44 protein-coding genes (1 of these 44 running past the window's edge) are annotated in these 57,671 nt (G+C 40.7%); 9 read left to right on the forward strand and 35 right to left on the reverse strand.

The genetic code is table 11. The features are described 5' to 3' along the window. The 5 genes from AC1DDK_RS00005 to AC1DDK_RS00025 all read right to left on the reverse strand — a co-directional run. Positions 1-761, reverse strand: a 761-nt coding sequence (locus AC1DDK_RS00005; protein WP_477633722.1) for an N-acetylmuramic acid 6-phosphate etherase, incomplete at its 3' end; no start/stop codon positions are given. 14 nt (positions 762-775) lie between these two features. Continuing rightward, positions 776-3,016 (reverse strand): alpha-N-acetylglucosaminidase, encoded by a 2,241-nt coding sequence (locus AC1DDK_RS00010; protein ID WP_477633723.1) that lies wholly within the window; start codon positions 3,014-3,016, stop codon positions 776-778. Between the two features lie 49 nt (positions 3,017-3,065). Continuing rightward, positions 3,066-4,280 carry a BT_3987 domain-containing protein gene (locus AC1DDK_RS00015; protein WP_288880275.1) on the reverse strand — a complete coding sequence of 405 codons (1,215 nt, stop codon included), beginning with the start codon at positions 4,278-4,280 and terminating at the stop codon, positions 3,066-3,068. A 20-nt stretch (positions 4,281-4,300) separates the two neighbouring features. Beyond that, positions 4,301-6,115, reverse strand: a complete 1,815-nt coding sequence (locus AC1DDK_RS00020) for a RagB/SusD family nutrient uptake outer membrane protein (RefSeq protein ID WP_477633724.1) — start codon at positions 6,113-6,115, stop codon at positions 4,301-4,303. Between the two features lie 32 nt (positions 6,116-6,147). Beyond that, positions 6,148-9,198 (reverse strand): SusC/RagA family TonB-linked outer membrane protein, encoded by a 3,051-nt coding sequence (locus tag AC1DDK_RS00025; protein ID WP_337715026.1) that lies wholly within the window; start codon positions 9,196-9,198, stop codon positions 6,148-6,150. A gap of 208 nt (positions 9,199-9,406) precedes the next feature. Here AC1DDK_RS00025 and AC1DDK_RS00030 point away from each other — a divergent pair, with 208 nt between their 5' ends. Then, positions 9,407-10,156, forward strand: coding sequence for a DeoR/GlpR family DNA-binding transcription regulator (locus tag AC1DDK_RS00030; RefSeq protein WP_172663642.1), 750 nt, complete (start codon positions 9,407-9,409; stop codon positions 10,154-10,156). A 47-nt stretch (positions 10,157-10,203) separates the two neighbouring features. Here the strand turns inward: AC1DDK_RS00030 and AC1DDK_RS00035 are convergent, their stop codons facing one another. The 23 genes from AC1DDK_RS00035 to AC1DDK_RS00145 all read right to left on the reverse strand — a co-directional run bounded on the left by AC1DDK_RS00035 (position 10,204) and on the right by AC1DDK_RS00145 (position 39,501). Next, a complete protein-coding gene (locus tag AC1DDK_RS00035) occupies positions 10,204-11,160 on the reverse strand; it encodes a family 43 glycosylhydrolase (RefSeq protein WP_337715028.1) in 957 nt (318 codons plus the stop codon). Positions 11,161-11,184: 24 nt separating this feature from the next. Further along, positions 11,185-13,434, reverse strand: a complete 2,250-nt coding sequence (locus AC1DDK_RS00040) for a DUF2961 domain-containing protein (RefSeq protein WP_288880283.1) — start codon at positions 13,432-13,434, stop codon at positions 11,185-11,187. Positions 13,435-13,447: 13 nt separating this feature from the next. Further along, complete coding sequence (locus AC1DDK_RS00045; RefSeq protein WP_337715030.1) at positions 13,448-14,875, reverse strand: sialate O-acetylesterase; 1,428 nt, start codon at positions 14,873-14,875, stop codon at positions 13,448-13,450. After that, the gene (hisD, locus tag AC1DDK_RS00050) at positions 14,865-16,154 is read right to left on the reverse strand and encodes a histidinol dehydrogenase (RefSeq protein ID WP_288880287.1); all 1,290 of its coding nucleotides are present in this window, start codon (positions 16,152-16,154) and stop codon (positions 14,865-14,867) included. Before hisD ends, AC1DDK_RS00045 begins: the two co-directional genes overlap by 11 nt. Before the next feature lie 29 nt (positions 16,155-16,183). Further along, positions 16,184-17,362, reverse strand: a complete 1,179-nt coding sequence (locus AC1DDK_RS00055) for a glycoside hydrolase family 172 protein (protein ID WP_288880289.1) — start codon at positions 17,360-17,362, stop codon at positions 16,184-16,186. Positions 17,363-17,381: 19 nt separating this feature from the next. Continuing rightward, positions 17,382-19,550, reverse strand: a complete 2,169-nt coding sequence (locus tag AC1DDK_RS00060) for a hypothetical protein (protein WP_477633725.1) — start codon at positions 19,548-19,550, stop codon at positions 17,382-17,384. A 41-nt stretch (positions 19,551-19,591) separates the two neighbouring features. Beyond that, the gene (locus AC1DDK_RS00065) at positions 19,592-20,869 is read right to left on the reverse strand and encodes a hypothetical protein (protein WP_288880292.1); all 1,278 of its coding nucleotides are present in this window, start codon (positions 20,867-20,869) and stop codon (positions 19,592-19,594) included. Further along, positions 20,809-21,621, reverse strand: coding sequence for a glutamine amidotransferase (locus AC1DDK_RS00070; protein WP_288880295.1), 813 nt, complete (start codon positions 21,619-21,621; stop codon positions 20,809-20,811). Before AC1DDK_RS00070 ends, AC1DDK_RS00065 begins: the two co-directional genes overlap by 61 nt. A 13-nt stretch (positions 21,622-21,634) precedes the next feature. Continuing rightward, positions 21,635-23,467 carry a sodium:solute symporter family transporter gene (locus AC1DDK_RS00075; protein ID WP_477633726.1) on the reverse strand — a complete coding sequence of 611 codons (1,833 nt, stop codon included), beginning with the start codon at positions 23,465-23,467 and terminating at the stop codon, positions 21,635-21,637. Between the two features lies 1 nt (position 23,468). Beyond that, positions 23,469-24,686 carry a glycoside hydrolase family 172 protein gene (locus AC1DDK_RS00080; RefSeq protein WP_288880300.1) on the reverse strand — a complete coding sequence of 406 codons (1,218 nt, stop codon included), beginning with the start codon at positions 24,684-24,686 and terminating at the stop codon, positions 23,469-23,471. Between the two features lie 29 nt (positions 24,687-24,715). Then, entirely contained in the window at positions 24,716-26,560 is a 1,845-nt protein-coding gene (locus tag AC1DDK_RS00085; protein WP_477633727.1) for a RagB/SusD family nutrient uptake outer membrane protein, read from the reverse strand. A 26-nt stretch (positions 26,561-26,586) separates the two neighbouring features. Beyond that, positions 26,587-29,772 (reverse strand): SusC/RagA family TonB-linked outer membrane protein, encoded by a 3,186-nt coding sequence (locus AC1DDK_RS00090; RefSeq protein ID WP_477633728.1) that lies wholly within the window; start codon positions 29,770-29,772, stop codon positions 26,587-26,589. A gap of 112 nt (positions 29,773-29,884) precedes the next feature. After that, the gene (locus AC1DDK_RS00095) at positions 29,885-30,886 is read right to left on the reverse strand and encodes a LacI family DNA-binding transcriptional regulator (protein ID WP_172663654.1); all 1,002 of its coding nucleotides are present in this window, start codon (positions 30,884-30,886) and stop codon (positions 29,885-29,887) included. A 233-nt stretch (positions 30,887-31,119) separates the two neighbouring features. Beyond that, entirely contained in the window at positions 31,120-31,881 is a 762-nt protein-coding gene (locus AC1DDK_RS00100) for a leucine-rich repeat domain-containing protein (RefSeq protein ID WP_477633729.1), read from the reverse strand. Positions 31,882-31,897: 16 nt separating this feature from the next. Next, positions 31,898-32,503 (reverse strand): hypothetical protein, encoded by a 606-nt coding sequence (locus AC1DDK_RS00105; RefSeq protein WP_337715034.1) that lies wholly within the window; start codon positions 32,501-32,503, stop codon positions 31,898-31,900. Between the two features lie 146 nt (positions 32,504-32,649). Then, complete coding sequence (locus AC1DDK_RS00110; RefSeq protein ID WP_288880314.1) at positions 32,650-33,216, reverse strand: DUF6620 family protein; 567 nt, start codon at positions 33,214-33,216, stop codon at positions 32,650-32,652. Between the two features lie 8 nt (positions 33,217-33,224). Continuing rightward, positions 33,225-33,971 (reverse strand): hypothetical protein, encoded by a 747-nt coding sequence (locus tag AC1DDK_RS00115; protein WP_477633730.1) that lies wholly within the window; start codon positions 33,969-33,971, stop codon positions 33,225-33,227. Then, positions 33,971-34,219 carry a hypothetical protein gene (locus AC1DDK_RS00120; RefSeq protein ID WP_172663659.1) on the reverse strand — a complete coding sequence of 83 codons (249 nt, stop codon included), beginning with the start codon at positions 34,217-34,219 and terminating at the stop codon, positions 33,971-33,973. Before AC1DDK_RS00120 ends, AC1DDK_RS00115 begins: the two co-directional genes overlap by 1 nt. A 2-nt stretch (positions 34,220-34,221) precedes the next feature. Next, a complete protein-coding gene (locus tag AC1DDK_RS00125; protein WP_288880316.1) occupies positions 34,222-35,169 on the reverse strand; it encodes an SPFH domain-containing protein in 948 nt (315 codons plus the stop codon). Positions 35,170-35,339: 170 nt separating this feature from the next. Further along, positions 35,340-35,609 carry a hypothetical protein gene (locus AC1DDK_RS00130; RefSeq protein WP_288880319.1) on the reverse strand — a complete coding sequence of 90 codons (270 nt, stop codon included), beginning with the start codon at positions 35,607-35,609 and terminating at the stop codon, positions 35,340-35,342. 11 nt (positions 35,610-35,620) lie between these two features. Next, positions 35,621-35,911 carry a DUF1360 domain-containing protein gene (locus AC1DDK_RS00135; protein ID WP_477633731.1) on the reverse strand — a complete coding sequence of 97 codons (291 nt, stop codon included), beginning with the start codon at positions 35,909-35,911 and terminating at the stop codon, positions 35,621-35,623. Positions 35,912-35,921: 10 nt separating this feature from the next. Continuing rightward, positions 35,922-38,237 carry a hypothetical protein gene (locus tag AC1DDK_RS00140; protein ID WP_477633732.1) on the reverse strand — a complete coding sequence of 772 codons (2,316 nt, stop codon included), beginning with the start codon at positions 38,235-38,237 and terminating at the stop codon, positions 35,922-35,924. 130 nt (positions 38,238-38,367) lie between these two features. Beyond that, complete coding sequence (locus AC1DDK_RS00145) at positions 38,368-39,501, reverse strand: hypothetical protein (protein ID WP_477633733.1); 1,134 nt, start codon at positions 39,499-39,501, stop codon at positions 38,368-38,370. Positions 39,502-39,766: 265 nt separating this feature from the next. Between AC1DDK_RS00145 and AC1DDK_RS00150 the strand changes: the two genes are divergently transcribed. Genes AC1DDK_RS00150 through AC1DDK_RS00165 form a run of 4 tightly spaced genes read left to right on the forward strand, consistent with a single transcriptional unit; the run spans position 39,767 to position 42,349 of the window. Continuing rightward, a complete protein-coding gene (locus tag AC1DDK_RS00150; protein WP_288880328.1) occupies positions 39,767-40,240 on the forward strand; it encodes a hypothetical protein in 474 nt (157 codons plus the stop codon). Positions 40,241-40,256: 16 nt separating this feature from the next. Then, a complete protein-coding gene (locus AC1DDK_RS00155; protein WP_288880330.1) occupies positions 40,257-40,919 on the forward strand; it encodes a hypothetical protein in 663 nt (220 codons plus the stop codon). Next, entirely contained in the window at positions 40,895-41,692 is a 798-nt protein-coding gene (locus AC1DDK_RS00160) for a sensor histidine kinase (protein WP_288880333.1), read from the forward strand. Before AC1DDK_RS00155 ends, AC1DDK_RS00160 begins: the two co-directional genes overlap by 25 nt. Before the next feature lie 3 nt (positions 41,693-41,695). Beyond that, a complete protein-coding gene (locus tag AC1DDK_RS00165; protein ID WP_288880334.1) occupies positions 41,696-42,349 on the forward strand; it encodes a response regulator transcription factor in 654 nt (217 codons plus the stop codon). Positions 42,350-42,352: 3 nt separating this feature from the next. On the opposite strand, the gene AC1DDK_RS00170 is transcribed toward AC1DDK_RS00165, so the two are convergent. Beyond that, positions 42,353-44,716: a tetratricopeptide repeat protein gene (locus AC1DDK_RS00170; RefSeq protein WP_477633734.1), complete on the reverse strand. Its 2,364-nt coding sequence runs from the start codon at positions 44,714-44,716 to the stop codon at positions 42,353-42,355. A gap of 98 nt (positions 44,717-44,814) precedes the next feature. Next, entirely contained in the window at positions 44,815-45,711 is an 897-nt protein-coding gene (locus AC1DDK_RS00175; protein WP_288880339.1) for a cyclase family protein, read from the reverse strand. A 175-nt stretch (positions 45,712-45,886) separates the two neighbouring features. Here AC1DDK_RS00175 and AC1DDK_RS00180 point away from each other — a divergent pair, with 175 nt between their 5' ends. Both AC1DDK_RS00180 and xth read left to right on the forward strand, forming a co-directional pair. Next, positions 45,887-46,888 carry a pentapeptide repeat-containing protein gene (locus AC1DDK_RS00180; RefSeq protein WP_477633735.1) on the forward strand — a complete coding sequence of 334 codons (1,002 nt, stop codon included), beginning with the start codon at positions 45,887-45,889 and terminating at the stop codon, positions 46,886-46,888. Between the two features lie 138 nt (positions 46,889-47,026). Continuing rightward, entirely contained in the window at positions 47,027-47,809 is a 783-nt protein-coding gene (gene xth / locus AC1DDK_RS00185) for an exodeoxyribonuclease III (RefSeq protein ID WP_337715039.1), read from the forward strand. Here xth and AC1DDK_RS00190 read toward each other — a convergent pair. Both AC1DDK_RS00190 and AC1DDK_RS00195 read right to left on the reverse strand, forming a co-directional pair. Then, entirely contained in the window at positions 47,802-49,235 is a 1,434-nt protein-coding gene (locus tag AC1DDK_RS00190) for an arabinose isomerase (RefSeq protein ID WP_337715041.1), read from the reverse strand. The genes xth and AC1DDK_RS00190 overlap by 8 nt on opposite strands. Before the next feature lie 9 nt (positions 49,236-49,244). Beyond that, positions 49,245-52,244: a glycosyl hydrolase gene (locus AC1DDK_RS00195; protein ID WP_288880347.1), complete on the reverse strand. Its 3,000-nt coding sequence runs from the start codon at positions 52,242-52,244 to the stop codon at positions 49,245-49,247. Between the two features lie 256 nt (positions 52,245-52,500). On the opposite strand from AC1DDK_RS00195, the gene AC1DDK_RS00200 reads away from it, so the two are divergent. After that, entirely contained in the window at positions 52,501-53,394 is an 894-nt protein-coding gene (locus tag AC1DDK_RS00200) for an AraC family transcriptional regulator (protein ID WP_172663675.1), read from the forward strand. A 10-nt stretch (positions 53,395-53,404) separates the two neighbouring features. Here AC1DDK_RS00200 and AC1DDK_RS00205 read toward each other — a convergent pair whose 3' ends face one another. Next, positions 53,405-54,289 carry an NAD(P)H-binding protein gene (locus AC1DDK_RS00205; RefSeq protein WP_172663676.1) on the reverse strand — a complete coding sequence of 295 codons (885 nt, stop codon included), beginning with the start codon at positions 54,287-54,289 and terminating at the stop codon, positions 53,405-53,407. Between the two features lie 78 nt (positions 54,290-54,367). Here AC1DDK_RS00205 and AC1DDK_RS00210 point away from each other — a divergent pair, with 78 nt between their 5' ends. Continuing rightward, on the forward strand, positions 54,368-54,724 hold the full coding sequence (locus tag AC1DDK_RS00210; protein ID WP_172663677.1) for a winged helix-turn-helix transcriptional regulator: 357 nt from the start codon (positions 54,368-54,370) through the stop codon (positions 54,722-54,724). Here AC1DDK_RS00210 and AC1DDK_RS00215 read toward each other — a convergent pair. Further along, positions 54,637-55,434, reverse strand: coding sequence for a 3-keto-disaccharide hydrolase (locus AC1DDK_RS00215; RefSeq protein WP_288880351.1), 798 nt, complete (start codon positions 55,432-55,434; stop codon positions 54,637-54,639). The two genes, AC1DDK_RS00210 and AC1DDK_RS00215, sit on opposite strands and share 88 nt — an antisense overlap. 10 nt (positions 55,435-55,444) lie before the next feature. Then, positions 55,445-57,671, reverse strand: the 3' portion of a protein-coding gene (locus tag AC1DDK_RS00220) for a c-type cytochrome (protein ID WP_337715043.1). 449 nt of this gene lie beyond the right edge of the window; only the last 2,227 of its 2,676 coding nucleotides appear in the window; its start codon lies off the right edge, out of view; it ends in the stop codon at positions 55,445-55,447.

Genomic DNA, 57,671 nt, shown 5'->3' on the forward strand with positions numbered 1-57,671 from the left:
AGCAATGACTTAGCCTCATTATAGTTGTCAATTTCGGCTTTTTTCATCAGCATTTTAACGCCCCTGTCCATGATCTTATCGTTAATGAGTTTTACATTGATCATGTTATTGCCTTCTATCCTTCCCAGTTGAATCATCACTGTGGTTGATATCATATCCAGCAACATCTTCTGTGCAGTACCGCACTTCATTCGGGTACTTCCTGTCACAAATTCGGGACCGGTAAGTACTTCAACAGGATAATCAGCCTGTCCTGCAATAATCGAGTCCGGATTGCTCACAATGCAGCCTGTTGCAATGTGATGTGCACGACACTGTTTTAGGCCCTCCAGAACGAAAGGCGTACTTCCACTTGCGGAAATACCCACCACAATATCTTTTTCTGAGATGTTTGCTGCATTGAGCCTGTCCCAGGCTTCATTCAGGTCATCCTCCATTTCTTCCAGTGCATCTATGAGCCGGTCCTCTCCTCCGGCAAGCACAGCATTGTAAATTCCTTTGGGTAGGCCGTAGGTGGTAGGTAGCTCGATCACATCGAGTACAGAGAGTCTGCCGCCGCTACCGGCTCCGATGTAGAACATCCGGCCGCCGTTCTTTAGTTTATTCACGATAGCGGTAATCAGGCAGTTTACCTGCGGTAAAACCTCCTGAATTGCTTTTGCCACTTTATGGTCTTCTTGATTAATAGCACTGGTCAGTTCCTCAACTGATTTGGTTTCCAGGTTATCATAAAGGGATGATTGTTCTGTAATAGGTATCATATGTTATTCGTAATTTATTTTTTGTTCTTCGTTAATTTAAGTTTCTTGTATGCGGCAGTGATCTGCTTGCCATATTTAGCATACATTTTTTTTGATATTTCTGTAGGATCTCCTGTTGGTTGATCCGGATATTGCTCTGTACCATTTACCCAGTTCCATTCCCAGGTTTTTACTTTTTCAGTAAAGCCCTTTTGGTCAAATACTTTTTTCGTTTTTAAAGCATCACTGGCCTMGGAGATAAACATCTTCCATCTTTTTCCGTAAAAGCCATTAAACAGACCCGACCATTGCTTGTTTGCATATTCGTGAAGTACAGCATCTTTCCCTCCCCAAAGGGTGATCAGATCTCTTGCGTTTTTTTCATATAATCGAGACTCAGCGGTATTGGCACCCCATTTTTTTGCATCGTTGAGCCACTTCCCAAGCAACAATTCTCTTCGGGTACCCATCAGCTGGTCCATATCGGCAATCAGTTCCATGAATTCTGCAGTATGTTGTTTAAAGCCGGTAATGTTTTTTTGTTTGAAGTCTCTGGCAAACTGTTGTTGAACAACTGAGGCATAATTGGCCAGCACCTGCGTGCCAATGCTTACCAGATCAAACTGGTAGCAATCATTACGCTTAAATTGCTGAGCCGCAGCCAGCATATTCTCCCATGCCGGCACCAACGCAAGTGGATCATACGGCAAATCTGTAGCGGCCCAATCATTGTCTTTTTCAAAGGTTGGTCTTGCTACCACAATGGTCTCATAGCTGCCTTCTTTAGCATACACTGTTTTATGTAAAATATCCCAGGCTTTTTCTGTGTACGGGTTCTTTTTTCCGTAACGACTGTGGGCATATCCTTTTAACCACTCGTTCACGTTTACGGGCTGATCGCTCCATACGTGATTGAGCATAAGCGAATAGATAACTGGATTTTGCTCTATCCCTTCAGGCACCAATCCGACTCCAGACAGGTTACCTTTATTAGGATCATGAACCATTTCTGCAGGCTCTTTAGCGATATAATCAAGGTTGCCGAACAGTGGATTCCTGCCGCCAAAATTGTGAAGCATGCACCATATCCATGGTTTCCCGAAAAAGGATTTGGTTTTGGTCCATATAGGCTGTTCATCGGCAAAAAGATCCAGGATGATTAATTTATCATCCGGTACTCCGCTCAAATAATTGTTGATGCGCTCAGGCTGCCAGAAATCCCTTCGGTCCCAGAACAACCATCCCTGCATCACCCATATTGCTTTTGGGTCGGTTTTGGCCATACCATCATATACTGCCTTGCCGATTTTACGTACGTAGGCAGAATCCTGGTGTGGAAGATCCATTTCATTGAAGGTATCGGCCCCGTATAAATGATTTTCCAATCCAAAGGTCTTTTGTTGTTCCTGCATAAACCTGTCGGCTATCTGCTGAAACATAGGATCTTCCGGGTCAAGTACATAAGCATCTGCAAAACGGCCTTCCCAGTTCACCTTGTCAACTTTAGCGTTAGGGAATCTTTTTTTGAATGTTGGGGGCACATGACCGCTAAAGGCAGGAAGGATTGGTTTCATACCCAACTCCCGTTCGCGAAGCAGGATCTTTTTCTGTAGTTCCTCGTGACTTTTCATCCAGCTTTTTGGCAAAGGACCATTCAACCCATCAATATTACCTGCCCAGAACCACATGAAATATGCCGGCCCGGTAAAAAAAGCATCCATGTCTGCGTCATCAAAACCAAAGCTTCTGTAAACCCGGTCCCACAGCGCATTCTGTCCAGTCATAGCAAGCGGCATATTGATCCCATTCAATGCCATAAAATCAATTTCCCATTGCCAGCGCTCCCAGTCCCACCAGGACGCAGTATAATTGAAGGTACAGTAATTGAAATAATGACGGTAATCATGCGGTGTAACCTTATGAATTTTTTCCTTCACCATAGGAAATGGTGTTGGAATCTCCAGATTGGTACCATTCCAACTGATATCGCAATGCGCGTAATTTTTAAGCCAGTAGTTAAAGGCACTGGCAACCGATATCCCATTATTGCCTTTTAAAAGAATCTGTTCCCCACTGGCTTCCAGTTCAAAAACATCTTTGTTGTCTTCCATGGGAATATAGGCCACCTTAAAACGATTGGCATATTTTGGCAGAACCCGTTTAATCAGTGCATAGGCTGCCTGTTCATTCAATGAAGAGGTATCTTTGTCTTTAGCCCAGACCATTTGAATGGCAAAGGTTAAACAAAACAAGAGTATAGCAGTTTTTCGGCACATTAGCGGTATTTTATTCATTATTATATCTTTTTGAATCAGTTATTATTTTCTACTTTTTTAAAGGCCACAGGCCTTCCGGATTGAATTTATATCGCCACAAATCTCCATTGGCATCCAAAGCCAACAGATCATTGCCGGCAGTAATTACCTTAATATACATATCCCAGCCTGTACCTATCTTCTTCCGTGTACCAAAAACTCCATCCTCTGTTAGTGGATACTGCCACATATCTCCACTGTTTTCAATGGTAATCAGTGAGTTTTGGTAAGCAAAGATTTGTGCCAAACCAGCCCATCCGCTACCAATTTGTTTGATGTTTCCATAATCAAAGTCGCCATCCCCGTTTAAAGGAAATTTAGTCATGTCACCATTTGCTGCAATACCTAATAGCAACCCTTTGAATGGAACAATTGCAGAGAGTGCGCCCCAGCCCTGACCAACCCCTCTCTGGGCCCCGAATGCCCCGTCCTGGCTAAGAAAATACTGGTTAAGATCGCCTGCCCCACTTCCAAATCTTGCGATCAAGCGGTTACCACCAAAGGAGATAATTTTATCCATTACATTCCAGCCGAAACCGATCGTTTTAGGTGGGAGAGTAAACTGTCCGGTAGCTACATCAGCCTTGTACAACAGAAGATCGCCGGTTACCGGCGCTTTACGTATAAAATCGCCGTTAAAATCTATTAAAAAAGCACCTGCATCAGCGCCCATAGACAGCACTTTCTCACGCGGAACTTCACCTGGGGCATATGAGCCTGTAATCAGGAAATAAGTGGTACTGAGTTCCTTATTTAAAGTCACATTTCCAGGTGCAGAAATGCTTACCGGAAGCAGATAAGACTCAAATGCGTTTAGAAAGCCTTTGGTTTTGATGACCAGATTCTGAACTGCAGTTCCCTGTGCACCTTTGGGAATTATTGCTGTTGCCTGCTGAAGGGCATAACTTCCTTCGGGCAGCAACTGATAGGTGGTATTATTTTTCTGATTATAGTCGGCAACCATTTCGGCCGAAACCTTAAAATTTACTGGTATATCGGTTTGGGCCGCTAACGGACCACCCAGATGGGCCGCATAAGGCACTTGATAGTCCTGATCGGTTATACTAATCCCCATTGCAATTGGATTACTTACTGCCTGTGGCATGTACAGGCGTGCATAGGTATCGGCCTGCGGAATATCCAAATCCACTAAAACATCCTTATTGCAAGCAGTCAGGAATATAAAAGCACTTAAAAGTATTGAGGTTAAATTTATCTTATTCATGGTTTTAAGTTTATGGATCATTACCAGCCTGGGTTTTGAATAATATTAGGGGTCTTGTCAATTTCGCTTTGCGGAATTGGGAATAAATAATGCTTAGGCCCCTGAAACACCCTTCTTTCTACCACTGTTCTCTTATAGTAAGCATCATCCTGCAAATTGGTTCCGGCACTGATGTTCATTCCGTAAATAGGCCCATTATCGGTCTGTGCAGCGATCTTCCAACGGTGACAATCGAAGTAGCGATGGGTTTCGTAACTCAACTCCACACGACGTTCGTTCCTGATCCTTTCTCTCATTTGCTGAGCATTAAGACCTGTTGGAAGTGCTGGCATTCCGGCACGTTCCCTGATCAGGTTCATGTATTTATACACATCGGCAACTGGCCCGTCTGATTCATTTAGTGCTTCTGCATAGTCCAGATAAAATTCACCAAGCCTGAAAAATATCCATGTTTTAAGTGAAAACCTGCCCTGGGCAATATTCGCCGTAGGATCTACAGATTTTTTAAGCAAATATCCTGTCGTATTATAATCTCTTCCGGCATTTCCTCTACCATCTGCTCCACTGGACCAGAACTGCAAGCGGCGGTCAATGAAGTAGGCTCCGTTAAAGTTAATAGAAGCATAAAATCTGGGATCCCGGTGCACATACATATTGCTTACCCCTTCCATCCAGCGTCCGGTCATGGCTGTAGCTGTATAACCTGCTTCAGTATATCCGGAGGATTGATTGACCACTGGTGACCCATCACTATTATAACCTAGTATTGGTGCTTTTCCATTGTCCATTTCATAAGCATCTACTTGCTGCTGAGTTGGGTTATACCCATTCCACCCGCCCAGGCTTCCAGGGAAAGCACATTTCTCGGTCATTCCCGGATAATAACCGCCAATATCAGGTGTAGTACAATTACGTGCAAGGATCACTTCAACGTTGTTGTTTTCCAGAAACAATTGCTGGTAATTCTGCACAGGATCTGGATATTTTCTATAAAGCTGATAACCGGCAGCCTCACATTTATCGATACACTCTTTGGCGGCAAKAGCTGCAGCTTTCCATTTTTCGGCCTGATACTGACCAGGGAAAAGTTTTATACCTTCTTTATCTGTGAAGCCTGCATAGTCAGGATTGCCGTTCCATAAAGGGCTTGCCACATACAATAACATTCTTGCCTTTAGCGCCATCGCAGCCGCAGCAGTAACCCGTCCAATATTCCTATCGGAAGTAACTCTCATTGGCAACAAACTGATCGCCCTGTCACATTCTTTAGAAACAAAATCAACACCCTGATCAAGTGGTTGGCGTTTTATTTTAGTGAAATCATCGGCTACTCCTGCATCATAATCCATAATGGGAATCGGGCCATAGATTCGCATTAGCCAAAAGTGGTAAAAAGCACGCAGGTATACGGCTTCACCTATCCAACGGTCTTTATCCTGCTGGGTAAAGTCTTTGCCAAGGGGAGTTCTGTCGATGTATTTCAGAAAAATATTCGCTTTGCGAATACCCTCATACATGTTACGCCACTGCTGACTTGCCACATTATAGGCGTTCCAGGAACCCTTGTTCATCAGTTTTGCAAATTTCTCCGGCCAGGGTACATTCATCTCATCAGAGGCAACTACAAACGGATTAGGATCGACCATGTCGGTAAACCAGTTCTCAAGTGGGAGATCGGCATAAACATCCGATAAAAATGCTTCAGCATACCTGCGTTGAAGAAAAGCTTCTTCAATGGTAATGTCCTCTTCAGGGCTTTTATCCAGAAAATCTTTTTTACAAGAGGAGAACATCAAAAGCTGCACGAACAATAATCCACAGATTAAATATTTCATATCAAATTCTTTTATAATGGTTATTGGTTATATTATTTAAAATCAATCTGCAAACCTGCATTGAATGACCGCTGCAAAGGATACCCACCGGTTCCGTCATTAGATTCCGGATCGATGATCTTAATATGATCCCAGGTATACAAGTTCATACCGTTGACAAAAAACCTGAGGGAGCTTACCCCTATCCTGCCAGACACGCGCTGAGGTAAAGTGTACCCCACTTCAAGGTTACGCAACCTGAGGTAATTCCCATTTTTCATCCAGGTGGTAGAATTCAGGAAATTATTTGGATTGTTACCGACATCTATTGCAGGATACTTCGCACCCCGGTTCTCTGGTGTCCAACGATTGTTGTAATATTCGGTGAGTACATTATTTACCCCCAGACCATCGTAGAAAGGCCACATTGAAGTTCCGCTCAAGAAAATACTCGATTTGGCTGCCCCTGTAAAATACAGGCTAAAATCAAAGCTTTTATAAGATATGGTGCCGCCAAAACCAAATGTCATTTGAGGAAGACGCGGATAACCTACGGGGATCTGGTCATAAGAATCAATTATACCATCACCGTTAATATCCTTGTATTTAACATCTCCCGGTCTTGGGATAGAAAAGCTTTGTTTTGGACTGGTAGCAATATCTTCCTCGCTTTGGAATAAACCTTCAGAAATGAATGCAAAACTCTGATTTAACGGCAATCCTTTACCGGATAAATAGGAATATCGGCGTGTGGGCTCATCGTTTTCTACAATTGTATTCTTAGCAAAGGTGAAATTACCACGCAAGGAATAGAAAAATCCACCAGATGTAGTATTTCGCATTTCTATTAATCCATCTATCCCCTTGTTTTTGATTGCACCAATATTTCCATAAGGAATAGACCAGGGATAGAATCCGGTTACAAAGGGCACCGTTTGGCGCTGCAAGAGAATACCCGTACGATCTTCATCAAAAGCATCCACCTGCAAGGTTATTTTATCATCCAGGAAGCCAAGGTCCAGACCGATGTTTCTTTTTGTTGCACGTTCCCAGGTGACGTTTTGATTACCGATCTGGTTCTCCTCCATCCCATAGAAAAGCTGCTGATCCGGGCCAAACGGATAAGATTGTCCAACTGTTTTTACAGTGCTTAGAAACAAGAAGCGCTGGTTGATCTGATCATTTCCCACCTTTCCATAAGAGGCTCTTATTTTCAGGTTGCTGATTGCGGATGCATTCCAGAATTTTTCATTTGAAATTACCCACCCGGCTGAGAAGGCTGGAAAGAAACCAAATCTTTTTCCTTTCGGAAAGTTTTCAGATCCATTGTAGCCAAAGTTAACCTCTGCAAGATATCGGTTGTCGTAGTTGTAGGTGACCCTACTGGCTAAGCCCATTCGGCGAAAAGGGAGATTCGACACGGAGCTGCCCGCAGAAAGATCCACATAATCACGCTGATTATATAATAGCATGGAAGTCAGTCCGTGTTTATCAAATGAGCGCTCATAATTCAATTGGGTTTCCATATAAATAGCCCTGTTGCTCCCATTTTCGATGTAATATCCGAGTGGCTTTTCTTCTCTAAACGGTTCACTATACAAATCTTCTCCGGTTTCAGGATCTGTTCCCAGATACCGCTTCACTTCAAATTCCTTGGCCCTTACATTATTGGTCTGACCGTAACGATCATACGAAAACAAACCCCTTAATGATAAACCTTTGGTCACCAGTTCAGACATGTCCCATCTGGCTGCGAAAGTACCCTGCAAGGTACTACGATCTTGTGTACTGTAGCCCGATTGCGAGACCCTTCCCCAAGGATTCCATCCCACAAAGGTTTGGGCACCCCCAGGTGTTCCATCTGGATTCTTAACTGGAAATGCAATTGGCGATATTGTTTTTAAAGATTGAAAGATATCTGGTGCTGAGAATCCGGGATAGTTCCCATTCTGAATAATTCCACCTAGGCCAAGTTGCATGGTAAGACTTTTTGATAAGTTCAGATCAATATTGCTCCTGAAATTGTATCGTTTGATATTGGCATTCGTATTGAATTTATTGGACATATCCTGTTTATAAATTCCATTCTGAAGGGTATAACCAACATTGGTATAATACTTAATGATTTCATTACCACCGGTAACACTTAAATTATTGATGGTTTGCCAGGTATCACGCTTCAATACCGCATCTGTCCAGTTCGAGTTGGGATACAGGTAGGGATCTGAGCCATTACCAAATTTTTCGAGTTCTTCAGCTGACCACCTAGGCTGTTCACCAGAAAACATCCTTGCCTCATTCATCAGGGAGGCATATTCTTGTCCGTTAATATATTCTGGCAGCCTTAAGGCATGTAAAGCCGCCGCTTCTGTACGGAATGTTACAGCTGGCTTGCCGCTAACTCCGCGCTTCGTTGTAATGAGAATAACTCCATTGGCACCTCGCACGCCATAAACAGCGGTAGCAGATGCATCTTTTAGTATCGTAAAGCTCTCTATCTCCTGAGCATTAATGTTATTCATATCACGCTCCACTCCGTCTATCAATATTAGCGGTGCGTTGTTTCCAAAAGTTGAAAGTCCTCGTATATAAACCTGCGCAGCATCATATCCGGGCTCGCCGCTCGCCTGACGGGTAATGATGCCAGGCAGTTTACCTGCAATTGCATTGGATAATGCCGGGGTGGAAACCCGTTGAATCTCTTTGACAGAAATGGTAGACAATGAACCGGTAACGGAAATTTTCTTTTGCGTACCATAACCAACGACGGTTACTTCATTTAATTTATTCTCCTCATCGGGTTCAAGCTTAATTTTGAACTCTTGTGATGAACCAACTCTGATGGTTTTATTCTTATAACCGATAAAAGAAAATTGCAGGGAATCATTGTCTGAATTAACCGACAAAGAGAACTCACCCTTCTGGTCAGTCACCGTTCCCTGCGCGCTTCCTTTTAGTCTTACAGAAACCCCGGGTATGGCTTCATCTTTTTCATCAACCACTTCGCCGCGGATAACTCGGTCGGCGACTTGAAAAGGCCAGCTTTTGGCTTTTACTTCTGTTACCAGGAACAGAATGATCAGAAATGCTAAAATTTTATTCATATAAGTTGTTTGGTTTAGTGGTTCAAAACCGCAAAAAAGTAGCACAAAAAACAATAAACGTCATCAAAAATCCCTCACAGATAGACAAAATTATTCTTTTTGCGTTTTTTATGCGTTTTATAATACAAGTATAACCGCAAAATTCATAACTTCCAAATGTTTTAACAGAAAAAAATTTTACTTTTGTTAAATCTGTTATAAACTGCTTATGCGTAAAGAAGAAAGACACAAACTGATTATGAGGGAAATCAACCTCCACAATAAGGTCCTATCAGCCGATCTGAGTACTTTATTAAACATTTCTGACGATACAGTCAGGCGTGATCTGAAGGAGCTGGCCGAATCAGGTAAAGTCCTGAAAGTTCATGGAGGTGCTGCGAGCAAATCTTTTATTGCCCCCTTTAATTTGCAAAATGAAGTATATGCGCTTGCAGAAAAGAAAAAAATTGCAGAAAAAGCCCTCAAACTGATTAAAAATGACATGGTTATTCTTACAGAGGGTGGAACTACCATTCTGGAACTGGCCAAAATGATTCCCAAAAACCTAAAGGCAACATTCTTTACTGTTAGCCCTCAGGCAGCCATTACCCTATCAGAACACAGCAATTTGGAGGTGATTACTATAGGGGGAAAGCTAAGCAAAAACGCAAACCTGCATACCGGAACAAGTGTAATTAACGAGCTATCCGACCTTAAAGTAGACCTTTGCTTACTTGGCGCCAACGCATTTTCTGTAGAAGAAGGCCTTACTGATATGGACTGGGAGATTGTACAGGTAAACAAAGCCATTGTGAATGCTTCCAGAAAAGTTGCGGTTTTGGCGATTGCAGAAAAGTTAAATACATCGCAAAGAATCAGAATATGCCCAATCAATAAAATAAACTACCTGATCACAGAATTACCACCAGAAAGCCCCTACCTGGCCAACTTCAGAAATGATGATTTGAAACTTCTTTAGCATAGAACACGCTCCGCCAAGCTATCAAAATAATTCTTTGAATGGATCTACCTCCATTCCAGCGGAGCGAGAAACAAACCTTTTTTATCCCAGCCTGTATTGGAGATAAACCATCCTTCTTTTTTATCATAAATAATTTCAGCAGCATGGATAGGAAGCGAACAAACCAGGTTCTTTTCAGGAAAATTTTCGGGGTCCTTAGACCAGTATACATCTGTTTGATTGTATTGGGTCATTGCCCTGCATATAAAAAGGTAGAAAATTCCATTTCTATGTACAACAAAAGGACTCTCAGCATCCCCTCCCCAATCTACCACATAAGGTTGGATATGCACAATTTTCGGACCGCCCCAGTGCAACAGATCGGGCCCTGTTCTTACTGCAACTACTGATCGATGGTCGACCTCATTGTAGGTTCTGGTATAGTAATAATAATATTTACTTTTATATTTCATGATATACGAATCACGTGCATGGCCAGGGTCGCTAAAGAGCGGATTAAGTTGATAACGCTCCCAATCTACCAGATTGTCGCTTTTTGCCATGCATAACTGACCCCATGAGGCGTAGTTAGGGGCATCTTTTTGCATATTGCCAATATTATAAAACATATAAAAGGCATTCTTATCTTTTATAACGTGAGGTGCCCACAATACGCGCTCCTTACCTTCCTTCACAGACATGGCATCCCCTTTATCCTTCCATTTCCGCTGCATCAGAGAACCAGAAGTAATGTGGAAGAATCTAGTTTCTCCACCCCATGGCCTGATTGGATGGTGCCCAATGATGCCATACGCATGCCAGATACCATCAACACTTCTTACGAAGGAATGATCATTTGTATACCAGGTAGTGTCTTCTTTTGACCGGGTATCATTTGGATTAAAAATGTGAACAAAGCTCCCTTTTATATACGGGGTTTCAAAAGACTTTTCCTGCTGCGCCATGGCATGCTGACAAAATGTAAAAGCGATTGTCAGCATCGTAATGCTCATTTTTTTCATATCGGTATTAAAACAGGCCAATGATTATTTTATAGGTTTTACTTGTGGCAGCACATAACTATACACCTGATATCTCAGTTCACTCCAAACACTCTGCTCCGGAAAATCCTTTCCCGGATAAAGCTGCTGAATTGTAGGAATAAATTTAATCCTTACTCTTAGTTTAGATAAACCTCTTGTTAGTTTAGCCGGAATCAGGAATTCATCATCTCTGAAACGTCTGTTTGATGTTTCGATCTGATACACTCTTTTCGCCAATTCACCGGCTGGTCTTGAAAACATACAAGTACTAGATCCTGCCAAATACCATATACCCGCTTTTTTCCAATCTTTTTCTTTAATTTTTCTTCCTGATAGGTTCCCGGCAATATAAACTTCCGCAGTTTGATTCGGATAGCGATAATCCAGCGTCCGTCGTAATAGCGCACCCAGGTTATCAGGACTCATACTCACCGTAAACTCAGAAATACCTGATGTATGTCGACCATCTTCTTCATGGGCAGGATAAATCTCTTTGCCGATCAATTCTTTATACCCAGGAATCCTTTTAGGTAAATCCAAGCCCCATGCCCCGGCGGGAAACTTATCCGGCCCCCATTCATATCTCGATAGAATGGTTTCCACTTTGGAAGCCTCTGGTGAATAATAAGCGTGGCGCAGTTCATCATCTTGCTTACCAATATCAATCGAATCTGTTTTAATCAGTGACGCTGATGGCATTCCATACCAATAAGATACAGCTTCATAATGCTCCTGAGAAACGTTTTCGCTATGCTCAAAATTTATAACAGCCCGGTTTCCAAAGGGCATCAGATCAGCAATAAGAAACCGATATGCTGACTGAATAAGATCCTTATCATTTACTGCTGTTTTTTTCTCAGTAGACCCGCAGGGATGACCTGCAAGTGGAAGTGTCATGTTTTCCCCACCCCAATAATCACCTCCTCCTGCCCATTCCTCTGTTCCTGTACCATAGGCCTGGGGGCTCTTGCTGTCATCGAAAAAGAATCTTGGATCACCTTCCAGCGTATTAAGATTGGCATTGTGAGAAAATATAAATGATGTTCCAAGGAAACTTCCTGACCACTGCTGATGTCCTTCTATACCCCGAGTATCTAACCAGGTCATATCCTGACCCAAATCCGGTTTAGGTATATCCTTATAGGTAGCATGAAAATACGCATTTCTGTTGCTGGCTGTTTTCAGCTTTTCGTAACGTATTTCATAATTTATCTCTGCGTTGTCAGGTGCTATGCCGGTAAGTTCAAATTTTGCTGTTTTAAAGAATGGCATAGGATAATAGCAAGCAAGCTCAACTTTGTTGTTTATATAATCATAGCGAATATTTATGGGAAGCCCCTTGACCAAAAACTCCTTTTTCTCGCGATTAAAGAAGGTACCCGCTCCAAAAAAAAGACATAGCGGTGCATCTACAGATGGATATGCTGCATCGTCCCATGTTATTTTTAAGTGAATACGCTCCAAATCCATTGCTTTACTAAGCGGAAAACTTAGCTTAACKGCCCGAACCAGAGATAAGGGATTTTTAAGTGTGGCCAAAGTAATAGTCTTCTGATTCAATTTTAACTGACCTTGCTGTGCATTGATATTTTTGGGGGCAATATCCTTACCTGAAAGGTTAACCAGATCAACAATATCCTGATCTGGCGTTTTATTTACATTCCATGATCTGATGGGCTGAGAAAGGTTTTGCTCATTAGCATAAAGATGATAAATATAATAACCGGTACCATAAAAGGTACGGGAATAAGCAATACTCATCGAATCCTGAAAAGCCATTGGCACCCAGATCAGATCTGCACCTTTTGTAGCGCCCCATGTCCACCCCAATGGCTTAGGAAATGCCGCATTCGGAATAAAGGCGGTTTCTTTCAGCGTTTTAATTGCGTTGACAGGATCGGATGTTGCCGTTTCTTTTACAACATTGTCAATGCCGTCTATCTTAAAATGCCATGGACTGCCATGCCAGTGATTAGTGCGAAAGAAATAGAGGATGCCTTTCCCTTTTACGCTGAGGGTTACGTTCTCATCTTCTTTATTCATAAACAAAAAATGCGAGGCATCACTACCTCCGCCAGTACGATCATAGGTACTTCGCATATAGGCCCTTACGCCTATGCGTTGAAGCGGAAGCTGGTCCCATTTGCGATAGGCATCAAATCCTACTGGTACTGAAAGTACGTTTTGTGCATTTGCGCTTATGGACATTACAGCTAAACTTGCAAGAAGGCATTTTGAGATGATTTTTTTCATATGAGCATCAGTTTTATGGTGTGACTATAGGCCAGTTATCGGTTCTGAATGGAATCAATGGCAATCCATCTTTATTAAAAACATTGCCAATCGAAGTGTCATGAAAAGCATAACGCAGTGCTACAGGATGTTTAACAGAATCACTCCAGGCGATTATTTTATTATCCTTTAAAGTTGCCATGGCTGCGTAAAATATGCTGTCTTTACCTGCAATTTCTATATCGTTAACTTTCTCTCCTTTAATAACCATTCCTGCTGATGCATTGGCAATGGTTATTAAAGCCTTGTTCTTTTCAAAACTGACGTGCGTATAAACGGGACTTTTATATGCATGTATTTTGTGTCCGTAGGTTTCGGCCAATGCCCAATTGGCAAGTCTCCAACCTACATCATGCTTATTTTCAGGATGCACGTTATTGACATCTGTAACCAGATCGGTTGTAGCTACCATACCAGTATTGGGATGAGACATACTTTGCAATTGTGCTTCACGCAAAAGTGCGCCACTATTTACCTTTTTGTAGCTGAAAGGAGCGATCTGAACATAATAAAATGGGAAGTCCTTTTGCCATGCCTTCCGCCAAGCATCTATCAGCGTAATAAATAACTTGCTGTAGGTATTGGCAGTTTCCGTATTATTTTCTCCCTGATACCAAATTGCACCGGCAATTGAATAATTCGTTATCGGTGCAATCATCGCGTTATAGGCATAACCCGGATGATATGGAACCATCCCACTTGGCTGTATCCGGGAGGCAGCTGACTTTAAAGCAGTATCTGCATTTACTAGGCTATCCGGCGTCCATACTTCCGCAGCAGATCCTCCCCAGCTTGCCCCGATCAACCCAATTGGGGTACCGAGCTTTTCATTTAATTTTTTGCCAAAGAAATATCCAACAGCACTAAATGTCTTCAAAGCGCTACTGTCGCATACTTCCCAGCTTCCTTCTACATCATCCTGAGGATATCTTGCCGATTTTTTAGGTATACAAAAGAACCGTATATTCTTATTATAGGCCTGTGGTAGTTCTTCTTTGATATCTTTTAATCCCCAGTTGCCACACATTTCCATATTGCTCTGACCGGAACAAACCCATACCTCACCTATTAGTATGTTAGTAAGTGTAATCAGGTTCTTTCCTTTAAAACCAATCGTGTAAGGCCCCCCAGCACCTGAACCAGGCACAGTAATTTGCCACTTTGCGTCCCTGTCCCCAACAACCTGATAAGATTTTTGATTCCATGATGTGGTGATCGAAATTTTTTCATTAGGATCTGCCCAGCCCCACAGTTTAACATCCATTTTTTGTTGCAACAACATATTATTACCTATAATTGCAGGCAAACGGATATTACCAAAAGAGGAAAAACCAGAGAAGATCATTACACAGGCTAATAATGACAGGATCTTTGTTCGTTTTGAGGTAAATTTATTTTTCATTGAGAATCTTATGATAACGATTAACCCTAAGTTCAGCCTGGGCTTTATGTCCGGCAAACCCCTCCAGTTCGCATAATCTCATGGCATACTCACCTATTAACACACTTGCCTGTGGCGTACATCGTTGATAGGTGCAGTTTTTTAAGAACTTACCAACCCATAATCCTCCGGTATATCTGGCTGCCCTTCCGGTGGGGAGTGTATGATTTGTTCCAATCACCTTGTCGCCATAAGCAACATTGGTTTCCGGCCCTAGAAATAGTGCTCCGTAATTGGTCATATGATCAAGAAAATATTGTGGATTATGGGTAAGTACCTCCACGTGTTCATAGGCCAAAGCATCCGCTTCAAGAACAGCCTCTTGCTCATCCGAAACCAAAATAATAGTTCCATAGTCTTTCCATGCGGCACCTGCAATATCTGCAGTAGGTAGAATAGTGAGCTGACGTTCTATTTCAACTAATGTTTCTTTAGCCAGTTTTTCGGAAGTTGTAATTAATGCCGCTGGCGAGGTCGGGCCATGCTCTGCCTGCCCCAAGAGATCACAAGCCACCATTTCTGCATCCGCTGTTTCATCAGCAATCACTAGTATTTCGGTAGGACCAGCAAACAAGTCTATTCCTACACGACCAAACAGTTGTTTTTTAGCTTCGGCAACATAAGCATTTCCAGGCCCCACAATAAGATCAACTGGCTTTATAGAATTTGTTCCAATTGCCATCGCGCATAAGGCCTGTACACCACCCAGAATATAAATTTCATCCGCACCCGCAAAATGCATGGCACATACTGTGGCTTCGGGTATTTTGTTATTAATCGGTGGCGTAAAAGCAATGATACGTTGCACCCCTGCAACCTTGGCCGTAATAATGCTCATATGCGCTGAAGCTACCATTGGATACCGCCCTCCCGGAATATAGCAGCCAACGCTATTTACAGGAATATTCTTATGCCCTAAAAAAACACCCGGCAATGTCTCCACTTCGATATCCGTAAATGACGCCCTTTGTTGTTCTGCAAAAAACCTTATTTGTTTTTGTGCAAAAAGAATATCCTCAATAACATGATCAGGAGTATGATCAAGAATTTCCTGAATTTGATTGGTGGTAAGCCTAAAAGATTCAGGCACCCAGTTGTCAAATGACGCAGAATATTCCCTAACAGCCTTATCTCCATTTAGCACAACGTCCTTAATTATTCTTTCTACTGTTTTTCTAACTCGTGAATCTGCTTCATTAATTTCATCTTCACTCTTTCCCTTTTTTATGTACCTGGCCATTTATTATGATTATAATTTTTTATTGATTTCTAATTTCCCCAAAGCTTGGGGTCGTTTCCCTTGTTTTTACGCCATTCGTTGCGCCACTTGTGAATTTCTGCCGGTCCTATCATTGGCATAGGTTTTCTGGCCGCTGCATCAGGTATTTCTGGAACTGCAACTGCCTTATCCTGGTACCAATAAGCCACACTAGCAAGATCAAGGGTAAGCACATTCATGCTACCGTGTTCTATGGTGAACTTCATTGATTTATCAAAGTAGATCGGATCAACAATGTTAAATCGGTATATATGAGTTTTTCCAAGAAAACCGATATCATCATTAACCTTTGGATAACCAAAATAAGGAGTTGAATAAGGTACCTTTGGAGCACCCCAGGAAGTATTGAAGTAATCTTCCGTACCGGTGCCAATTAAAGAAGGATGTTCATCGCCATCAATAAATATCATATCATCACCCTCTCCGTACCAATATGGCGTAGGTGAGTGAACATAGTAGTTCACACCCACAAAATGCCCTTTACCTTTTATATCGGCAATAACGTAATTATCCTTACCGGTTTTATTTGGAATTCCCGGCCCGAACATCCAGTGTTCATTTTCTACGCTATCGGCAGGACCAGTGAGTTCTGTATTGTAGCAGGCATGAAATCTTCCGGCATTAGAGGGAAGGCTTTTCATTTCCACATAGTCTACATAGAAGTACAGCGATCTGATGTCTTTCCCCGACTGATTCTCGATCTCAATTCTTGCACCTTTTGAAAAAGGCATGGCAAAATAACTAACCAAACCATTCCCATTTGTTGGCGTTGCTGCCAATACTGCGGAGGTGAAAAGGTAAGATTCATTCCATCCCTGCCCGAAAAAAGGGCCTATCGGAGATTCGACAGAGGGACGATCATTTCCATCCCAATACATTTTTATAATCACATCATTACGGCTTAACACGTTCGGTTCAGGCCCCATAGTGATCCAGATATGGTTGATCATTCCAGTTCCTTTAACATCAAAAATAATACGCTTTTCCCCGCTTTTTATGTTTTGCAGATTATCGTGATTGTCGCCACTCGAGTCATAACTACTCACCCGTTTGGTTTTTATACCCTGCTGAATAAGCGATAATGCAGACAAGTCATTATTGAAAGTCTGCGCCATGGTGTTGGCAGAAAACAGAAGAAGTACTTGCAGGAAATACATTTTAAATTTCATCTCAGAATAGCTTTAAGTATTATTTATCTGCTTCTTTCATCATTTTTTGTATGGTTGGTTTTGCAACGTCATTGATTTTCGAAGTTGCAGTTACCTCCCAGAAACTTTCCTTTTGCTCAATCTGGGCTTGAGTGGTAACAATCCAACTTTGGATCCAGCCGGTTAAAGTGCACCAGGCTCCCCAGCCCGCGTCCGAATTAGATGCCCAATAATCCCAGCGCCCATAGTCAAAACCTCTTAGCCAAGCACCATCCAGGTCAGGATGTACTTTACTTTGTACCTKAATACGGGTTAAAAAGTCTGAAAGCTTTTCGGTAGCAGCCTTATATTTGGTATTGCCAGTAGCAGCCGCAGCCTCATTAAGGCTAAAAAGCGCAAAATTACAGGTATACAACATACAAGATACCTTTTCACCATTCCTGAATATGAGTGAGCCTTCATCAGTCCCATAATCTTCATTTTTATTTAAGGCCTTAAACATCCCTTTTCCCTTTCCAAGTTCTTCGCTGATCGCTCCGCTTTCATCCTGATATTTCAGAATTTCGTTTATCATTTTATCCAGCCATTGCCTGTGCTCCTCTGTATTTTCTATTCTTACAAGCCAGGCAAGCGGAAGTATCATTCTGGCTCTCTGAGTTTGCATACTACTCCCCCAAAGCCATTTTTCAGGATAGGCATCCATCGTAATTTTGATGGCTTTTTTAGTCCGCTCAAGTAATGGTGCGTAAGCAGTTTTGTTATATAACCATAAGTAACAGGCCCACATCCATGATTCAAAATGTGGCGATATGTTGACCACATCCCTATTCCAGTAATATGGCCATCCATTTTTGATAATATCAGCTTCCTCAAGGCGATCAACTCTAAACCCCTTTATACCTGTAGTTCTGAAATTACCCATAATGGCCTCCGTCAACTCTTTATCCCATTTATCTGTTTTTAAGTAAGATGAGGCAGCAATCATTCCCAGAATTGCACGGGAATTGTCGTCACCATAAAAAGTACCGGCATTGGTAGTCGCCCAGCCAATCAATCCATAGGCAGCGCTTGCAGGATCATTTTTTGGTCCCTGACGCAGGTTTGAATTTTTAAAAACATATTCCATCAGATTTGCCGACTTATCCTTGTAATCCTGATTATTGAAAAGCTTCCCTGCAGCAGCTAAAGTCATCGCGACCTCTCCCTGTACATCTGCCCGCATCCAATAACGATATCCCTGATCCCCCTTATAAGAAATCGTCGAGATGTGTCCCTCCAAAACACCCAATTTCCCATCACCATTAATTCTCGACTGACTTATGGGAGGACCTGTAGGCTTTGTACCGTCACTTCCATATTTTGACACATCTGACGACCAACTTTTATCCGGAAAAAATCTTCCCTTGTAGAACCAGTCTGCACCTTTTTTAACGCTGTTTAACCGTGCCCCCGCAGATAAAATCTCCCTTCTTTCAAACATTGGTTTAACATCCTGATGCCAATATTTTATAGTGACGTCCGAATGGGAAGTTAAATGTGAAATAATGAATTTCAACACACTCTGTATTGCATCCGTGGGACCATAGCGCCCCCTTTCAAAATTACTCAGCCCAGTCATACTTATCATGATATTGTTATTATGTTTAAAAAGCAGTGGATATGCTTTTGTATTTTCCAGACCATATTCAGCTTTATCAAAACCAACCACCTTTGCCAATACAATTAAGGGATCCTTAGCCTGCACTGGTAATACGTGGCAATTATGAATACCCACTAAACTCATATTTTTTAGAGGAGCAGCAAACACATCTTTGGTAATAACGCCCCTTTCCAGGTTAGTTTCCAATGCTTCAGAAGGAATATTTAGACCGGGGAAAGAGGTCGGATACTCTACATAGAGTTTTAGTCCTTTTTGCATTGCTTCACTTAAAATTTTAGCGGTAATGCGGTTGGCGGGATCTATCTGCGGGTAGTTATCTGCGACAATAAGCACCCCTGACCCTCTGGAAGCCGCTTTGACAGCAGCACCAGGTGTACTAAATCTTTTAAGGATATACCCCTCTCTTTTCAGCAGCAGATATAGATCGTTCTTTATATTCCCGTAAAAGAAGAGGTTGCTGCTTTTCGTTAAGCCTTTACTTTGGAAATTGATGATCAGCATCACTGTCAGAAATAAACAGGCGGGTTTAAAAATTTTCTTTAGTTTCATTTGAGTGGTTTTTTATTTTTGGGATGAAAGAAAATGCATGCTCAATTAGTATAAAGTTCTTTTAGCAGCTGCAGCGCTTCTGCTATTAATATATTCTCTGCACCGGCTTCTAAAAATGACCATTTACCTGGCCCAACTTCATATCCACCTTGCTGTAAGGCCAACGCAGTAGGGATATAGCCTATGTTATTTTCTGCGTACGCCACTATTATAGTCTGGTTAAAAGGTGAATTTTGTTCGATTTCGTAGGCGATTTGGGTAAAAGGCTCTCCTGGCAAGAATAAAATGGCCACTAAGCCGAGCCTTATAGCGCTTAATCTTGCCATTGCATCATTTCCGTTGGTCATGTTACTTCCGGGTCTAATAGAGAATTTCCTGGCACGATTAAAAAAAGCGAAAGGCAGGCTAGCTATCATTTCGGAATCACTATTTTCTACAACTTTAGCAATTGCTCTTCCATGTTTCACAGCATAATCCGGACCACAGGAAACTGTAGGCGGATTGATATCTCCGGCAGCGCCATTTAAAAATAGCGCAATACCATTCTCCTCTGATTCTTCCAAGGCAAAGCATAATTCTCCTGGAAACTCGGCTGATAGATGTGGCATACACATTTCATGGACAGGATGACAAACCGCATGTACTAGTGTGGCAATTACATTGTTCAATTCATCTTTGAAACGGATACTGTGAATTCTTCTGTCTACGGGTTCTCTTTCTAATAATTCAGGAGCAATAGGCTGGATAGAATCTGACATGATAACGCCACCCGGGGTAGGAATGCGTCGCTGCATACTATATCCAGCCAGGGTATCTAAGCCAATAAATACCCTGCATGGCTTTAGCAATGATATAGCCTTATCTATTGCTCCTTTAATTTTGTGTTGTACATTCCTTAACCAATCCTTGTAAATATCCGTTAGGTACAAATCAGACAAGGCAACAGATTCCGGCGCATTGTGGGTGTGGGTACAAGTCAGGATCACCCTGTCCGCAGAAATAGCACTGGCTATTTCACTTTTAAAATTATCCCATCCGCCAACGGAAGTATCATTTAGCGCAAGAAGATCAAGGCAAACTACAGCAATCATTTCTCCGCTATTTTTCACGACCAGTACTCTTGCATATAAAGGTGTTCTTATTGATGCAAAAGGCTCGTAAGTTCCATTTACGGAAGAAGTAAGTAATCCTACCTCAAGTGGTGGAGTAATATCAGCAACGGTAGCGCCCGCAAATAACAGCTCTTTACTCATCATACTTATTTTTGCTTTTTTACCCAGTTCAAAGCCTGCTGCCAAAAGGCATCGTAACCTTCCCATAATTCGAAATTAATGCCCCAGTGAGGAGCTGGATCTGACATATAAGTAAATAGGCGGCCTTTTCCATATTCTCCTGCCACTACCAGAGGGTGACCGGTTTCCTTAACCCTTACCAATATTTCTGCATCTGGTTTGGCAGACACCTCATTGTATCCAAAAATCGGAGGAAATTTATCCCACGGCAAACCTTTTACGGCGGGATGCTCAGGATTAACAACTTCAGCAGTAAACCCGGCAGAGGATTCTACCAGATCTTCAACCAACAGACAGTCGACTGGCAAAACGCTATTAAGTAAGCTCCTTCCCCATCCTGATTTGGCCTGTACACCGCTAAAGGATAGCCATCCTCCCAGCATCATCAAGCCACCGCCATTATACACCCATTCTTTGATGATGTTTAAGCGATCGGGAAAGGTTACAATTTTATTTTCACGGCGGGAACGATCAAAGAAGCTCGGATAAAGGTGAAAACATTTGGCTTCCACATCACTGATAACCAGGCATTCAGAGTGTTTTAAATATTCCTCTAATTTTCCGGGTTCTAAACGATATAATTCCCAATTGGCTAAACTTGTAACTTCTGTTATATGTTCAAGTGCCTCTACCATACGTTCACCATAGAAATGCAGGTCGGCATCTTTTGTTTCGGTACCAAAAGGTGTTTCAATAAACATCGGTCCGACGTGAAAAACCCAGTCACCAAGGTATAATACGTGTTTCCCGTCTGCGGGAAGTGCTGTCTTTACTTTCATAGCATTATTTTATTTATGTGTTTTGATTAATATGTTGAGGATCATCTTCCAAACGTGCCGAAAGAAAATCCAGGTAAGCCGATGATGTTTTTTTGAAGGCAATAAATAGAATAACAGCGCCGATCAGCTCAGCCATTGCCCAGTTATAGCGACCAAACCAAGCTTCGGTAAGACCTGAAATCAGCAGGCAGGTTGCTGCAAATCCAATAACAGCGATACCTATCCCTCTGAATATTGGCTGCAATTCCGGCTTCTTCAATAATACATTTTTGTTCAGTTTCCGGAAAGGCTTCCAAAAACCAAGCGGTTTAGCTCTTTGGTAAAAATTATTTAGTAATTGATCCGGATCAGGTTTAGTTAACAGTGCAACGGCGATCCATAATAGGGTTGTTAGCCCCATCACCAATATGGTTTGCCAGTACCATGGCAGGATCAATTTCTGTGCTGAAGAAAAGCCTGACCACAACAATAATTTTGGCCCAAGCACTACAATGCAAAAGATACCTGCTCCGCCAAAAGATGCAGCAACGCGCGCAGGACCATTAAACCGCCACCACCACCATTGCGCCCAGTTTGCCGGTAGTTCAGCGGCACTCAACTGCAGCATAACTATAGCCACATCGGTAATAATGGTAACATTAAATACAACTGCCATTGCGAGAGAAAGGATGATCAACATACCAATTTTACCAATTAACAGGTAGTGCTTTTCGCTGGCCGAACGCACAAACCACCGTCTATAGATATCACTCACTAATACCTGACTACCGAAATTCAAATTATCGCCAACTGTAGACATTGTTGCAGCMATCATAGCTGCAACCAACAAACCCATGGCGCCTACAGGTAACATATCCTTCATTAACCGACCATACACAAGTTCTCTGTCTGCCCCAGATGCTCTTAACTCAGGATACAGAACCGCTGCTGAAATACTTGGTAAGGTAACGAGCAGCAACAGTACAAACATGCTAATTGCAGTGACCACATACATTGTTAGGGCTTCTGCTGGAGTTCTCGTTGAAAGAATACGCTGTCCTTCCATTGCTCCACCCATTGGTGCAGCATCCCCGCCATAGCCAATGCTCTGACCAAATAACCAGGCCATGCCTGCAGCAATTGGAAACACATCATGATTTAATGGGGGCACCATCTGTAATATTTCGGGATGTGTGGTACCAAAAGCCTGGTTCAATGTAGCCGTCATTGCCTGAGGGCCACCAAAATGGTTTAAAGTAAGCCAGGCAAGCGTAATTGTACCGACAAAGAAGATCACCATTTGAATCAGATTGGACATGACTACCCCTTTGTACCCTGAAAAGAAAACAAAAAGAAAGGAGATCGGTACAACCAGATACATGGTTTCCTCTTTGGTTATACCGAATGCTGGCCCCATGATCTTATAAGCGGCCAACAAGGTGATGCCGGTCCACGCCGGCATAGCAATTAACGAGGTTCTTATTGCGATCCACAAACGCATAGCAGCGGCAGGTTTTGCAGGAAACCGCAGGTCATAAAACTCTAATGAAGTAAAGAGGTTTAATCTTCTCCAGAATACGGCAAAAAGCACCCCCCCAAGGAACAAGGCTAAACCAAAACGGCTCAAATACCACCACGAAATAAACGAACCTGTTACAATTGCCAATCCACCATATCCAGTGGCTGCATCAGGGCTGACTAATGCGGCAGTATAAGATATTCCATTTAACCATCCTGGTATTTTGCGACCGCCAAGGAAAAAATTCTCCAGATTAGCAGAGGAAAACCGTCTGTGCCAAAGAGAAAGCGCAAACATTAAAATTAAGTAACTAATAACGATCCAGATATCCGGTTGGTTCCAATTCATACTATTTATTGTTTTTAATTCCTTTCAATCGTTGTTCAAGGGGTGCAAGCGCAGGTAAATTGCTCTGAGGGCTATCAAGATAAAAATACGCAGTGGCGGAGTAATTATCTACCCTATAAAAATTAACCCATTCATCGGCAGGAAACTTATCATCATTGATATCTGGAAATCCCGTTTCTTCCATCAGTTTGACCATTCCTTTCTGGGTCATTACCGATATTGGTTTTACTTTACCGCCTGCTTTTGCAATACCCCTGATGAGGTCCCGGCCACCCCCGCCCATTTGCTGAATGGTAACCTTGCAATCAGCATTGAAATAAACAGGATCAGGAATGTGATATCGATAAAATGCATATTGTTGTTTTTCCTTATCCACTATTGGTGCACCTTGATACAGCTGTGAAAAAGGACCAAGGTTCCAGGCAGACCCTATGTAATCTTCTGTGCCGGTACCAACAAGAGTAGGATGCTGATTGTCTCCGTCCAGATATGCTTTTACCTCTCCTTCTCCAAACCAGGTAGTTCCATAAACATTATCGGTAATCACACTGATATTGGTTCCCAAAAAACGTCCCTCACCTTTGACACGTGGTAATATTTCAAAATCTTCAGCCAATCCTGCCGCAGCGCTGTTGCTCCAGTAAGCATGGAAATAAGCAATTTTTTTAGCGTGCTTTTTAAGTTTGGTAAAATTCACATCATAAAACAAAAGTTGCTTTTGTCTGCCCTCATTAACCAGTACGATTCGGGCATGTTTGGTAAACGGCATTGGCACATAACTGTTAAAAGACCTACCTTCCGGGCTGCTGAATAAAGCGCTTTGAAAAGTAGTCATCCTTCCTAAACCAATACCAAAGAAGTCTCCCAGGGGTACAGAAACGGCAGGCTTATCGGCATTATCCCAATACATTTCAAGTTTTATCGACCTGAGGGCTTCCGGATTTCTATCTATAATGGTCATCCAGATCCGGTTTATGATACCACATCCGTTATAATCCATTAGCATGATCTTTTCACCCGGGCCTACCCAGACACTGGCACGCCCTTTTGCACCTTTATTTTCCAAAGCGCCTCTACCCTTTTCGGCAGATGGATTTTCCAGGCTAACCCAACGGGTTTCTTTACCCACAGGTAAATCGTACAATTCCTGAGCACCTAAATCTGCTGAAACAAAGCAGCATCCGATAAGTATAAGTCCTTTGAAAATTAATCTGTTCATAAACAATTTTTAAGAAAATTAACTGGGTTTTACCAACCCGGATTTTGAGTCAGTTTTATATTTTTTTGAATTTCGTATTGAGGTATTGGCCACAAATAATGTCTATCTGTAAACACCCTGGCTTCGACAACAGTTCTTTTATAAAATGCATCGCTTGACATGTTATAATCCAATCCATTCACATCTATGCCATATACATTTTTGCTATCGATGGCTTCAGCAGTCTTCCATCTATGGGTATCAAAATATCGATTTGTTTCAAAAGCCAGCTCTATACGCCGTTCGTGCCATATTTTTTCCCTCATTTCATCCTTTGATAATCCTGATGGTAAATTTGGGAGACCAGAACGGTTTCTAATCAGATTAACATATTTGTATACATCAGCTATCGGGCCATCAGATTCATTAAGTGCTTCGGCATAATTTAAATATTGCTCTCCTAACCGAAATAATATCCAGGTTTTTCTAGGACCGGTATTCCCGTTCCTTTTGTAGCTCGGATGACCAAACTTTTTCATCAGGTATCCAGTTTMACTGTAATTACCTGCATTATTAGTAGCCCTTCCGTCCGGAGCACCTTTCCAAAACTTTAACGGATCGTTTAGTGGACTCCTTTGATCCGGTTTATATTTTTGGCCGGTAAACATGATGCTGGCGTAAAACCGGGGCTCCCTGTTTACATACATATTGCGGGTACCTACAACATAATTTGGATTATCGGTAGCTGTATTACCTGTTTCTACATAACCTGATGCAGGATTGATTATCGGGGTCATATCAGCATTGTATCCCAGGATAGGACGCTCACCATTGGCCATCTCATAATCGTCAACAATATTTTGTGTTGGCGCGTTCAATGTGAAACCTGTTCCCGGCATTCCTCTGGGCTCACTATAAACATCCAGATCCAGGTATCCCCCCATCGTTCTTACCCAAATGACCTCGTCATTCCAATTGACATAAAACAACTCCTGATAATTAAGAATAGGATCGTTTGTAGCAGATTTGTACAGTTTATGACCTGCAGCTTCTGCCTGATCTATGCAGGCCTTAGCTGCAGTCGCAGCAGTTTTCCATCTCTCAGCAGCGAAATCCGGAAACAATCTGACACCATCTTGTTTCAAATCAGCATAATCTGCGTTTCCATTCCATAATGGACTAGCCATGAATAGTAAAGCACGTGCTTTTAATGCCAATGCAGTAATTTTAGTGGGTCTGCCAAACTGACTATCGTCACTTGCTGGGACACGAACATTTAACATTTCTGCTGCCTTATTACACTCGTTTACAATAAAATCAACACATTTATCTATAGGTTGTCTTGTTTCCGCTAAAAAGTCGCCATTTATAGGAATTGATTTATCAATAATAGGTATAGGCCCATACATCCTGATCAATAGAAAATGATAATAGGCCCTTAAAAAGATAGCCTCCCCTTTCCATTTGTTGATTTTATCCTGGGTCACCAGTTCTGTTAATGGAAGCTTATCGATATTTTCAATAAAGATATTTGCCTTTCTGATGCCTTGATAACTGTTTGACCAACCATCCTGAACATTGGTAGCATTGTCTATGCTCCATGTCCCATCATTCATTCTGTTACAATAAGAAGGCTCGTGCCCTTGCTCCATCTCATCGGCAGCACCGGTAAAGGTGTTGGTCATCGAAACTCCATTTCCATTATCAGGAAATACAAATTCTCTTGGTAAATGGGAATATGTATTTGTTAAAAATTGTTCAGCGAAAACAGGATTGGAAAAAACCTGGTCAATATTGATGTCCCCATCCGGAGTCTTATTCAAAAAGTCTTTCTTACATGAAGGAGCTGTAAGAAGCAGGACGGTGATAAAAAATAATATTATAGTTGCTTTCATGATATCTAACTTTAGTTTAATAAAAATTAAAAAGTAACCTCTAAGCCGAAATTGTAGGTCTTATTTATGGGATGTCTGCCAGAACCAAAATCAGATTCAGGATCAATAACTTTCAGGTTATCCCAGGTAGCCAGATTGGTTCCGTTTATAAATATTCGAGCGTTACTTAGGGAGATTTTCTTTGTAAACTTGCTTGATAGTGTATAACCAATTTCTGCATTTTTGATCCGCAGGTAGTTACCACTCTCTTTCCATAAAGTAGAACCGATATAGTTGTTTGTACTATTTGCTCTGATACCGGGATATTTTGCATTTGTATTATCACCTCCCGGAATCCAGCGCTGATCAAAATAATTTTGCTGTACATTATACAGCCCTTCTGCACCTTGAAATGCCCAGGTAGTATATCCCTGACCGTAAAAGAAATCCCTGTTGGCGGCTCCGGTAAAAAAGATACTGATATCAAAGCCTTTGTAGCCCAGCGTGCTGCCAAAACCGTACATGATCTGAGGAAACGATCCGCTAAATTCACCAATAACAGTTCTGTCGGCAATATCTATTATTCCGTCGTTGTTTAAATCTTTATATTTAATATCACCGGGTCCATAATTGGTAACACCTCCGGCCAAATTTGCCTGACTTGGGCTGTTTGCAACATCTGCCGCGTCTTTAAACAATCCAAGCGCAACATAACCCAAATTAGCACCTATTGAATGTCCTCTTAGCTCTTGCCACGGATACAACTGCTGAGGCTGGTCATTTTCAATTATCTTACTTTTCGCAAAAGAGAAATTAGCTAAAAAAGAATAGTAGAACCCTCCCTTAGTCGTATTTCTTAACTGTAAATTACCTTCCACTCCTTTATTTGTGGAAACCCCTAAATTTGCATAAGGAACCGTACCACCCGGATAACCAGTGTAAGTAGGTATTGTTGCCCTTAACAATAACYGATCTTCTCTTCGTTCATGAAATACATCGGCAGTTAAGGTGAATTTCCCATTAAATAGCTCCAGGTCAAATCCTGCATTTGTTTTATAAGCATTTTCCCAGGTCACATCCTCATTCCCTATACGCAGCTCACTGAGACCACCAGGGTTGTAAGTCTGCCCATTACCAAATTCGTATCCTGTTGCCCCTTTGTTAAATGTAGATAGAAAAATAAAGCGCTGCAGCGGGTTTCCAATCCGATCATTTCCGACCTTTCCATAACTACCCCTTATTTTAAGACTGTTGATTACATCTTTATTCCAGAACTTCTCGTTAGAGACAATCCATCCTGCTCCTACAGACGGGAACAAGCCAAATTGCTTTCCTTTCTTAAAGTTTTCCGAACCGGTATAGCCGGCATTGAGTTCAATTAAATAGCGGGTATCATAATTATAAGTTACCCGACTGATAAGCCCTAACCGTCGTTCAGGTAAATTGTCGATGGAATTTGAAGTAGCGACGTTTTGTGCATCCTTCTTATTTCCTAACAGCAATCCGGAGATGCTGTGTTTTCCAAACGTGCGGTCATAGTTTAAAGAAACTTCCCCATACATTGTCCTATAGGTTTCGTATCGGTTACTAAGTGCCAAAGCACTTTCGGTACTGGTACGGGTATATTTTTCAAGACCATTTATAATCTCGTAGCGAAATGCATCAGGGCTTTGGGTCCGCACATTCTGCGTAATATCAACTACATCGAATGAAGCCAATCCCCTTACAGAGAGACCGGGAGTTATTGATGATAAGTCCCACTTAAGTCCAAGATTGCTAATTGTTGTGTTGTAACTCTGCCGGGTGTATCCTGATTTGGTAATCCTTGTCCATGGATTGATGATCAAATCACCCGTTGCCCCGGAATTAGAGCCGTCAGGATTTTTAAAAGGCATGATCATTGGATTGGTGAGCTTCAGATAAAACAGGACGCCGTCGGCGTCATATGCAGGATAATTTGTACCTGAAATAATTGCCGACAGACCCAAACTCATATCAATATTCTTTGCAACTTTAATATCAACATTGGATCTGAAGCTATATCTGTTCAGTGCCGCATTTGTTTTATAAACATTTCCTGCCTCTTCATTATAACTTCCCTGCTGAGAGGTATATCCTAAATTAACATAGTATTTAACTGCTTCACTTCCACCGGAAACACCCAAATTATTAATGGTTTGGCTGGTGTGCTTTCTAAATATTATATCATACCAGTCTACATTAGGGTAAAGGTAAGGATCAGAGCCGTCCTTAAATTTTTGCAGCTGCACATCAGAATAAGCAAGTGCCTGCCCTGTTCGTATCCTATTTTCATTTATTAATGTGGCGTAGTCAAAACTATTTATATTGTCCTCCACCCGCAAAGGAGTTACAATTGCGGATTCTGATCTAAAGTTCACTCTTGGTTTACTTACAGTTCCCTTTTTAGTATTGATCAGAATGACACCGTTTGCTCCCCTGCTACCATAAACAGCAGTGGCAGACGCATCTTTTAAAACTGAAAAACTCTCTATCTCCTGAACGTTCAATGTGGTCCAGTAATCCTGCAGATCCCGCTCTATACCATCTATAACCACAAGCGGTTTGTTCGATCCACTCTGCGAGATCTGACCGCGAATAAATATACTGGCGGCATCATATCCGGGCTGTCCAGACGACTGACGGGTCATCACTCCGGCCAACTTGCCACCAATTGCATTGGTTAAAGATGGAGTGGCAAACTTCTGGATATCCTTAACTGAAACGGTAGATATGGAACCAACCAGATTGACTTTCTTTTGGGATCCATACCCCACAACTTGCACCTCATCCAATTTTTGTCGGCTCTCATCCGGTTCCAATTTGACAGTAATCGTTCTGTTACTGCCCACCCGCAGGGTCTTGCTCTTGTATCCAACAAAGCTCACAATTATAGAGTCTTGTTCACTCCCTATCTCGAGCAGGAATTTTCCATTTATATCTGTGACTACACCGCTGGCCGTCCCTTTAACACGAACTGTGGCTCCGGGCAAAGTCTCTTCATTTTCATCAACAACTATCCCTTTAAGCACAAAAGAGTCTTCAGGTAATGGCAATCTGGGGCCACTGGCTTTAGCGATCAGTGAAAATGAAATAATAAATAGAAACAACAACAATGTGAATCCCTGTCGCAAAACAACAAGGTCATCTGTTGATTTTACAAGCACACAGCAAGCGCTGCATGGCGGTAATTTTGGTTTGGTAAAAAGTTGCATGGTTTAGTGGGTTTGGTTGAAAAGTTGACATTTATTTAGGTTTTTTTCATCGGTCTATTTGTGTATTTATTTTTTGAATACGTATTCATAATATGTCAAAAAAATAGCCAGGCTATTTCTTTTTAACTGAATTTCTAACCACCATATGTCCTTTAAACATCAATGTTTTAGGTTTAGCGGTATTGTCTTTTATCTCGTTTAACAAAATCTCTATTGTGCCGTCTATCATCTCTTCTACAGGCTGCTCCCAGGTCGTCAACGAATATGAAGGCCAGGCGCCCATCCTGATGTTATCAAATCCAAATACCGAAACATCTTCCGGTATCCTCAACCCTATTACCCTAATGGCATCCATTGCCCCCAGGGCAATAATATCATTGCCACAAAAGACACAATCGATGTGTTTATTCTTTGTCATTAGTTCCTGTGCAGATTTGAAGCCACTCTCATAGGTGTAATTACCAGACTCAATCATAAACTCATCAATGTTTCTTTCCTTCAATACTTCCTCAAAACCTTTAAGCCTATCTAAAGTCGTAGAGGTATCAGAAGGACCAGATATAAAAGCAAAAGACTTATGTCCCAATTCTACCAAATAGGCAGCTATCTGCTTAGTAGCCAAGTAATTGTCGCAAAATACAGAACTACTTCCAGCTTGCTCCGTATAACGGTTAAACAAAACAACAGCTATTTCACTTCGCTTAAATTTTAAGGCAGCCGATGATGACAGCAACGCATCTGTTATAATTACACCTTCAACATTATATTCAAGCAGTTGGCTGATCTCTTTTTCCTGGATCTCTTCATTTGTTGAATTGATAAATATGAGATGATATCCTAAGGCCGACAAGCGGTTATGAAATATTTCAAGCACTGCGGAATAAAAAGGATTTCGGATATTACGCATCACCACCCCTATCATGCGGGTCCTTTTGGTAATCAGACTTCTCGCATGGGCATTAGGTTGATAGCCCAGCGCTTCAGCAGCTTCCAGTATCTTCTTTTTCTTTTTCTCCGAAACAATTGCTCCGCCCGCAAAAACCCTTGATACTGTCGCTTGTGAAACTCCCGCCAATTCGGCTACGTCTTGTGATGTACTATGCTTTTTACTCAATTCAATCTGTCTATGTAAATGTATAAATTTATGAATACGTATTCATATAATATCAAATATAATTAGATATTCTTAAAATGCAAATAAAATAGCATAAAATTTAACACCCGGTTTTTACCGTAACTATCTGTAACAGTGTCTCTCAAATTAATAATGAAAAAAGCGTACTGCTGTCAGGTTACAATTTCAGAAAGAAATTAATTAGCATTACTGTTAAAATGCTCAACCGATTGTTACCAGTCGATTTTGCTTAAACTTACTGTTCCACTCATATTAACATTTGTTAAATAAGTGTAAGAACAGTCTAACAACTTAAGCTTTCTCAGGCCGGACACATAAAGAGAAACTAAGGGATTATCTCTCAAAGACAACTCCTCAAGTTCTTTAAACTGACTAAAGTCTAGTTTCGATAACTGATTCTCGCTCAGTCTGATTAATTTCACAGCAGCACATCCAGACACTTTAAACTCATTTAATGTATTTTTCTGAAAATCGATGTGCACCAGCTTTGGAAGGTTAGGAATATCGACTTTATACAGTGCATTGTCGTGCATTTTTATCTCTTCAAGCTTCAGCAGTCCGGTTAAGTCTAGTGTACTGATTTTGTTCTGATGAACATATAAAGTCCTTAGGTTGGTTAATCCTCTCAGGTTCATGTTCTGGATCTGATTGTTATAACCAAAGATCTCTTCCAGATTTTTCATACCTTCAAGATMCAACACTTTTACCTGATTATTCCAAAAGCTAAGCTCTTTTAAATTTGCGAAACTTTTAATACCTATCAATGAACTTATACCAGCCTGATCTACATTTAGCTTTGTTACTTTTTGTGCTTCAGACAGCTGAATTTCTCCATCTCCATTAAGATCTACCCCAAGAATAACAAGTTGCTTTTTAAAATTCGGATCGGGTATTTTTATAGTTTGAGCAATAGCACTGAATGATACCACGCCCCACAAAAGCATTATGCATAAAAATAAATGTTCTTTTTTCATCGGTTTTCCTCCTGATTTAATTATGAACAACCACATTCATTACTGCACCTGCATCCTTTACGTCCACAAACCCACTGATTTCGTTTTCAATAAAGACATCATACTGGTAGTCCTCATAAATTGGTGATGAGCCTAAAACATATCCATAAACATTATATGAGGTACTGGTACCGGTTTGAACAGCAACTGTTTTTTGTCTCGCAAAGGCAATCCAGCTGATAATGTAATATTTTCCCGGTTTCAGGTCAGTAAACCGAAAGGTCCCCTTGTCATCGACAAACCTACCCTCCACCCGGTAAGTAAATGCAACACTACTCATGGTAGCCTGCTTTTTGCGGCTATTAAATTTTTTCTTCAGCTCCAGAAACTCCATAAAATATGGCGTTACCGGAAACAACAGGATCTGGCTTCCTTTAACACCAAAATTATCCTTGCCTTTTTTTTTCAATGTAGCAGTTCCCTGTATGGTAGCTGTTCCCTTTTCCATCAACCTTGCAGTTTCAGCTTCATTAAAAGGAGTAGTAGGAAGAACCCATTCCGGCGCCTTCTGTGCGTAAGCCATATGGCTGAACAACAAGAGCAGTAATTTTACCGATAGTACTTTTAGTATTCTTTTATTCATAACTTGGTTCTTGAAAACCATCGAATGTATCCAGGCAGTCGAAATTACGGTCAGAAAATGTTTACTGCAATAGCTGTAAAAAGTCATTTGCAACTAGCTGTTTTCAGCTAGTTGCAAGATAAGAATTCTACTACGAGAACATTACTTTAGAATGTTATGTCATCCGCTACATTTCCACCCTGGGCTGATGCAAACATTTGTCTGTACTTTGCATTATAAGCATCCTGTTTCTGGGTATATTCCTGAAAATCTGCCTGGATGTCAGCATGGATCTGCGTGTTCCATTTGGAAGCAGCTATCTGGAAATCTCCAAGAGTAATACCGTATTTATCAGCAATCCACTGGGCACCGTCCAGTCCATACTCATATGCCACATTTCGGGCTACTTCCAGTTCCTGGTAGAAATCTTTATCTGCTTTTATTTGTGCTGTATATCCTGCATCTTCAGCACCGCTGTTTACTGCGTTGCTAAACTTCGGATGTTGCCCTGCTTGAGCAAAATACTGGCCAAACAGCGTCATGATCTCATAAGTCTGATCCTGCTTCATTCTTTCTGGCCAGAGCAGGTTGGCTTCCTGCCATACCGGTAATTCTATCCCGAGCGCTTTTGCGATTGCTTCTTCGCTCAAACCGCTTCCCAGTTTGGCGCATGCGGCACTGTAATCTTCGAGGCTAATCCCATGAATGGGTTCTAATAATGGATTGTTCGACATAATAATATTTATAAATGATTAATGCTATTATCTTTTAGCAGGCGGAGATAGAACTTTTCATTTTCTTCTTCCATATCTGGGGTAATTTGGTTCCATTGGTCAAACATTGCACGAAGATATTGCTGGTATAATGCAGGATCTTTAGGCTGCCGTTCCTCATAGATTTTTAACAAATGTGCAGTACGCTGTTCGGCAAGGCTGCGTGCATTATGCAAAACCATCTGTGCACCGCTGGACGGCATAAAGGTATTCTGTGTCTGGCAATACAAGCAAGTCACATACGTTGCGATGAAGAACATTTTGGAGATCGCTATTTTTCCTCCGCATTGCTTACAGGTGAACTGGTCTTTTATTAACGCAAATGAAGCTAGTTGCTCCTGGTAAAATGCCTCCAGATCCTGTTGACCGGCAGCTTCGCGTAACAATGAAGTATAATCGTGACATCGCTTTTCAAAAGCATAATGGCGGTTGAAACAGGCCTCTCTGAAATCGTTCGATGTAAACACCCCTGATGAATATATCAGACCAAGAATCTTATCCTCTTTTACTTCATTTGCTTGGTCCTGCATCCGGCGTAACTGGCCCAGCAACMCTGCCAGCATGCGGCCGTGTGCTCTTTTATACGGGTCCTGATCCTCTTTGAAAATCGCTTTCAGCTCCGGAATGGCAGCGTTACACATCTCTCCCATCCTTACTTCCAGCTTTTCCAGAAAAACAAACCATCGTTCTTGTGTTTGCCTTAACAGTTCTTCCATTATGAATTATTGTCTTTCTTTATATGAATACCGTCTGTCAATTTACTATCCATGAAGCGGAACCCACAATATGCACAATTCGTCAAACCATCGCGGTAGGCCCTGCCGGCACTGCAATTAGGGCAATCACGTATTTCCATCCGCGCTGCTTTGTCCGGTATCTCTCCTCCATAATTCGTTTGGGAAAGGGCTTGTTGCTTCAGCTTTTCCACGTAGGTCAGCGTCTTTTTCTTTTCTTCCTCTGCCATATCTACAGGAGTTTTAGCAGCTCTTCTTTCTTAGTAGCATATTCTGCTTCATCAATCAGTTTTTCATCAAAAAGCAGCTTCAGCTTCTTCAAGCGGGTAGTGATATCATCCGTAGGCTGGGGCTGGCTAGCAGGCTGCTGCTGGTGATTCAAAATCATTGAAAGTGCAGCTGCCTGTTTAGCTGCGTCGTTCAAAGCAGTATGGTCTTTTCCGATAGCATTAGCCGTGTTGAATTGAGAGAATTTGTTCATATCATCTACCATATTCATTCCGGTAACAGTATCATAATGTTTTAGCACCTCTTCTGGCAGCGTAGCACTGGCGATCAGAAAGTTGGTTACCTCCAGTCCGAGTTGGCTAAAATAAGGCTGAATAAGCGGCTGCACCTTTTCGTTCAAAACAGAGAGATTTCCCGCCACATCTATCACTGCAATACCTGCCTGTGCCAGCACTTCCGCAAATTTTGCTGCAATGAAGTCCCGAATTCCCCATTCCAGTTCGGCAATGGTTAGCCGAGGATAGGTACCTGCGTATTCTTTAAAGAATTTTCCTACTTCTTTTATACGGAGATTGAACGAGCCGAAAGCACGGACACGCACTTGTCCAAATTGCTTATCTCTCATTAGCACTGGCACTGGTGTTCCCCATTTAAGGTTGATGAACTGGTGCGTATTAAAAAAATAAACATCAGCCTTGAAAGGACTTTGGAAACCGTATTTCCAACCTTTCAAACGTGTCAGCACCGGAATGTTTTCTGTTTCCAGTTTATATTTTCCAGCGGAAAATACATCTGCCAGCTGGCCTTCATTCAGAAATAATGCAGACTGGCTTTCCCGAACGGTTAATATTGCACCATTCTTTATTTCTTTGTCCCCATCTGCAAACTTCCACATCAACATGTTCGGATCGGGGGTTACAGATTCTATGATCTCAATAAACGGTAATTGCATACTCGGATTAGCTAATAATGAAGAATGAATAGAATTTGATAAGTACAAAATTCTGAACATTGGAATTGATTTCCAAGGTTTAGCTGTCTACAAAACAGCTACACAAAACACTAAAAGCATCTACATACCGTCTACACCCCATAGAAATCTGTAATACATAAAAGCGAAGGTTAGGGTTCCCTTACCTCTGTTAAATCTGCATAACCCCTCATTATAGAAACATCTTCTGAGTGTACCAGAAATTGACGTCTTTGAGCAGAAAATGTATATGTTATGTGAAAAATCCCTCTCACTTGCAATTCGCTATTGCCGTTATATCGAAAATAAGTGGGTTTTTGATCTGTTGTAGTGAGGTTATTTTCTGTTTCTGCTTTATAAGCAGAAGCATCAATAGCAGAATTAAATTGTAGACCTTGTCTTTTTTGTCCGCAGCAGTTCATAGTTTTAGTTTTTAAGGGTAATTAGATTTTTTCATAATTATTTGTTCTAAAAATATTGCCGCTGCCGAAAACGACAGGACCAACAATATGCTCTCGATCCAATTGTTACCGAAATAAATTMCTATTGGTAGTGCTACCCAAATAGACAAACAGAAGAAACAGTCCATTAATGAACCAAAAAAGCTTTTACCTGCAAGTTTTCTTAGTTTATAAATTACATCAAAAGGGCCATCTTCGGCTTGTATTAAATGGGTAACACGCCAAACGGAAAGGACAGAAATTAGAAACAAATAAGCTGTCATTGCTTTGTGTTTATGGTAAACGTTCTATGGCTACCCCAGCACTTACAATGTAGTTGCCGGCATTTGCACCTGCCCCATAACCATTGGTTGTTCTTTTTGACGCCGTTAAACCAATAGAAACGGTTGCATAACTTTCAGTAGGTTCAAGCCATTTTCCTGTTGGAACAGGTAAGGGAACAAAAGTAATTTGGTGCGAATTTGAGTCTCCAAACTTGCTTGCATCTGCCGTACCGCGATAGCCCGGACAATTATGAGCCTCGTTGTTAGTAGGGTTATCACCATGTAAAATACTTGGTTCGGGCAATGAACTTCCTAATCGTTTTACTTCAAAACCCGCAGAGGTTCCGCATTTTCCGATAGATAGATCATAATGATCCTGAAATACAGAATTGGGATGGGTTTCACAAGCTTTAAATGTAACGTTTAGCGGAGTGTTTAAGTAGGCCTCTTTAATGCGATACAAATTACATTCTGCTTTTACAATGTTTACACCATCGGCATCAAACCAAACATTGTCCAGGCTAAAGCCAAGAGAATTATTATCAATATACATGGCAATCATATCTGTAGCGCCTGATATATGGTTTCCTGCAGCATCATAACCGTCCATACGGAAATAAACCGTTCCGGGTGCAGTACTCTGATAAATTGCCGTGTTTAATTGGATTAAACGGTTTTTATCATATGGTATCCAGGGTATACCTGCTTCAATTTGAGCTTCTACGTTTAAGTAATAAGGTACTTTAATTGCCGGTCCGCCATCAACTTTTAGCGGTATAGTATCGTATGAACCTATTAATTTTGGCAATAAATCTAACCCAAAGCCCTGAAATAAATAGCCCATATAACCTTCCGTTACGTAATTCCAGGAACTGAAAGGTTCCGACATGTTTTTGCTATATCTAATGGTATAAAAGGCAATTATCGGATCATTAGCTTTCCTTTGTGTATTATACAAACAACCTTTTACATCTACTGTACCCGCCCAGGCTGCACAATCTATGTTCAAACCTGCCAAAACATTGTGGCTGCTAATGCGGCCATCGGCATGTAAGTGGTTATCTAAGGCCGCAGAATTTCTATCCATAGCAGCAAAGGCAAAACTGGCAGTACTATTTTGGTTGCCACCTATAATTACATTGCCTAGTGAACCAATCATATTGCCGTTAAAACAATTAAAAGGTTTAGGTATAACCGATGCAGGGATACAAATATCAATACGCTTAATTCGGCTTACATTAAAGTAGCAGGCACTTTCGTACAAAACAGGTGCTCCAACAGTAGATCCGGGGATACTTACAATCAGATCTGGCATCACTTGCGCTGCAAGATCTTCGCCACTGGCATAATCAAACAGTTCGTCAAATATATCTGTAAGCGTATGTTTATAATGAAAAATGTAGTTACCATTCATATCGGTAATGGCAAAGCCTAAATTTCTACGCTCTCCGCTACCAGTGTAGGGGTTTCCTGCTTTTTCGGYAGCGGTACGGTCGTATTCTTCAAAATTTAAGCTGATATTTTTACCATCAACAACGCTACATCCAAAACGGGCATTATCAAAAACACCAACAATGTCACGTCGGGCCGAACTTAGCGTATTACTTACATTGGTATCTAATTGTATKGTCTTGGTATATTTCAGGGTGCTTTCTAATGAAATATTTTCAGTGCCTTTTAAACTGGCGGCCCTTGTATCAATCGCCCTTTCCTGGTTTTCGATGCTAAATAAATCAGCTACACGACTCGGGGTTTGTCTGTCGTCCGTTAAATTAATCATAAGGGGTTTAAACGGACCCGGATCTGGTGGATTTGGATTTACAATAACCGATGGAATACGTTCAGGATAATATTTCTCTAACACTTCGCGTATTCCAGGATTTTTTAACGCTTTTTCGAAAGCAAAAATATTATCGATAACAAAGTGACTGCGATAACATGGATTATAAAGACAAAGGCCGCTGTAGGTACTCACATGGCCATAGGCTAAATAATCCTGATAACCGGCTGGGGTAAAACAGGTAAGCACCAGATCATCAAAATCCTGATCACCTCCGCCGTCATTAGACTGAATTTGAAACTGGTAATTCCCGCCCACTTTGGTTGGAAATTTAATTCGGGCATCAGAATTCTGAAAACCAGTACCCGGATTATGTTGGATGTTAAGCGTCCACATGGCACCGGTTACTACTACATCGGCTGCGCCGACTGTACCCTGATAAGTGCCGTTTCCACTTGTAGCACCTTGTACTACAAACTGCTGTTTAAAGGTTGCATTTTTGGCCGTAACACGTACGGTCCAATTGCCTTGCATGGAAATATACATAGTTTTGATTATTTTAATAGCCTACTCTTTTATCGGATTTTCGGCTTACTCCGCTATTTGATTATAGATACACCCAGACTTACAGCCGTTACCCTATTTAGCATGCTGAGTGTAGTTTGGAGAGCACGTCTTAAATATCTTTCTCTGTATCACAATCATTAGGGCAACAACGATATTCTTGTGATTTTTCAAGTAGTTCTATTTGTCTTCTTAAAAGTTCATTTTGTAAATGGATGCGTTCTCTTGCAGCAGGCTCGCAGATATTACATTCGTCCAAACAGCCCTTTACAATAACGCCGGCCGTAGGCAATGAGAATTCCATTGAAAACTCAAATTTCTTGCGGTAAGCGGCTGATACTTCACCTTTATCATCTAAAATACCTGCCGCAATTAGCTCTTTGTTTAGTTCTTTTAAAGCCTCTTCGCGCATAGCAGGTGTTATGATCGGGTTTACAAAAGCGAAATTTGTAATTCCAGAAACACTAATCAGTTTCTCTATGCTTACCAATTCAAATTTTACCACTTGTTTTTTATTCATCCGATAGAAAAAGTAYGAGATGGCATGGCAACCGTTAGGATTCGAAAACTCCCTGGAAGAAGATTCGAAATGATCTTCTGATTGACCTTCGGCATGCACTTTAGTGGCTACCTCGCCAATCGAAATAGAGTGCGCTTTCTGCGTAGCACTTACAGCCTGAGTTGCCGAAGCTCGCATATTGCTGCTCTGACTGTTTAAATAATCGAGCGTTGACGAACTGTTGTGGTTTTTGGTAGAGTTGCTATTAGAATCTACTCCAGGGCTAAACGGATTAATATCTATGCTACTGCTAGAGCCACCAMTAAAATCCCAATGGTCTTTATTTTCGCTGTTTTGATTTCCCGATTGATTGTTTTCCATATCAGAAAAATAGCTTTGCGATGCTTTCATAAAGTATTGTTCTTCGGATATCTGTTCAGAACGATAACTTAACTGAGTGCTGGCATCGTAAGTAAATTTGCTTCTTCTATCGGTTGTAACCAGGCGCACTTTTTCGCCAGGCAACAAGGTGGTTGTATAAACCGGATCACCCAGCACATTACCTATAGTGCATCGGCTTAATTTAAAGCTGATTAATAATTGGGCTACTAAGGCCGTTTGCCTCTCCTGCCCTTTTATAGACAATGGATAATTTAATGTGCGTGTAAAAACCAATACATCACAATTGCTGTCTTTTAACAATTCCGGACAGCAGGGAATTTCTGAGGATTCATGTTTATTTTCCATTTTTTTATTTTTTTAGTCAAAATCTATTTGGCAATTAAATGATCCTAAGAGCGCCTTTAGATTTGTTTTTTTGATAGACTAAAGTTCTGATGAATACCAGCAATGGACAAGGTAGCTTGCACGGATTTTTGCATGCGTGTTAATACGCATACGCCATGTGGCTTTTACGCAATTATTAAAAAAAGGGCCTTAATCGTTACTAAACACTTGAAATACAGTTAATAATATTTAATTTTAGTAAACCATACTAAACGAATCTTATAAAATGGAAACTCAAAACAGACAACACCCGATTGATGGTACCGAAGGCGATCCTATCGATATAAAGATTGCTGCCGCCTGGACAAAGAATTATCGTATCATGAACCCAAATGAAACGATTTCACATTTTTTTGGGAATCAGATTTTACAACAGATCCTTGAACAGCCCGAATGCTTAGGTATCCGCATCTACTATGCCAATGAAGTGAGGCTAAACTGGATTCAGCGTATTTTTGTTGCGATAAGCAATTTTTTACGTTGGATTGTTGGTGCATATGGTGTAAAGCACCTGATTTTGGTAGGTAGCGATAAAGATGGTATAGATCAAATACCTGAGCAAGTGCCAACTATAACTCCATCAGATCCAGAAAAACCAATGATGGCCATGTCTTTTAAAGCAGCAGCTCGCACTATAGCCGAACAAGCGTCGCCATGCCCAGGAGGTGCGGGTTGTCCTGAAAATGCACTAACCAAATAAAGTTAAAGAATTAACGATGTCACCGCAGCTCCTTTTGCAAAACTTATCAAGCTTGTCAGCGCTTTTGCCCATAGCAGCGGCAATACTTAACTATAAGCACTTAAATAAAGTGCAAAAAATTGCCGCTGTATTTTTTATAGTTTCAGGCTTGTTCGATCTGAGTTTGCTTTTGGTGAGGCACTTCAATATAACTTTAATTACCAGCGGAGGGCGCGCCAACAACGCGCCCTTAATTCATTTATTTATATTGGTAAGTGTTCTATTTTATGCGTTAATATATTTCCATGCATTTAATAAATTGGCGTTAAAAAAACTCTCACTAGCGCTTTCTGTAATAACCGGGGTGCTAATTTTTATCAATGCATTTTTTATAGAAGGATTATTAAAATTTCCTTCTATCGGAAATACCATTTTAAGCGTAACCTTAATCTTATTATCCTTACTCTATTTTTGGCAATTACTTGATCAGGCCGAGATTGTTCGCCTGGAAAAGCAACCCATGTTTTGGATAAGTGCCGGCGTTTTATCTTATTGCAGCATCAATATTTTTCTATTTATGCTCATGAGGTCTTTAGGATCTTTATCTTCAAATTTCTGGACCATTCACTCCATAATTAATATAATAGCTAACCTTTTATTCGCAATTGCCTTATTTTGCAAACCACAGAAAACGATATAACCGAAGTACTTATTATTGGTACACTAGTGGTAGTTTTACTGCTGGTATTTTTGTTTTTGTTTGTAATTCTTTACCAGCGCAAAATGCTAAAATACCAGGAAGAAAAACGTAAAATGCAAGCCGAAGCACAAAACAGCTTCCTGCAGGCTGTTTTTGAAACGCAGGAAAGCGAGCGTAAACGCTTATCTGTTGATTTACACGATAGCGTTGGACAGGTGTTATCGGCCATCAAATTAAACTTGCATCGCATCGCCAAATTATCGGGCAATGCCGAAAATGCATCAACCTTGCTAGCCAGTACCCGTAAATTAACCGACGAATGTATACAGGAAATACGCAACATTATTCATAATGTTTTACCCACAGTTTTAATCGACTTTGGACTAACCGATGGACTGAAAGATTTGTCTAATTATGTGCAGCAAAATACTGGCGTAGAGGTAAACTATAGCCAAAATTTAAATGGAGAACGTTTTAAGCCCGAAATAGAAATTACACTTTACCGCATGATGCAGGAGTTGTTTGGCAATGCCATAAAACACGCACAAGCTTCGGAAATTGACATCTCTTTAAGTAAAGAAGGAGAATTGATCCGCCTGGACTTTAAGGATAATGGCATCGGCTTTAATAAAGACACCATTGTACATGGCTTTGGCTTAAAAAATCTGCAAAGCCGGGCCCAATTAATAAAAGCCGACATTAGAACTCATTCAGTAATTGGAAAAGGTACACAAACCACTATTACTTTAAACATTAATAAACTTGATAATTGACCTATGGCCTTAATAAATTTAGCAATCGCTGATGATCATAAAATTTTCCGTGAAGGTCTAAAATTCACTTTAGAAGATTATACTGAACTAAATTTAATTATAGAAGCAATAAACGGCAAAGATCTAATTGATCAAATTACCAATAATAAACCCGACGTAATTCTAATGGATATTAAAATGCCTGAAATGGATGGCATGCAGGCAACAGCTTATATTCACCAGCATTTTCCGGAAATTAAAATATTAGTTCTTTCTATGCACAACGAGGATAAGTATATTTTAGACGCCATGCGCCTGGGCGCTTCGGGCTATCTTTTAAAAAATGCCGAACCCGAAGAAATATTGGATGCTATTGTAACCGTACATGCAAAGGGCTTTTATTTTAACGACAACCTGTCGATAACCATGGCAAAAGAGCTGTTGGGCATAAATTTCATGCATCGTTTGCATCAAAAAGAGGCCAAGCTAAACGAACGTGAGATCGAAGTACTTAAACTCATTTGCGAGGAATGCAGTAATTCCGAGATTGCCGATAAATTGTTTCTAAGTGTGCGTACAGTTGAGGGTTATCGCACCAGATTGTTCGAGAAAATAGGTTCTAAAAACATTGCAGGTTTGGTTATTTATGCTGTAAAGAATGGAATAATAACAATATAAAACTTATAGATAATGCATTTTATTTACCCATTCTTTCCATAAATATTGTGCCTTTTGTTGCAAGTGTTCTGATGCCATTTCAAATTCTGTTCGTGTATCAGATGCATTTGATTCGTACGCTGTATAGAACCCTACATAAAAGGCATTGCGCTGTACTATTTTTTTTGATAAACCTAAAAACCCACTTTCTATATCCTGCCACTCTACAAGCTCGTACCTTATCCCTAAATCCTCAGATTTCAAATGGATATAAAAAAACGAATCGTATATCTCTTCAATTTCAGTTCGCTTTTTTCTAAGCTCAAAACCAATATACATGTCTTTCTCTACCCAGGCAGATGAAGAAGGCATTTTATTATTGGTAACCAAATTCAACATCTGCTTTAAATATTTGACATTTTCTTCTTTTGCCTTTAAAGGATAGTCCAAAATTCTTTTAGGTTGAGTTTTATAGAGCGCAACAACTACCTCATCAAAGTTCTGCCCCGCGTTTATAATATTCAAATTACTCTTAGCATCGTTCACTACGTCGCGTATATAGGCTAATTGAGTATTTGCAAATTTCTCCGTAATCAGTTTAAAATACTTTTGAGCTTCGTTTTTGTCGTTTAAACCCAGATAGGCATGCGCCATAAAATAATATTTAAAACTCTCCGCTTTTTCGCTTTGCATTTTTTGATAAGCCGGATTGCTAAATAAATCACTTACATAGCTAAGACTTTGATTATGCAAACCTTTAGCCATTAAAAAGTTGAAATACACAATAGCCGTATCCAAAACAATACTTACAATAGTTTTATGCTCATCTCCGCTTTCTTCAAATTTTCGGATGGTTTGCTCGTAAATTTGTTTTGCTTCTTCATATTTTTCCGATTGTCGGTAAGCAGTTATGAGGTAGAACATCACTTGATACCATTTTTCTGCTTCCAGAATATTTTTGTAATAATCGAAATTAGAAAGCACTTCCAGACAGAATTTTTCAAGGTTCAGGTCATTTTCATTTCTCCATGAAATTTCCATTCCATTATCTAAGTTTTCCCAGAATGGCGAAACCTGGTAACCCTGCCAATGTATGTCTGAAGCAAATTTACACTCGTCGTTAAGGTAGCTTTTATGCTGATACCAGGATACTTGTTTAATTACAATACCCAGATTATTGCAAAGCATTGCAAAAGTGTGTGGCTCATTGTTAATAGACAAACCCTTATCACTATTAAAGTAATTGTTAAATGCTTGGTAGCCGGCCAGACCATATTTTTTTGCCGTTTCATAATACATCTGGGCCGAAAAATGATCATTTTTATCCTGTGCCTCGTTGCCTTTTTCCAGATAGGTAGTTAGTATGTTATAGCAAATTGCACCATCGGGATAAATTGGAAAATCGATACTTCGTAAATCGATATTTAAATCTTCGGCTGTATCATAATATCTTTCGATGGCTAAATCTTTTACCTCCTTAACTATCTCATAATATTTGGTCAGATTATCGAAGCCTTTTTTTGCATTCTTATCATTAAAGTAATAGTTGTTGCTCAACATCCTCCAGGCTATGGCATTTGTTGGATTTTTTTCGGTTTCATTAATAATAACGGGCAGATACTTCGCCACAAATTCCTGACGGTTTTTGTACCCAAATTCTGTTGGCATCTCATATGCAGTAGGGTAAAATAAATTAAATAAATTCCAATGCTTATTTAATTTACCCCTGTTAAACAACTCCTCTATCTTTTCTGTATAGCCTACACACTCCAGAGGCTCTGCAAAATYAAAATGTTTAGACAATAACTGTTCTGCCTCATCAAACCTTTCCAGTTCCAGTAAAAGTAATCCACCCTCATAATTTCTGGATACCATTTTTGGCGCATGTTTAAACGATTTCAGGTAATAATCAATCGCTTCGGTCTCATCTCCTTTTTCTTGATGGAGATAAGCCAATTTATGATAAGTATCGCCAAAAGCCTGGTCTTGTAAGGCACGATTGTCTTTTATGCCACCAACATCAATTAGTTTATCTTCTAACGTTTCAATAGCAATATCATTTAATGATAGTTTTTCCAGGTAAATATAAATTAACCAATCATACGCCTGAAGTCTGCTAGTTATATCACTACTCGTATTTAGTATAAGGTTACAGTCTTCTTGTATGGCAGATGTATTGCTAAAAACAGGGCTGTTATTTATTCTTATTCGCCATAATAATGCTTCAAAATGATTTGGCTCTTTGCTTAGTATGGTTTGAACTATTGCCAAAATATTTTCGCACGTATTTTTGTTTTCAATATCTGATAATAAATCGTCTTCTTTTGAAAAATCAAGTGTGTTGTATAGTGCTATGATGTGGTTGAGTTCGTCTGAGAATTTATTCATTGATGTGCATTATAGGTATCGGAAGTACAAAGAAATAAGTAAAAAGATAAAAACAAAATTTTGATTAAAATAAAATGCTCAGACAGTAAATATAACCACTAATCAGGTTTGGCCAGTTTAGCCATTGCCCTTACTGGAAAGGTTCCAACGCCTTTGAATTTCGGAGGAATTGCACTAAAAGTAAAACCTTCGGCAGGTAACAGGTACAAATTGCAAAGATGTTCCACAATTAATATTTCGGCGCCTAAAAGTGTAGTATGAACAGGTCTTGTTTTTCCTTTAGTGTTATCTATGTTATGAGAATCTATACCCACTAATTTAACACTGCAATCTTTTAAATATTTGGCAGCCCCTTCTGTTAAATAAGGATGATGCTCGTAATATTTTTCCGTATTCCAACGGCTATCCCAACCGGTATGAATCAGAACTGCTCTGTTTCTGATTTCGTAATTTTTTAAGTGTTCTTCAGTTATTTCCAGCGTGTCAGAAAAGGGCACTCGTATTACAATTGCATCGAGGTCTGTAAAACATTCTAACCCAACTTCCGAGAGGTCTTTCCCATCTTCAAATCTATGAAAAGGGCAATCTATATAAGTACCCGTGTTGCTTACCATTTCAATTTTCCCAATTTGAAACGTGGTTCCCTCTGCATAAAGCGCTTTTGAGTTTTCCCGGCTCAAATAGTCACAAATAATGGGCGCTGGCAATCCTTTGTAAGTTACAAGCCCATCTTCAATAGTATGACTCAAATCAATGAATAAATCTGATCCTGCCTTTTCATTAACGGGTTTGCGCTTGTGTACCTCGTTAAAAATTTCTTTATTCAGAATTTTGGTTTGCCCAACCATCAGCAGTCTTAGATCGGCAACAATATAATCAGCAAGTTCTTTATCAGAAATGTGATCACCAGCTATGTCTAATCTAAAATCTTCACCTTTTATGCTTCCTCCGTTGGTAAAGTATATTTCAAAATCAAATTTTACTCTTTTGTCCATTATCTTTTAATTTTTGTTTGTTCCTGTATAGCAAATTTAGATTTTTACTACTTATAGTTGTCAATAACAACTAGAAGTAGCATAAATACAACTATAAGTTTATGTATTTTGTTGATTCGGGAAATGCATCCAAATACCTTTGTAGTGTCCAAAAAATAATAAAAAGATAGTACCTATGTTAAGCACAAAAATGATCGGTAATAAAATTGCCGAAGCACGAAAGAAAATAAATACTTCTCAAGTCCAGTTAGCTCAACTTCTGTTCATCAGCCCCCAGGCAGTCGGAAAGTGGGAGCGCGGAGAATMAATGCCAGACATCACTACTTTTAATCGTCTGGCTGAAATTCTTGGTGTTGACCTTAACTATTTTTCAGAAAACTTTCAGTCTGGAGCTATTGAAGTGCGACAGGCTGGAACGCCATCCGAAAAGCAAGGGAGAAAACTTAGCTGGGATATGTCGCAAGGAAATTGGGTTGATGCTGACTTTTCAGGGTTGAAAAATCTACATGAAAAATTCAGTTCATCTAACATGCAGCGTTGCAAATTTATCGGTTCGGATTTATCAGAACTTCTTCTGAAAAGCAACAATCTTGACAGCTGTGATTTTTCAGACTCCGACATCAGCAATAGTCAAATTCGGGCCTCCAATTTAGACAACAACCTATTTAAGAACAGTTTTCTGAAGGAGGCTAAAATTTTGAAAAGCTATATCAGATACTGTGATTTCTCAGGTTCCGATATCAGCAGCAGCCAAATCCAGAGCTCCCACTTAAGTAACAATTTATTTAAAGGGTGTGCTTTTAAAGAAGCTGAATTTTTAAAAAGTCATTTAGAGGGCTGCGATTTCTCGGGTGCTGATTTTACGGGCGTGAGTTTCAAATCGGGAGGCTTCGAGAATAATAAAGTTTCAGATACAGTGTGGAATCGTACCTCTTTTATTGATACACATATAGCTGATATTGTTTTTGATGGCACACTGGAGGATTGTTATTTTGAAAACTGTGTTTTTGACTGGGTAAAGTTCCAGAATGCGACACTTACCAACACTTTCTTTAAAAACAATACATTTAAACGGAACCGGATTCAGTTTACAGACTGTAAAGCAGATCGAATAACCTACGAATTCCTGAAACACGGAAAAGCAGATTTATCCGGTATTACTGTGTTATCATCATAAAAGGGATCGTCATCTCGACGATAAACTACCTGTCCTTCAGCTTTGCCTCAGGAGAACTAAAGCAATGCTGGCAATCCAAAAAAATTAATATTTTAAACTTTTGCATTTAGTTAATGGTTAAGCTTAAATAAACTTGATATGAAAATTGCTACTTACAACGTAAATGGTATTAATGGTCGGTTACCCGTACTACTTCGCTGGCTCGAAGAAGCGCAACCAGATATAGTATGCCTGCAGGAGTTAAAAGCGCCACAGGAAAAGTTCCCCGAACAAGCCATAACAGACGCCGGCTACAATGCCATATGGCATGGCCAGAAAAGCTGGAACGGGGTTGCAATCCTTGCACGGAATCTGGAAATTAAAGAAACCAGACGAGGGCTTGCAGGCGACCCAGAGGATTTAAACAGCAGGTACATTGAGGCCTTTATAGCTGGGATAGTTATTGGCTGTCTTTATTTACCAAATGGAAACCCTGCTCCGGGACTAAAATTCGATTATAAACTGGCTTGGTTTGAGCGCTTAAAACTCCATGCCAAAGCCCTTCTGGATTTTGATATACCTACAATACTTGTAGGAGATTATAATGTGATGCCCACAGAACTTGATGTGTATAAGCCAGAACGTTGGGTTGATGATGCGTTGTTCAGACCCGAAGTTCGCGATGCCTTTAAAACCCTGGTTGAACAAGGATGGACCGATGCATTAAGGACATTACATCCAAATGAGAAGATTTATACGTTTTGGGATTATTTCCGCAACGCCTACAGCCGTGATGCAGGTTTACGGATAGATCACTTCCTTTTAAGCCCTCACTTAACCAGTCGACTCAAAGCTGCAGCGGTCGACCGTCATGTTCGTGGATGGGAAAAAACAAGTGATCATGCTCCCGTATGGATTCAATTAGAAAATCATCTTACTTAATGTGTACCACATCCAAATTTAGTATGTCACCGAGCTTTTTAATTTTTGAGGCAATGTGTCCCTTTCCTATCGCGCAATGGTGGGCAGGGCCTTCCTGATTCCAGGCCTCTACAAAGTTCCTCGCACCCGAAGAAAATTTATACCTGCTATTGGTATTTCCGATCTCCAGAATCGGACCTGCAACTGATTCTGCTTCGGCAACCAGTAATTTCAGTGTGCCCTTGCCGGTTTCTAATACTGATAATAGTGTAACCGGGCCATGGCTAACAGACATTTCTACCGATAAGCCATGCCCCACCTTACCGTGATAAACTTTTAGCGGTTTAACTTTTATTTTCCCTTCTGCTATTTTAGGATGGCAGGGCCCATCATGCCCCATCATCACTACATCATCGTTAAAATCCATTGCGTAATACTCAGTAAAAGACCCCCCCGCACCAAAACTGTCCATGATCTTCATGGCCTGCACATTTTTAATTTCATATTCGCCGGCTACCGGAACGTGTTTACCAGTAAGCAGTGAATTGCCCAATATCACAGAGGTAACCGTATTTTCATTTTCGGCGTTACCAGTGCCTTTGTGGTAATAAGCAAATGAGCCCAGATCATACTTATCAACCAGTTTATCCAACGCCACAGCAGTTTTAGCTGCCCGATGCAGTTCTTCTGCTAAACAATCGTCCTGAACATCAAATTCAGTTTTAATTTCAGTTAGTTTTTCTTCGATTTCTGTGTCGGTTACGCTGGTTCTTAAAGCCGACAATTCATCAACTTCCAGAATTTCTATGTGCCCGCCAAATGTTGCACACTGAAGGGTAAGATCGGTATAGATGTCGAGCATCCCTCCGTAATAATTACCCATCACACCAAGCCGGTTGTACTGCATCGTTCTGGCTACTTGCGCTGCCTGTATCCATTCTTGTATTTGCGTCCAAACATGTGCATCATCATAAAGCAGCCCCGTAACCTGAAAAAAGGGGATATTACTACGACGGAATACATTTGCAATTTCGGGCACTGAGCACGAAGAACAATAAGCCAGCCACTCCCCTGTCATAGCAGTCCTGCTTTCCATGCTGTTAAAGCTTTTATAATCAATACTAGCCTGTGGGGCTAGATTAAGAACAATTACCGGCACACCCGCCTTTCTTACTACTGGCAGCACAGTTGATGACAGTGCGTAGGTTGTTGCATATAGAAATATCAGATCAACATCCACTTGCTTAAATTTTAAGCCAGCATCAAAAGCTTTTTCCGGTGTGTCTATCAGGCCAAGGTTAACAATTTCGGCATCAAAAGTTTCCATGCTTTTTGCAACCACCTCAATGTATTCAGTTAGCCGTTGTTTAAGTCCCGTAAATTGATCCCAATATGCTTGCAGACCTATACCAAATAATCCTATCCTGACCTTAGATTGTTTATACATTATAATATTTTATTTTTTTATAGTTTCCTGAATGATGGTTACCGGGCCCATAAGTCCTGATTCTTGTAAAGGAGAGTCGGCATTGTACTGTTTGGAAGTGGTAAAAGTATATCTTCCGCTTGTACGAGGCTTGTTATTCAATAGCCAATCTGGCCATTTATCATCCTTAATTCCATCCTCAGGTTTTTTTTCATCACCAATTAGCCTGTTGCCCCAAAGGTTCACCACTTCAATTTTGAGCTGGTTGTTTTTTGCCTGCAAATGGTTAGAGATGTCAATTTTCCATGGAGCAGTCCATACTATACCAATTTCTTTTCCATTTAAGGTAACACGGGCCATATTCTTCACCTTTCCAAGCTCCAGATATATCGGTTGTTTTAGGTTTGCCTGCGGAAAATGGAAGGTTTTATGATAGGCAGCCGTACCAGAATAGTATTTAATTCCCTCCTCTTTATTGGTAGTCCAATCAGATAGTTTATCAAATGTAGTGCTTGCAGGCCCTCCCCATTTAGGGTCAAATTTAACCTCCCAAGGCCCATCGAGCGTTACAAGTGTTTTTGTTAAAGTTTCCTTTTTTGTTTTTGATGCCAGCCATTTGTTCTCTTTAGAGAACATAATAAAACAGCTTTCATAKGCATCCAATTGCAAAGGAATAGTAGTAACCTGGTGATCTGTTTTGAAGTCATTTAGCTGAATCCGTTTCCCGGTAATGGCATTCCATAATTCAGGGGATCCTTGCACACTGCGGAACCTGCCATCTACTTTTATTGGTTTGTTTTGTGTGTTCGACAAGAAATAAAGGTCCCAGTTGCTTCCTGTACGGTGGGTATACCTGATGTCATCGGCAACGAAATCTTCAACTAAGTTTTCTGATTTTAAAATATCAGCAGTAAGCTCATACCGCGGGTATAAATTATCAATCCGGCTGGCTAATTCGCCACCCCAGATCAGGGTACCTTTGCCATAAGTTCTTTTTGTTTGCGCTGCAGGTTTGGTTACAGAACCCCATATGGTTTCACTTAATGCCAATACTTTTTTGTCGCAATCAGGAAAGCCACTCAGACTTGGAGATCTTAATGGTGGGCGACCTACTACGGTTGCTCCTTGCTTTACCAGTTCCCCAATTTTGGTAAGCAGTTCAGGCGTCATTGACTCGTAAGCCGGCAGCACAAGTAAGCGGTAAGATGCTCCGCTTGGGAACACTACATTTTTGCCTTTTACAGAAGCTTTCATGAGCTGTAATGGCGAACAACCATCGAAATTGTATTCTTTTCTGTTACCAATCGTATCGCCCTGAATTGCTGACGCTGGCGGCAAGAAAACATGCGGAGCGCCTTCTGGGGTCATGTATAAAATATCGGCCACTGTACGCCCCTGCTGTAACAGGTATTGGCAACGTGTAATGTATTGGTGATAAGCCGTTGCCATTGACCACCAGGTTTGTCCGCGATCCCAATGCACACCATAAGGCCCCATTGTTGCGCCCGGTTTTAAGGAATCAGGTAAGAACTGATTTTGGAAAGTATGGTAAACAAAACGGTTTATGCCGGCGGCAAAAGCCCAATCGCCCTGGTTTTTTACTGACCCCGGGTGTTGCTTCCATCCTTCATTATTCTGTGCTGTAAAGGCTTCGGCCGGCACAAGCGATCTGCCTTCTACATGAGCAATAGATGTTGCTTCAATTACGCTGTAAGTAGAATTAAAGCCAAAACCTTTGCTCCAAAACTCGGCCATAGGTACATCTGCAACGCTGCCAAGATCTAGATCTGCAGTCGGGTTCATGTCATAGGGTTCTATAGATAAGGAAAGTCCATGACGCTTGCCATATTGTTTTACATGGTTCGCATGGTTTTGTAACACAAGCTCCTGCGCCGTTAATCTTAGGTCCCACAAAAATCGTTCGCTTTCTTCTCTTGAACCCACAACGTTTCCTGAGTAAACCGGGTAATAGGTTATCGGATCGTAGCCTCTTCTTTTTAGGAACTCTTGTCTAAAATTCGCTGTCCAGTTTTGGGCACCCATTTCCCAACTGTCCATATGCAGCCTTTTTAACCCGCCATTACTCTTGCTGTCGGGTTTAGCTATTTTTTTGAAGATTTTACCAAGGTAGGCATCCAGGTGGGCATTAAGTGCGGCAGTATCCAGTTTATCGGCTTCAAAACCTAATCCCGGGACAGGCGCTGGTCGGGTAATTGCGCCGTTATTACGGCTGCCAAAACGCATAATTATCCATTTACCTGCTGGCGGAGTCCAGTTCAGGGTTCCATCGGCATCCATCTTACCGGTAAGATCTATTATTTTACCTTTTTCAATGCCTTTTCCCTGATCCGACTTAACATCAGGTTCTGCTAAATAGGGTTTTACTGTAGCGGAGCTATATGGAGCACGATAATACAGTGCCTTTTCTTCGTAATCGCTAATTGCTTTGACGGAAGAGATATCAGGAAATCCCAGTACAGCCACATCTTTATAGTATGCTCTCCATTGTTTCTTAAAGTCTTCCGGCAGGTTGCCTTCGCCAAAGAAAGGTTTTTTGGGTGCAGGCACGGGTAGTACAATCTTTTTGTGATCGTCTGAAGAGACAGTTACCTGGCTCGAGACCAGGTGCTGCATAGATTGTTCTGCTTTAACCCATGGGCCACCGCTGCCTGTCCATCCGGGACCTATCCCCAATGTGATTTCTATCCCCAGGCGTCGCGCTTCCTTTTCTGCATGGGCAAACAAAGATGTCCACTGTTCACTAAGAAAATCAATAGTTCCTCCAGGCACGCCAACGTTTACTTCCAGAAAGATCAAATTACCGATACCAGCCTTTTTCATAGACTCCAGATCTTTGGTTATCGTTTTGGCGTTCATATTTCCATCCATGAAATACCAGTAGACGCCGGGTTTATATTTATCCGATGGATTGGCAAAACCTGCTTTCATCTGTGCTAACTGCGCTGTGGCAGAAACAATTGAGAAACAAGTAAGAACAAAAATTAAAAAAAAGTGATTTAAGTATTTCATGCGGCTGTTTTTTTTCGCCAGCTAACTAAATTCGGCATTAATTATCTAACGGTTTATATTGGTACCCAAAACTATCTTTATTGGGTAGTAAAATAAATAGAGGTTTTGATAAATGACCTGCATTTTTTGATATTTAAGGAACATTTTATGATTTTTCTTAGTAGTTTTAACCTTACAATTGCCCCATCAAAGCAACTATTTTAAAAGTCATTCTTAGCAGTTTATGCTATGAAATCTAGCCAAATGATTGACGAGTATGATTAATTTCTATAAGTATCTCCCTGTCAGCAAAGAAGATGAAAGTTGGGGCCTCATTGTGTTAAACACTGGATGTACGCATATTGGACCTACTAGCATATATCCCTTCAAAAATCATCCGGCACACCACAATTTTAACTGGAAGAGCTGGCGTACCTTGCAGGAATATCAGGTTATTTACATCACTCGTGGAAGCGGGATCTTTGAATCAGAAAATTATAAACAGACCAAAATCAATGCAGGAACAGTCATTGTACTGTTCCCAAATGAGCGCCACCGTTATAAACCCGACCCAGAAACAGGTTGGGATGAATATTGGGTAGGCGTAAAAGGCAAAATAATAGACAATCTGGTAACATCAGGCTATTTAAAGCCTGAAGCACCCACCCAGTATATTGGTTTTAATGAAAGCATACTGGAAGTGTATAATGGCATTATTGAAAAAACGAAACAAGAGCGTCCTGGTTATCAGCCTCTGGTTTCCGGAGCAGTGTTTTATCTGCTTGGTGCCTGTCATTCGCTTGCCAAACAACACACCCTTGGTAACCAGGAAGAAGATAATGTTATAAACCGGGCAATGCTCCTGTTTCGTTCAAATATAAACAATCCATACTCGGCCGAACAGGCCGCTCAGGATCTGTGTGTAGGGTACTCCTCGTTTCGGAAGTTCTTCAAAAATTACACAGGTTTATCTCCAGGTCAGTATTACCTTCAACTTAAAATAGAAAAGGCAAAGGATTTGTTGTGCAGCAGCAATATACCGATCAAGGAGATTTCTATTGATCTTAATTTTGAATCCAGCTTCTACTTTTCAAAGCTTTTTAAAGAGAAAACCGGATTAAAACCCACCGATTATAGAAAACGCTGCAGAGACACTGTAAACGAAGGGTAATTGGGCTCTGCTATCCGTTGTAGGCAATGGCAAACTGTTTTGCAAAATCTTCAAGTTTGATCTTACCAATTGGAACAGTGTTTTTAGAATCGAAATCCTCCCAAAGTACACCACTTCTAATAGCGGTGCCCATTTCTACATAATTCTTTGCAATTTCCTCTGGAAGTCCGGCGCCTACCATTCCATCAAAGGCCTGCACATCATCAAATGCTACCCATGGCAATTCAGGCTTACCAATTGCTTTTCCTAGCTCCTCTGCAACTTCTTTAAGCAGGCGTTTATCACTCGCAATATAAAAAATGTTCTTTCCTGTAAAGCCTTCTTTGATTTTATTTGCAGCGGCCGCAGCTATATCTTTTGGATCGACCATAATGATTGGCTGATCTGCACCGTAGTTAGACCCGATGATTCCCATGTGTCTGATCAAATCCTGATTTGCATAGAAATTGTTATAGAAAAATGCAGGACGAAGGATTAGTACATCGATATTTTCAAGTTTACTAAAGATCTGTTCAACGGCATAAAGCCCGGCAATTGGTCCGGTTCCTTTTTCAATATGAGCACCTATACTGCTCAATAAAACTACTTTTTTAACACCAGAGGCTTTTATTGCGTTGGCATAGTGCTCGCCAACTTCTTTAATGTGTCCTCTAAGGTCATTGGCAGCGAAATCGTTAGGTACCATCAGATATACCAGATCTGCACCTATAAAGGTATCTGTAAGAAAACGTTCGTCGTTTACTGATCCAATTGCCGGGATTGCGCCAAGGCTTATAATTTCATCTGATTTTTCTTTGTTACTGGATACGATGGTTACCTGATGTCCTTCAGAAACCAGGTTAATTGAAAGTGGTCTACTGATATTCCCCAGTGACCCAGTTATAATTATTTTCATGATAGTTCTGTTTTTATTTAAAGACAAAGTTATATTTGTACTTACTTTTATACAAGTACTTACCCCAAAGTATGTAAGATGACAGCGATCAAAGAAAATTCAACTTTAAATGCCAACAGAGAAAATAACAAGGCAACCTGCCCGGTCAGCTACGTGATGAGTAAGATTGGAGGTCATTGGAAACCAGTAATACTTTACCACCTCATGAGCGGACCAAAAAGGTATAGCGAGCTGAAGAAATTGATTCCGGCCATAACTGAAAAAATGCTTATACAGCACCTAAAACAGATGCAACAGGATGTGCTGGTTATCAGAAAAGCTGAAAATATTGTTCCTCCTTTTGTAACCTATAGTTTAAGTTTTGAAGGTGAAGAATTAAAGCCAATTCTCGATGCAATGGTTGAATGGGCATTTGCACGAGATTTTAAGGCATAATCAAGGCCTTGCTTTAGTCTAATGTTCTTGAATTCAACCCGCATTTCAGTGGTTACGTGTGCCTGAAGGCCTAATAACCCTGTCATTTTACGATTGACAGGATCATTATCGGTGGCATCACTCATTAATACACCATTGATATAATATTGCATATGATTGCCTTTAACAACCAGGTGATATTCATTCCAATCATCCTTCCTGATATTCTTTGCCAGCTCCTCTGATGTACCTAACGTTGAAAGGAGATCAGGTTTCCCTAATGAATCTACAACTACTTTCTCGCCCCGTTTTGCGATAAAGCCACGGCCTCTTTCTTCATAGTTTAAGCCTGTATATTCATTGTTCCCATCTATGTCGGCCTGATAACCTTTTAGTCCAAAGGGAACACCGGGTACTTCTTCACTCCTGTACTGGATACCACTATTGCCTCCTTTTGAAATTTTATACTGTAATTTCAGTTCAAAATCACCCACTTTCCCTCCTGCCCATATTAAAAAAGTATTATTCTTTAATTGATTTTGAGGAGTGACCTCACCTATTATAGTTCCGTTTTCAACTTTCCAGTGGATTAAATCTCCTTTCCAGCCTTGTAGTGTTTTACCATCAAAAATTTTAACAAAATCCTTTTCCTGACTCATTGCCGAAAAAGTTAGCATTAACAAAAACACACTTCCAATAAAGCTTATTGAATTTCTATTTATTTGACGCATCTTCTTACTTCTATTTACTTGCCGGCTGAAACACTTTATTATCTTTATTTCCACCTGAAATCAAATAAGCCATTAAATCTTTTAATTCTTCACTATTTAAGCTGTTGATCATGCCAGGCATCATAATGGATAATTTAGATACAGAAGTGATTGCTATATCCTTTTTCTTAATTTCCCGAAGTGTTTGAGGAGAAAAAGGATTTTGAGAAATATAAATCTTGTCTTTGGTCTCTCTCTTAAATCTTCCATAGATAGAGCTTCCGTCTTTTAAATAATAAACTTTTGCGGCATACTGATCGGAGATCACTTTGCTAGGTGTTATGATAGATTCAAGGATGTCTTTCTCAGAGAATCTGGTTCCCAGATGTGTAAGGTCGGGACCTGCAGAACCACCCTCGCCACCTGTAGTATGGCAAGAAATACACATTGTGGCGGCAAACATCATTTTACCATTCTTATAGTTTCTGCCTACCAAACTGTCTTTTACTACTGCAAGTGCTTCGTCCAGTTTCCAGTCTCTTCCCGGACCTTTTGGTTGTGTAACATCGCCAAGTTTAAGCTGTTTATTGTCTACCAGGCCGTCTCCGGAGATCTTGTTAAAATGAGCAAATTGTTCTTTTGGCACATTGGTTAGGGCTATTTTACGTGCTTCATCAATAAAACCGATATAACTGTTACCACCCTTAAACCCGAATGCTTTATAGAACCATTTAAAATATTTGTTACGAAGTGCAGGTGTCCATCCTTTTTTGGCTTCACTTAAAGCTACAGCATAATAAATCTGTTGCGAAGGTGGCGTTTTAGACAGCGTTTTTGCAATATCCAATCCATATTGAGGATTTTTCAAGATCAAATCTGACGAACTGGTTATTCCCTTCTGGTAGTCCTCATCGTCTTTGGCCAGATCTATTAAGGCCAAAGTTTTAGGTACTACCTGCTCATCGCCGATATAAACAAGGATCTTTGTCATGAACCGATTGATTTCATTACTCTTGGCCGGAAAATGAGCATTTAGATATTTGCTTAATTTCAGCCTATCTACCGGTTGGGGTTTACCGGTGCGCAGTAACGTTAGCTCAAACGTTCTTAACAAGTCCATCTTCTGCGGTTCTGATAGTGACATATAATTGATGTGCATCAGCGCATTCAACATTTTACTGTTTAATTCCTTACTTCCATTTCTGGCCAGTGCAGTCATGGCGTGCATCAATATAATCGGGTCCTTTTCATTCAGGGCTCTGTCTTGCCATTCTGCAACGGGCTGATGTTCAACAGCAATCCTTGCAGCATAACGAATATAACGATCTTTGTTTTTCAGGTTTGGCCAGGCTATGTTAATTGCCTCTGGATTAGGCGTAGTATGAAACTCTTCCAATTGCTTCCTCAGGTTGCGTGCTTCGAGCACACTTGCTGTTGCATTGGTTGGCAATTCTTGGTTTGGCAAGGAATTATCACCATAATAAACTCTGTATAGATCAGATTCAAGCTCACGTCCTCCGGTTAAAAAGTAAAGTGCTCCATCAGGTCCAATCAAACCGTCGGTAAGCGGTAAAGGCTGTCCCGATAAAAATTCCTCTGCTGTTGTTTTATAAGAGGATCCATCGGGAATAAGCTGTACGGAGTAAATGATGCCAAAAGTCCAGTCGAAGGCTAATAAACCACGACGATATTTCTCTGGAAAACGAGCGTTATAACTGCTAACCAGGTTCGTAGGTGAGCCCTGACCAACGTTTAATATAGCAGGAAGATTATCAATATAACTTGGTGCCCAATTGGTATTTCCGGAGCGCCAGCCAAATTCACTTCCGCTGGGAGAATGAGAAATTCTGGTAGGTTTATACCATGGCATCCCCATATCCCATTCCATGTCGCCATCGTAAACAAACATTTCTCCATCTTCATTAAAGGCAAAATCATATGGATTTCTATATCCTGCACTTACTAATTCCCACTTTGCTCCTTCCGGGTCGGTTTTCATTACAAAGGCTCCTGGCGCAAAACGGTCTGTAGCATGTCCATTAGGGTCTTTTATGGTTGCCAATGCGTTGTCTTCTTTCCAGGTTTTAGGTAGGCGGTAACTGTCCATTTCCGGCATATCTGTATAATTACCTGCAATCATGTAAATTGACTTTTTATCAGGAGAAAGCACAATACTGTGGGGGCCATGTTCGCCTTCACCGATTAATGCTTTCATCAATGTTACTTTATCGAATTGATCATCACCATCGGTATCCTGT

This window comes from Pedobacter sp. 05T44 (assembly GCF_056395985.1).

What these genes read in the sequence shown, in the direction of transcription:
- AC1DDK_RS00015 (WP_288880275.1), bottom strand. Translation starts at nt 4,280, where the DNA reads ATGAATAAGATAAATTTAACCTCAATACTTTTAAGTGCTTTTATATTC.
- AC1DDK_RS00025 (WP_337715026.1), bottom strand. Translation starts at nt 9,198, where the DNA reads ATGAATAAAATTTTAGCATTTCTGATCATTCTGTTCCTGGTAACAGAA.
- AC1DDK_RS00030 (WP_172663642.1), top strand. Translation starts at nt 9,407, where the DNA reads ATGCGTAAAGAAGAAAGACACAAACTGATTATGAGGGAAATCAACCTC.
- AC1DDK_RS00035 (WP_337715028.1), bottom strand. Translation starts at nt 11,160, where the DNA reads ATGAAAAAAATGAGCATTACGATGCTGACAATCGCTTTTACATTTTGT.
- AC1DDK_RS00045 (WP_337715030.1), bottom strand. Translation starts at nt 14,875, where the DNA reads ATGAAAAATAAATTTACCTCAAAACGAACAAAGATCCTGTCATTATTA.
- hisD (WP_288880287.1), bottom strand. Translation starts at nt 16,154, where the DNA reads ATGGCCAGGTACATAAAAAAGGGAAAGAGTGAAGATGAAATTAATGAA.
- AC1DDK_RS00055 (WP_288880289.1), bottom strand. Translation starts at nt 17,362, where the DNA reads ATGAAATTTAAAATGTATTTCCTGCAAGTACTTCTTCTGTTTTCTGCC.
- AC1DDK_RS00065 (WP_288880292.1), bottom strand. Translation starts at nt 20,869, where the DNA reads ATGGGAAGGTTACGATGCCTTTTGGCAGCAGGCTTTGAACTGGGTAAA.
- AC1DDK_RS00070 (WP_288880295.1), bottom strand. Translation starts at nt 21,621, where the DNA reads ATGAAAGTAAAGACAGCACTTCCCGCAGACGGGAAACACGTATTATAC.
- AC1DDK_RS00080 (WP_288880300.1), bottom strand. Translation starts at nt 24,686, where the DNA reads ATGAACAGATTAATTTTCAAAGGACTTATACTTATCGGATGCTGCTTT.
- AC1DDK_RS00105 (WP_337715034.1), bottom strand. Translation starts at nt 32,503, where the DNA reads ATGAATAAAAGAATACTAAAAGTACTATCGGTAAAATTACTGCTCTTG.
- AC1DDK_RS00110 (WP_288880314.1), bottom strand. Translation starts at nt 33,216, where the DNA reads ATGTCGAACAATCCATTATTAGAACCCATTCATGGGATTAGCCTCGAA.
- AC1DDK_RS00120 (WP_172663659.1), bottom strand. Translation starts at nt 34,219, where the DNA reads ATGGCAGAGGAAGAAAAGAAAAAGACGCTGACCTACGTGGAAAAGCTG.
- AC1DDK_RS00125 (WP_288880316.1), bottom strand. Translation starts at nt 35,169, where the DNA reads ATGCAATTACCGTTTATTGAGATCATAGAATCTGTAACCCCCGATCCG.
- AC1DDK_RS00130 (WP_288880319.1), bottom strand. Translation starts at nt 35,609, where the DNA reads ATGAACTGCTGCGGACAAAAAAGACAAGGTCTACAATTTAATTCTGCT.
- AC1DDK_RS00150 (WP_288880328.1), top strand. Translation starts at nt 39,767, where the DNA reads ATGGAAACTCAAAACAGACAACACCCGATTGATGGTACCGAAGGCGAT.
- AC1DDK_RS00155 (WP_288880330.1), top strand. Translation starts at nt 40,257, where the DNA reads ATGTCACCGCAGCTCCTTTTGCAAAACTTATCAAGCTTGTCAGCGCTT.
- AC1DDK_RS00165 (WP_288880334.1), top strand. Translation starts at nt 41,696, where the DNA reads ATGGCCTTAATAAATTTAGCAATCGCTGATGATCATAAAATTTTCCGT.
- AC1DDK_RS00175 (WP_288880339.1), bottom strand. Translation starts at nt 45,711, where the DNA reads ATGGACAAAAGAGTAAAATTTGATTTTGAAATATACTTTACCAACGGA.
- xth (WP_337715039.1), top strand. Translation starts at nt 47,027, where the DNA reads ATGAAAATTGCTACTTACAACGTAAATGGTATTAATGGTCGGTTACCC.
- AC1DDK_RS00190 (WP_337715041.1), bottom strand. Translation starts at nt 49,235, where the DNA reads ATGTATAAACAATCTAAGGTCAGGATAGGATTATTTGGTATAGGTCTG.
- AC1DDK_RS00200 (WP_172663675.1), top strand. Translation starts at nt 52,501, where the DNA reads ATGATTAATTTCTATAAGTATCTCCCTGTCAGCAAAGAAGATGAAAGT.
- AC1DDK_RS00205 (WP_172663676.1), bottom strand. Translation starts at nt 54,289, where the DNA reads ATGAAAATAATTATAACTGGGTCACTGGGGAATATCAGTAGACCACTT.
- AC1DDK_RS00210 (WP_172663677.1), top strand. Translation starts at nt 54,368, where the DNA reads ATGACAGCGATCAAAGAAAATTCAACTTTAAATGCCAACAGAGAAAAT.
- AC1DDK_RS00215 (WP_288880351.1), bottom strand. Translation starts at nt 55,434, where the DNA reads ATGCGTCAAATAAATAGAAATTCAATAAGCTTTATTGGAAGTGTGTTT.